Genomic DNA, 57,671 nt, shown 5'->3' on the forward strand with positions numbered 1-57,671 from the left:
CCGGGGCCAACGGTCCCGCGGGCGCCCCGGGGCCGGCCCCCGGTGGGGCGGGACGGTGGGAGGAACTGGCCGCCGCCGCGCCCGTGCGGCGCGGACCGGCGACGGCGCTGGCCGCCGAGCGCGCGCGGCAGGCGCGGATGGCCGTGGTCGGCCCCGTCACCGAGCGGTGGGCGCCCGAGCAGGCCGGCCCCGTGCACGAGAACTGGCAGCTGGCGGCGCCGATCGGCCCCGCGACCGATCTGTGGGCGCTCGGCGCGCTGCTGTTCCGGGCCGTGCAGGGGCACGCGCCGTACCCGGAGGAGTCCACCGCCGAGCTGGTGCAGCTGGTGTGCGCCGAACCGCCGGCCTTCGCCGAGGAGTGCGGGCCGCTGCGGCCGGTCGTGGAGTCGCTGCTGCGCCAGGACCCCACCGAGCGCCTGGACTTCGAGGAACTGCGCGGCTGGCTGCGGTCGCTGGTCCGCTCCGCGCCCGAACCGGACGCCGGGGCGCACGTCGTCGCCGCGCCGCCCGCCGACACCAGCCGCCTGCCGGTGGTCCGCCGCCGCGGCGAGCTGGTGCGCAGGCGGCGCGCCCAACTGCCCGCGCACCACGGGCGGCACAAGCGGGCCCGGGAGGAGGCGGCGTCGCCACGCCGCCTCGGCCGCAGCCTGCTTCTGCTGGTCCTGCTCCTGATGGCCGGTGCCATCGCCTACGCCGTGCTGTTCATGCCCAAGGCCGACACCGGCGGTGCCGACGACACCGACCGCACCGGCGCCACGGGTGAGGTCACCGGCGCCCCCGAGGCGAGCAGCGAGCCCCGCCCCGACCAGACCACACCGGGCGCGACCGCCACCCCCTCCGAGTCGGAGGGGGCCAACGAGTCGCAGACCACCGGACCCGAGGTCGCCGACGGCTTCGCCCTGCGCGCCGACGACGAGGGCTTCCGGGTCGCCGTCGCCAACGGCTGGGACCGGACCCCGAAGAACGGACGCGGTCAGGTCGTCTACACGCACGGCGACTTCGAGCTCATCGTGGTGCCCGGCCGGGACGGCACCGCGCAGTTCGGCGCCGACCCGATGGCGTACCAGCGCGAGGACGAGCCCGAACTCCAGCCGTACCGGGACTCCAGCTGGGCCACCTCCACCGGTCTGAAGACCATCGAGGTGGGCGGACGGAGCATGGCCGAGGGACAGTTCACCTGGACCGACGACACCGGTCGGGAGCGGTTCGTACGCAATCTCGCGATCGTCATCGACGACCGGTTCCACGTCGTGCAGGTGCGCGGTCCCGAGGCGGAACGGGACGAGGTGACACGGCTGTTCGAGCAGGCGTCGGCCACCTACCAGGTCACCGGGTGAACGGTCGTCCCGACTGTCGGTGACGGCGTGCGGACGGTTCCCTTCCGGTGCCGGAAGCGACAACAGTCACAGTGGTGTCTCTGTGCCGCGCCGCCAGTTCCCTGTGCGAGGGCCGGTCCCTAATGTGACTCTGTCAAGAGCATTGCGGGGCAACGTGAATCAGATGCAGGGCCGGCTCCTCGCGGGGCGCTACCGGCTGGCCGACGCGATCGGGACCGGCGGCATGGGCCGGGTGTGGCGGGCGCACGACGAGGTGCTGCACCGGGCGGTCGCGATCAAGGAGTTGACCGCCGGTCACTTCGTCTCGGAGAGCGACCACGAGCGGCTCCTCGCCCGTACCCGGGCCGAGGCCCGCGCGGCGGCCCGGATCAACCACTCCGCGGTGGTCACCGTGCACGACGTGCTCGATCACGACTCCCGGCCGTGGATCGTGATGGAGCTGGTCGAGGGCAGGTCGCTGGCCGACGCGGTCAAGGAGCGCGGCCGCGTCGAGCCGCGCGAGGCCGCCCGGATCGGACTGTGGGTGCTGCGGGCGCTGCGCGCCGCGCACACCGCCGGTGTCCTGCACCGTGACGTCAAGCCCGGCAACGTGCTGCTCGGCGACGACGGCCGGGTCCTGCTCACCGACTTCGGCATCGCGCAGATCGAGGGCGACACCACCATCACCCGCACCGGAGAGGTCGTCGGTTCCGTCGACTACCTCGCCCCGGAGCGGATCCGCGGCCACGACCCGGGCCCGGCGTCCGACCTGTGGGCGCTCGGCGCGACCCTGTACACGGCGGTGGAGGGCAGGTCGCCGTTCCGCCGCACCTCACCGCTGACCACCATGCAGGCCGTGGTGGAGGAGGAGGCCGCCGACCCGGGGAACGCCGGTCCGCTCGGCCCGGTCATCGCCGCGCTGCTGCACAAGGACCCCGCGACCCGCCCCGACGCCGCCGCCGCCGAATCGATGCTCGCCGAGGCAGCGGAGGGGCGGCGCCCACCCGCGGCGCAGATGTACGTGCCGACGCGGGCCGCGCACGCGACGGCCGTACCCGAGGCCCGTACGGCCCCGGACGCGGCCCCGGCGACCCCGTACCCGTCGGCCACCCCGTACCCACCCGCGACTCCCTACCCACCGGCCGCGTCGTACGCGCCGCCCGCCGCCGGCCCGTCCCGCGGGCGCCGGCTGCGCGGACTCGCGCTCGTCGTCGTGGTCGCCGCGCTGGTCGGCGGGGGCACGGTCGCCGCGCTCCAGAAGTGGGACGAGGGGCAGCGCACGAACGGGACGTCCACGTCGCCGAGTCCGACGCCCACCGGCTCCAACACGCCCACGGATCCGGGGACGCCGAGCGGGACCCCGCGGGGCAACGTCCCCGACGGCTGGGTCGCCGTCGAGGATCCGCTGGGCTTCGGACTCTCCCTGCCCGAGGGGTGGGAGCGGAGCAACCAGACCGAGTCGGGGGAGATCCGGTCGGTCGACTACTCGCCCGACGGCGGCAGGCACCTGCTGCGGATCTCCGTGGACGGCGCGCCGGACTTCGACGACCCCTACGTCCACCAGGTCTCCCTGGACAAGGGGTTGGGCAAACGGCTGGTCGACTACAGCACGCTCTCCCTGGAACGCGTCGTCTACCGGGACCAGCAGGCGTCCCGGCTGGAGTGGACCTGGACCGCGCTGGCCAAGGACACGGAGTTCCCCGGCCCGTACCGGGCCGTGGACCAGATGTACATCGCGGACGGCGGTGTCGAGTACGCCCTCTACATGGCGGCCCCGGCCGATGAGTGGCCCGCCGCGCAGGAGCGGTTCGAGTCCGTGCTGCGGAGCTGGCGCGAGGGCTGAGGCGACGGCCAGGGGGGCTTGAGCCGGGGGGCCTGGGCCGGCGGCCGGGGGCCTGAGTCGGCGGCCGTGGGGCCTGAGCTGGCGGCCCGGGGGCCTGGGGCAACGGTTGCCAGGCCCGCGCCGACCGCTCTGAACTGGCCATGTATACAGTGCAGTTGGCCGGTCGGCACCGCGGAGGAGGGGCGTCCGGCGGGGCATGATGAGGCGTATGGCGACCCATGGGGATCAGGGGGACGGCAGCAACGTCCGGATCATCGGGGGGCGTTACCGGCTGGAGGACCGGATCGGGCGCGGCGGGATGGGCGTGGTCTGGCGGGCCACCGACCAACTGCTCGGGCGGCGGGTGGCGGTCAAGGAGCTGCCCTTCGACGAGTCCGACTCCGGCTCGCTCTCCCCGGCGGACCTCCGGCTCCGCCGTGAGCGCACCCTGCGTGAGGCACGTGCGGTCGCCCTGTTGCGGCATCCGCACGTCATCGTCGTGCACGACGTGGTGGAGCACGCCGAACGGCCGTACATCGTCATGGAGTTGATCGACGGGGGTTCGCTCGCCGACCTGATCCACGCGCAGGGGCCCGTCGATCCGGCCGAGGCCGCCCGGATCGGCGCCGACCTGCTGAGCGCGCTGCGCACCGCGCACGCCGCCGGGGTCCTGCACCGGGACATCAAACCCGCGAACGTCCTCGTCGACGCCGGGACCGGCCGGGTCGTGCTCACCGACTTCGGCATCGCCCAGGTGGCGGGCGCCAGCACGCTCACCGAGGCCGGCACCTTCGTGGGCTCGCCCGAGTACACCGCGCCCGAGCGGATGTCGGGCGCCGGCGCCGGTCCCGCCGCCGACCTGTGGTCGGTGGGCGCGCTGCTGTGCACGGCGGTCAGCGGTGAGTCCCCGTTCCGGCGGGACACGCTGGGCGGGATCCTGTACGCGGTCGTCTCCGACGAGATCCGGCCGCCGCCGCAGGCCGCGCCCCTGCTGCCGGTCGTACGGGGCCTGTTGGAGCGTGATCCGCTGCGGCGGCTGGAGGCGGGGCGGGCCGAGTGGATGCTGCGGGACTTCCTGGCCACCGGGCACACCCCGGTTCCGCCGGTTCCGCCGGTTCCGTCGGTTCCGTCGGTCTGGCGGTCGCCGCGGGGTGTGCTGGTGAGCGTCCTGCTGGTCGTGGCGGTGGCCGTGGCGGGGGTGTCGGCGGTGGCGATGCTGATGAACGGGAAGGGCGAAGGAAACGTTCCCTCGCCGTCAGGCCCCGGCTCACCCACGACCGGTCCCGGCTCATCCGGGTCCGGCCCCGGCTCACCCACGACCGGTCCCAGCTCATCCGGGTCCGGCCCTGGCTCATCCGGGTCCGGCCCCGGTTCGCCCGGGTCCAGTCCTGCGCCGGAGGCGTCCGCCTCGCCCACGCAGCCGCCGTCCTCTCCCGCCGCCGTTCCCACCACCCCGATGCCCCGCACGTACATAAATGGGAGATAAGCCGCGCCTCCGGTCACGGGTCTGTGACCGGACACCGCTTGCTGTGGATGGCCGGGGCCTTGGCGCGATATGGATGGATGCATGAGCAGCAACGGGGGAGGCCCTTACGGGTCCGACGAACCGACCAGTTTCGGCCTGCAACCGCCGAGACCGCCCGCGGGTGTTCCGCCGCAGGGCAACGTGCCCCATCCGGGCAACCCGTACGCGGCGCCCACCCAGGTCGCGCCGCCGCCGCAGCCCCAGCCGGCCGCTCCGGATCCCGGTGCCGGCCGTCTGATCGCCGGCCGCTACCGGCTGTTGAGCAAGCTCGGCCACGGCGGCATGGGCACGGTGTGGCGGGCCAAGGACGAGACCGTGGACCGCGAGGTGGCCGTGAAGGAGCCCCGCATCCCGGACCATCTTCCCGAGCGCGAACGCGCCAACGCCTTCGAGCGGATGCGCCGCGAGGCCCGCGCCGCGGCCCGGCTCGACCACCCGTCCGTCGTCAACGTGCACGACGTCGCGGTCGTCGACGGCCAGCCGTGGATCGTGATGGAGCTGGTCCAGGGCCGCTCCCTGGGCGACGCCCTCCAGGAGGGCACCCTCGGCGCCCGGGACGCGGCCCGGATCGGTCTGGAGGTGCTCGGCGCGTTGGAGGCCGCCCACGCGGCCGGCATCCTGCACCGGGACGTGAAGCCGGACAACGTGCTGCTCGGACGGCACGACCGGGTGGTGCTCACCGACTTCGGCATCGCCCAGATCGAGGGCGAGACCAACCTGACGGACACCGGCGGCTTCGTCGGCTCGCCGGAGTACATCGCCCCCGAGCGGGTGCTGGGCCAGCGTCCGGGCCCCGCGAGTGACCTGTGGTCCCTAGGCGTGGTGCTGTACGCGGCGACCGAGGGCGTCTCCCCGTTCCGCCGCAGCAACACCCCGGCCACCCTCCAGTCCGTCCTCAACGCCACCCCGGCCGCGCCCGCCTCCGCGCAGGGCCCGCTCGCCGAGGTCATCACCGGACTGCTCCAGAAGGACCCGGCCCGCCGCCCGAACGCCGCGCAGACCCGCGCGCTCCTGGACAGCGCGGCCAACCCGCCTGCGCCCGCGCCCGTGCCCACCCAGGTGATGCCGTTCGCGTCGTCCGGGAGTGGCGGGGTGCGCGTGGGCCGCGGGACGCTGATCGGTATCGGCGCGGCGTTCGTCGCCGTGGTGGTCGCCGCGGCCGGCCTGGTGGTCGCCGACCCGTTCGGGGACGAGGAAGCGGCGGATCCCTGGGTCGAGCGCGCCCACCCGGACCTGGGCGTCACGCTGAGCGTGCCCAAGGAATACAAGGTCGGCAAGCCCGACGCGGACAACACCGACCAGAACTGGGTCACTTACACGGACCCGAGCGGCGCCGTCTGGGTCGGCGCGCGGGTGGCCCGCAAGAAGGACGACACCTCGGGCACCATCAAGAACTCCGCGGCGGCCGAGATGTACGCCGACAACGAGGAGTTCAAGTCCACCGGCAGCTACGACCTCGCCATGCCCGAGGGACCCCGCACGGAGACCGAGGAGACGCAGTACCAGGGCAAGAAGTCGGCCCTGAACACGGTCCGGTACGACACCAACGACCTCCAGAACCCGCGTCCGCGCGAGCTGAAGCTCTTCTACTACAAGACGTCCAAGGGCGACATGTACCGGGTGACGATCAGCTACCCGGGCGTTGGCGACTTCACCGAGCGGGGACGCGAGGTGGCCGAGACCGTGCTCCGGGACCTGGAGATCAAGCCCCTCTGAACTGGCGTCGCCCCGGCCGCGCGCGGTAGGCATGGTGCATGAGTGAGCAGGGAGCCGGCCGGGGCTCCAAGGAGCTGGTGGTCGGCGGCCGTTACCGGCTGCTCGAACGCGTCGGCTCGGGCGGCATGGGAACGGTGTGGCGCGCGCACGACGAACTGGTCGAGCGGGAAGTGGCCGTCAAACAGCCGCGGTTGCCCGGTGAGCCCGAGGACGAGGCGTTCCGGCGGGCGGCGCACCGGCTCCACCGCGAGGCGCGGGCCGCCGCCCGGGTCGACCACCCGTCGGCGGTCTCCATCCACGACGTCGTCGTGGAGGAGGACGGCCTGCCGTGGATCGTGATGGAGCTGGTGCGGGGCGAGTCCCTGCACGAGAGGCTCCGGCGCGGCCCCGTGGAGCCCGCGGAGACCGCCCGGATCGGCCTCGCCGTCCTCGGCGCGCTGCGCGCCGCGCACTCCGTCGGCATCGTGCACCGGGACGTGAAACCCGCCAACGTGCTGCTCGGCGCGCACGGGCGGGTCGTCCTCACCGACTTCGGCATCGCCCATGTCCAGGGCGAGGAATCACTCACCGCCACCGGGGAGTTCGTCGGCTCCCTGGAGTTCGTCGCACCGGAGCGGATGTCGGGCCGCACCGCGGGCCCCGCCTCCGACCTGTGGTCCCTGGGCGTCCTGCTCTACGCCGCGGTGGAGGGCTGGTCGCCGTTCCGCCGTACGACGGTGGAGTCCACGCTCGCCGCGATCCTCTCCGCCGACCCGCCCGAGCCCGAACGCGCCGGCCCCCTCGCCCCGCTGCTGTCCGGCCTGCTGGCGAAGGACCCCGGACAGCGCCCGGACGCGGAGGAGACCGAGGCGGCCCTGGCAGCGGCGGTGACCGGCGAGCATGAGAAGCCGGACGAGCCGACGGCACCGGGTTCGAAGCCGCCGGGAGCGCCGGGCGACTCGGGTAGCTCGGGCAGGTCGGTGGCGCCGGGAGCCCCGGAGGCGCCCCGGCGCCCGGACGGGCCCGCCACCGGGGACGCGCCCCAGGACGTTTCGGGACTGTTGGAGTTCGGGGACGACATCCGCACGACGCGCCTCGCGCCGGACCCTGACACCACGGCCGCGCCGACACCCTCCGCGCCGACGGCCGGGCGGACACCCACACCGCCCACGGCCGGGCCGACACCTGCCGCGCCGACGGCCGGGCGGACACCCACGCCGCCCACGGACGCGCCGACACCTCCCGCGCCCACACCCCCCGAGTCCATACCCGCCGTACGACCCCCCGCCGCGACAGCGGCACCCACCCCACCCCGCCGCCCCCTCCACCGCCGCCCCCTCCCGCTGGCCTTCCTGGGCGCACTTCTGGTCGCCGCGGCCTGGACGGGCATCGCCCTGCTCGCCGACCCCGACAGCGGCGCGGTCACCGGGACCACCGCGAGCCACAGCTCAGCGGAACCGGCCCCGGCACCGACATCCCGGCCGAGCGCCACCCCCGGCTGGTCGGCCCACCCGGAGCGGGCCATGGGCGCCACGCTCGCCCTCCCGGACACGTACGAGGAGTTCGCCCGGCAGGGCAGCGACTCCTACCAGCCCCGCGCGGTCGAGTACGCGGCCGGTTCCGTCCAGGTCCGCCTCACCCAGTGGGACGAGGCGCCCGGAACCCCGATGAGCCAGGCGAAGCAGCACGCGGCGACCTGGGAGTTCTTCGAGGAGCCGCGGACGCAGTACACCCGGACCACCTTCCGGGGCTGGGAGGCCGTGCAGTCCGACACCACCTACGGCGAGCCGGAGCTGCGCCGCCGGGTGATGGAACTCTTCGTCCGCACCGACGACGGCCGGCTCTACGAACTGCGCGTCGAGATGCCCAAGGGCACGGCGGAGGAGAAACGCGGCACCGCGGTTTTCAAGAGCGCCCGCGACCGGCTCACGATTGCCACAACGCCCTGATCAGCGCATTCGTTGCCAGCGCTCACTGGCGGTATGTGAGCGGACCGTGAATCCCCGTTACCGACGGGTACACAAAGCCCTCGTCGCGGCATACCCTGCGGCTCATGACGGACTCGCAGGCCCCGGCACAGACCGGCACGAATCCCCTCGCCCCCGCCCCGGAGGGCGTCCGTACGGCCGCCGACGTGGTCACCCCGGAGCTGGTCGCCCAGCTGACCCGGGGCGTGACCGGTTCCGGCCGTACCGCCAACCACACGCCGTTCACCGGCGAGAAGCTGGCCGACCTGCCCGAGTCCACGCCCGAGGACGTGGAGAAGGCGTACGCAGCGGCCCGCACCGCCCAGGCGCTCTGGGCGCAGATCCCGGTACGGCAGCGCGCCGCCGTCCTGCTGCGCTTCCACGACCTGGTGCTGGCCCGCCAGGCCGAGGTGCTGGACCTCATCCAGCTGGAGACCGGCAAAGCCCGGCTGCACGCCCACGAGGAGGTGCAGGCCGTCGCCGTCGCCGCCCGGCACTACGGCCGACGGGCCGCCGCCTACCTGCGCCCGAAGCGGCACACCGGAGCCATCCCGACCCTCACCAAGGTGACCGAGCTGCGTCACCCGCGCGGAGTGGTCGGCCAGATCGCACCCTGGAACTACCCGCTGGAGCTGTCCGTCGGCGACGCCCTGCCCGCGTTCGTCGCCGGCAACGCCGTCGTCATGAAGCCGGACACGGAGACCTGCCTGACCGCCCTGTGGGCCCGTGACCTGCTCATCGAGGCCGGACTGCCCGCCGACGTCTTCCAGGTCGTGCTCGGCGACGGCCCCGTCGTCGGACCCGAGGTCGTCCGCCACGCCGACTACGTCTCCTTCACCGGCTCCACCCGCACCGGCCGCGAGGTCGCGCAGGGCGCCGCCGCCCGGCTGGTCGGGGTCTCCCTCGAACTCGGCGGCAAGAACGCCATGCTGGTACTGGAGGACGCCGACCTGGAGAAGGCCGCGGCGGGCGCCGTCCGCGCCTGCTTCTCCTCCGCGGGCCAGCTCTGCATCTCCATCGAGCGGCTGTACGTCCACGAGTCGGTCGCCGACGCCTTCCTGGAGCGCTTCGCCGCCCGCACCCGGGCCATGCGGCTCGGCCGCTCCCTCGCCTACGGCGCCGACATGGGCTCCCTGGTCGGCGAGCGGCAGCTGGAGACCGTCAAGCGGCATGTGGAGGAGGCCGTCGCCAAGGGCGCCAGGCTCGTCGCGGGCGGTGTCGCCCGCCCGGACATCGGCCCCTACTTCTTCGAGCCGACCATCCTCGACGGCGTCGAGGCGCCGATGGCCGTCTGCACCGAGGAGACCTTCGGCCCGGTCGTCTCCATCTACCGTTTCAAGACCGAGGACGAGGCCGTCGAGCACGCCAACTCCACGCCGTACGGGCTGAATTCCTCGGTCTGGACGAAGGACGGCAGCCGCGGCCGCGCGGTCGCCGCCCGGCTGCGCGCCGGCACCGTCAACGTCAACGAGGGCTATGCCGCCGCCTACGGCAGCGTCCAGTCGCCGATGGGCGGCATGAAGGACTCGGGCCTCGGCCGCCGGCACGGCTCCGAGGGCATCCTCAAGTACACCGAGGCCCAGACGGTCGCCCACCAGCGCCTGCTGCCGATCGCGCCCACGCTCGGCATGGACGACGAGAAGTACGCGGCGTTCATGAGCCGCAGTCTGCGACTGATGAAGGCATTCCGCTTCCGCTGAAGCCCCCGTACCCGGGCCCTCCGCACCCAGACCCCCGCACTGCTGGCTCAAAGGAGAGAACGCACGTGCCTCAGGACGCGTACGACTACGACGTCATCGTCGTCGGATCGGGCTTCGGCGGTTCGGTGACCGCCCTGCGCCTGACCGAGAAGGGCTACACCGTCGGCGTCCTGGAGGCAGGGCGCCGCTTCACCCGGGAGACCCTTCCGAGGAACTCCTGGGACCTGAAGAACTACCTCTGGGCGCCGAAGCTCAAGCTCTTCGGCATCCAGCGCATCCACCTGCTCGGCAACGTCATGGTGCTGGCCGGAGCGGGCGTCGGCGGCGGTTCGCTGAACTACGCCAACACCCTCTACGTACCGCCGACGCCGTTCTTCGAGGACCCGCAGTGGCGGGACATCACCGACTGGCAGGAGGAGTTGAGGCCGTACTACGACCAGGCCAAGCGGATGCTCGGCGTGCGGCTCAACCCGACGATGACCCCCTCGGACGTCCACCTCAAGGACGCCGCGCAGCGGATGGGCGCCGGGGACACCTTCCACATGGCGCCGGTCGGGGTGTTCTTCGGCGACGGCGAGGACGCGGAGGGCACCCGGGCCGAGCCCGGCGAGCAGGTCGCCGACCCCTACTTCGGCGGCGCGGGACCGGACCGCAAGGCCTGCACCGAGTGCGGCGAGTGCATGACGGGCTGCCGCCACGGCGCCAAGAACACCCTGAACGAGAACTACCTGTACCTCGCCGAGAAGGCCGGCGCCGTGGTGCACCCGATGACCACGGTCGTCTCGGTGACCGGCGACTCCCAGGACGGCTACGCCGTCACCACCGTCCCCACCGACCGGCGTCGCAAGGGCGAGAGCCGCACCTTCAAGGCCCGCCGGGTCGTCCTGGCCGCCGGCACCTACGGCACCCAGACCCTGCTGCACCGGATGAAGGCGAGCGGGCGCCTGCCGTACCTCTCGCCGCGGCTCGGCGAGCTGACCCGGACCAACTCCGAGGCCCTGGTGGGCGCGCAGACCGACAACCGGCGCTACCGCAAGGTCAGCGGCGAGAAGAAGGTCGACTTCACCCGGGGCGTCGCCATCACCTCCTCCGTCCACCCGGACGGCAACACGCACATCGAGCCGGTGCGCTACGGCAAGGGCTCCAACTCCATGGGCAGCCTGACGATCCTCCAAGTGCCCTACACCGAGGGGTCGTCGAGGCTCGCGGCCTGGCTGGGCAACGCCGTCCGGCACCCGATGCTGGTGCTCCGCTCGCTGTCCAACCGGCGCTGGTCGGAGCGGTCCATCATCGGCCTGGTGATGCAGTCGCTCGACAACTCCCTGACGACGTACCTGAAACCGGACGGCGTCGGAAAGGGCATGCTGACCGCCCGGCAGGGCCATGGCGCACCCAACCCCATGCAGATCAAGGCCGCCACGGACGGCGCCACCGCCCTCGCGCAGTCGATCAACGGCTTCGCCGGTTCCAACATCGGCGAACTGATGGGCACCCCGCTCACCGCGCACTTCCTCGGCGGCTGCCCCATCGGCTCCTCGCCCGAGACCGGCGTCATCGACCCGTACCACCGTCTCTACGGGCACCCCGGGATCTCGGTGGTCGACGGCGCCGCGGTCTCCGCGAACCTGGGCGTGAACCCCTCGCTCACCATCACCGCGCAGGCCGAGCGGGCGATGTCGTACTGGCCCAACAAGGGCGAGGAGGACATCCGCCCCGACCAGCACCTGCCCTACGAGCGGCTCCAGCCGGTCGAGCCCAAGGCGCCCGCGGTGCCGGCGGAGGCGTTCGGCGCGCTGCGGCTGCCCTTCCTCGGGATGCCGGCGGTCCCGCCGAAGAAGTGACGGCGGTGCCGTAGAAGAAGCGACGGCGGTGCCGTGGAAGAAGTGACGGCAAGGGAAAGGACCTGCGCCCCCCTCCGAGCGCAGGTCCTTTCCCTTGCTTGTGCCGAACGGCTCTACCGAGCGGCTGAGGCTCAGGCCTCGGCGCCCACCTTGCGGCGCTTCATCGCGAAGACCACGCCGGTGCCCGCGAGCACCGCGATGCCGCCGATGGTGGCGAGGACCGGCAGGTTCGAGTCCGAACCGGTCTCGGCCAGCTCACCGTCGACGTCGACCTCGCTGACGTCGGTGATCTCGTCCTTGCCACCGGTCTGCGGCTTGGAGTCGTCCGGCTCGCCCGCGTCGGAACCGGCCGGCAGCACCTCGAAGAAGTAGATGCCGTAGTTCTCGTCCTCGGAGGTCCAGCAGGCGTCCTCGGTGGAGTACTCGGCCAGGCCGATGGCGATGCCGATCGCGCTCGGGACGTCACGGCTGATGTTCAGCCGCAGGTCGTAGCTGATCGACTGGCCGCCTTCGAGGGTGAAGGTGTTGAGCGCGCCGCCCTCGCCGAACTGGGTGGCCAGGTCGACCCAGCTGCCGCCGCTCTTGACCTGCACGGTGATCAGGTCGGTGTAGTCGTTCTCCAGCTCCCAGTCCAGCGCGGCGACGCCGACGACGGGCAGGATGTCCTCGATCGTCTCGTCGCCGGAGTTGCTGACGTTGAACTTGAAGTTCGTCCAGCCGCTGCCGGCCACCACCGTCTCGGGCAGACCGCTCAGCGAGCTGTGCAGCACCTCGCTGATGTCGAAGACGGGGTCGCCGTACTCGTCGAGCGGGCACTCCTCGACGATCTCGTCGTCGCCCTCCTCGTCCTCGGACTCCTCGTCGGACGGGGTGCTCTCGGTCGCCGCCGGGGAGCTCTCGCCGGCGGCGGGGCTGCTCTCGCCCGGGGCCGGGGTCGACTCCCCGGCGGCCGGGGAGGACTCGGCGGGCGCGGGCGTGGTCTCCTCGGCGGCCGGGCTCGACGTCTCCTCGGACGGCGTGGTCTCGGGGGTGCTCTCCGGCGTGCTCTCGGTCGCCGACGGCGAGGGCGAGACCTCGTCCGTGGCGAAGGCGGCGGGAGCGGACAGCAGCGCGAGCGGGGCTATGGCGGCCGTCGCGGCCGCGGCGGCCAGGGCGCGGCGAAGCTTCATGAAGACCTCGGGAAGTACGGCGCGGCCGAAACGTTTCGGCGCGCGATGCGGTGAGGCCTCCGCGATGGGGGCGCGGGTGTGGCCCTTGGTACGCCTGGTTTGATCCACCACCCCGGCCGATGGTTGCGGTCTCACTGACAACTTTCTTATGTGGCACGTGTCACACAGGCCCGGACTCTTGTGGATCTTGCGGCGTCGCGATTGGTTGCCTTAGAACAGCATCTTCCCTGCACCCCCACCGAAGCCCCAGAGAAGGTGCGCCGTTCCGTGGCCGACAGACCGTCCGAAGAGTCCAGTGCCGTCCCCGACGACGTGTGGGAGAAGTTCGCCCGGGACAGCGAGCGCGACATCAGCGCGTCGGCTCCGAAGGAGCCGTCCGCGCGGGCCCGCACGGTGACCCGGCGGCTGCGTGAGCAGGACGCGCGCGGACAACTGCCCGAGGGGTGGCGCACCGGGCCGGCCTGGCGCGAGATGGACGGACGGGCCACGCGGCGCGGACGCTGGTGGTCGGCTCTCGGCGTGCTGGCCGCCCTGGCGGTCGTGGTCGTGGCCCTGCGGCCCTCCCTGCTGCCCGGCGACCCCTTCGGCACGGGCGACGCGTCGGACGACGTCGCCACGACCCGGCTGCCGGACGAGACCGCGGCCCCCACCGCCCCGCCGGAGGCCGTCGACCCCGACATCCCCACCCGGGACCGGCCCTTCGCCGGGTCCCCGGCCCTGCGCTGGGCCGACGGCGCGGACGGCATCGTCGTACCCGAGGCGAAGGCCGTGGGCGTCCTGACCGAGGCCCAGGTGGCGAAGGCGCTGAAGCAGACCAAGGTGCTCCTGACCGACGCCAACCTCGCACCCGCCACCCTCCGCGGCGAACGCCCCGAGGCGGCCCTCGATGTGATCGAACCCACCCAGACCGAGCTGCTCGACCTGCTGGACACCGCGCTGCGCGAGCCGGACGAGAAGCACGACCCGCTGGGGATGTTCACCCGCTTCGACCCCGGGGAAGTGCGGCTCGCCGGCGACGTCGTCAAGACCCGCGGCCGCATGACCTTCGAGAAGGGCAAGGACGCGGAACTGGTCGTGCACGCGGACTACACCTTCGTCTACCCGCTCGTGCGGACCGGTGAGGACAGCACCGAGGTGGCCCGGACGATCATCCGCCGCGTCCTCGACGTCGAGGTGTACGACCCGGCGCGGTACCGGACGAAGGAGGGCGGGCTGGTCGTCGAGCGCTACGACCTGGAGATCGGCAACTCGGCGTGCGACGTCCACGACGGCTATCTGCACCCGCAGTTCGCGACGGGCGACCCCGTCGGCTCGGCCCCGACGGGCCCGACGACGGACCCGTACGACCGCAGCAGGGAGCTCGCCGAGGACCGGGCGGAGGAGTGCGGGACCGTCTCCCGCACCTGAACGGGGCTTGTTCCGCGGGGGAGTTGGTGAAGGGCCCCGCCGGGAGTTGGTGAAGGGCCCCGCGGGACGGATCCGCGGGGCCCTTCTTCCGTCAGCACCGACGTCAGGGCAGCGTCGGTGCCGGGGAGCGGCGCCGGGGGGTTGCGCCGCTGGCCTGTGCCGTGGTCGGCATCGGGTGCGATGGGGTTGCCTGGGGCGGGACTTGGGGGACGGGTACGGTTCCCGCCGGTCGGCCCCGGGCGTCCCCGGAGCCGACCGTCTCTTGGGTGACCGGGCTGCTGTCCCCTGCCGTCCGGTCACTTGACTGGAGCGAGGTCCCACGACGCACGGCACGATCCGTGCGTCTCATCGCTCCAGCGAAGCCACGCGTGGTTCTTTCGGGCCCGCCTCTGGATGACACGGACATCAGCACCAACGAAGCGCCGCGCGTCCCGGTCACGCGCCGTACGGGTGAGGGTGCGCCCGAACTCAGATGCGACCGCGGCACAGTTCGAGCAGCGTCATCGCCAGCGCCGTACCCGGCTTGCCGAGCGCCTCGCGGTAGTGGTCGAGGATCTCCATCTCGCGGGAGAGGTTCACCCGGCGTCCGCCGGAGGTGATCCGGGCCTCCTGGATGACGGCCGAGACGGCCACCCGTTCCTGGATGAGGCCGATGATCCGGTCGTCGAGCGCGTCGATGCGCTCACGGGCGCCGGTGATCACGGAGGCGGCCTCGTCGGTGCGGGCGCCGGTCTTGTCCGTGGCGGTGGTGGTCATGGAAGGGGCTCCTGTACGGGGTGGGGTGCCCCGGATCGACAAGGCCCGGACACGACAGACGCCCCGGGCCTTGTCGGCCCGGGGCGCCTGGGAAGTCGCTTGTCAGTTGCTCAAGCGCTACGACCATGGCAGCCGGCGGGCCGGATGCCATAGGTAAAGAGGAAGGTCGTCTGCGTGAGCATGCGGTCAGTATGCCGTCCCGTTCGGTGACCGCCCAGACCGGTTCGCATCCTGAGACGTCCCGAGACGCCCCGAGGCGCCGTCCGCCCTTGGGCGCCCCGTTAGAATCGGTGGCACAGCCCTTGTCAAGCCGCCGGAAGGCAACCCGTGTCACCAGCGACCCCCGCCGCCCCCGACACCGTCCTGGTCGTCGACTTCGGCGCGCAGTACGCCCAGCTCATCGCCCGCCGCGTCCGCGAGGCCCGGGTCTACAGCGAGATCGTGCCGAGCACCATGCCGGTGGCGGAGATGCTCGCCAGGAACCCGGCGGCGATCATCCTCTCCGGCGGCCCCTCCTCGGTCTACGCGGAGGGCGCCCCCCGCCTCGACCGCGCGCTCTTCGAGGCCGGCGTCCCCGTCTTCGGCATGTGCTACGGCTTCCAGCTGATGGCCCAGAGCCTCGGCGGCACCGTCGACAACACCGGCGCCCGCGAGTACGGCCGCACCGACCTGCACGTCTCCCGCTCCGCCTCCACCCTCTTCGAGGGCACCCCGGACGAGCAGCACGTGTGGATGTCGCACGGCGACGCCTGCTCCGCCGCCCCCGAGGGCTTCACCGTCACCGCGTCCACGGACGTCGTCCCGGTCGCCGCCTTCGAGAACGACGAGAAGAAGCTCTACGGCGTCCAGTACCACCCCGAGGTCATGCACTCCACGCACGGTCAGCAGGTGCTGGAGCACTTCCTGTACCGCGGCGCCGGCCTCACGCCGTCGTGGACCACGGGCAACGTCATCGAGGAGCAGGTCGCCTCGATCCGCGCGCAGGTCGGCGACAAGCGCGCCATCTGCGGCCTGTCCGGCGGCGTCGACTCCGCGGTGGCCGCCGCCCTGGTCCAGAAGGCCATCGGCTCCCAGCTGACCTGCGTCTACGTGGACCACGGCCTGATGCGCAAGGGCGAGACCGAGCAGGTCGAGAAGGACTTCGTGGCGGCGACCGGCGCCAAGCTGGTCGTGGTGGACGCCGAGGAGCGCTTCCTGACCGCGCTGAAGGGCGTCTCGGACCCCGAGGAGAAGCGCAAGATCATCGGCCGCGAGTTCATCCGCGTGTTCGAGCAGGCGCAGCTGGAGATCCTCCAGGAGGAGGGCCCCGAGGTCGCCTTCCTCGTGCAGGGCACCCTCTACCCGGACATCGTCGAGTCCGGCGGCGGCACCGGCACCGCCAACATCAAGTCCCACCACAACGTCGGCGGTCTCCCCGACGACATCGAGTTCCAGCTCGTCGAACCGCTGCGCCAGCTGTTCAAGGACGAGGTCCGGATGGTCGGCCAGGAACTGGGCCTGCCGGAGGAGATCGTCCAGCGCCAGCCGTTCCCCGGCCCCGGCCTCGGCATCCGCATCGTCGGCGAGGTCACCAAGGAGCGCCTGGACCTGCTGCGCGAGGCCGACGCCATCGCCCGCGAGGAGCTGACCGCGGCCGGCCTCGACCGCGACATCTGGCAGTGCCCGGTGGTCCTGCTCGCCGACGTCCGCTCGGTCGGCGTCCAGGGTGACGGCCGCACCTACGGCCACCCGATCGTGCTGCGCCCGGTCTCCTCCGAGGACGCCATGACGGCCGACTGGTCGCGCCTGCCGTACGAGGTGCTGGCGAAGATCTCCACCCGGATCACCAACGAGGTACGGGACGTCAACCGGGTCGTCCTCGACGTGACGTCGAAGCCGCCGGGCACGATCGAGTGGGAGTAGAGACTCCCCGGGCCGTGTCCCGCACGGCCCAGTCCTAGGTGCGCTTGATCACGCGCACCGGCTCACCGGGCTTCCAGACCTGGAGGACGAGGTACTTCTCGTCCTCCACCGAGGTCCTCACGACCTCCGTCAGCTCGGTACGGAAGAGGTGGAACGGCTCCGGCGGTTCCACCTCTTCCGCGTACGCGGCCTTCTCCGCCGGGTCCTCGACCTCGAACGCCCGGCCGCTGATCCGGACATCGCCGCCGCCCATGGACTGCCCCTCCCCGGGGTTCGCCTGGAGCGCGAAACGCGGGTCGCGCCGCAGGTCGAGCGCCTTCAGCGAGTCCGGCATCATGCCGAGCCACAGCTCGCCGCCGCGGAAGGCCACCTCCAGACCGGTGGTGCGCGGGGAACCGTCCTTGCGGAGGGTGGCGAGGACATGGTGCGTGAAAGCGCCGAAGCGCTCCTCGACGGTCCTGGCGAGTTCGGGTTCGGCGGTGGCGAAGTCGGCCCAGCTGTTGGTCATACGCCGAGTCTCGCGCCGAATCCGGACATCTGCTGTCCGGTATCCCGGACGACTGCCGAGCGCGGCCGGGGCGGGCCGCATCAGCGATGCTGCGACGTCCTCCCTTCCCCGCCGGGGCGGGCCGCATCAAGGGCGGACGTACCACTCCTCGCCCCGCTCGTCCCGTACCGGCGTGCAGCCCGCCGCCGCCAGTCGCGCGGCCAGCTTGGCCCGGCGGGCCGCGTTCAGCCGCAGGGAGAGCAGCAGGAGCGCCGGGGTCAGCGCGGCCAGCGTGAGCAGCACCGCGAACTTCCCGGTCACCGCGGCCAGCAGCACGAACAGCAGCGGGAACGCCCAGGCCATGGTGATCAGCTGCTTGCGGTTGGCGGCGGCGCCGAGGGCGTCGTACCGGATGAGCGTCGCGATCAGGTCGACCTCCGGCCGCGCCTCCGGCACCGGCTTCAGGGAGTCCTGGTACATGCCGGGCACCGGGCCGCCCGCGCCGGCCTGCGGGAACGCGGCCGCGTTCGCCGCCGCGCGCTGCTGGGCCCGCGGGCCGGCGTCGCGGACCATACGGACGCAGAGCATCTTCTGCTTGCCGATGTGCCGGACGTCCGCGTACCGGAAGCCGTAGCACTCGGCGATGTAGGCGAGCGCGCCGATGGTCTCCCACTCGGCGAAGGGGTGGATGAGCTCGACCACGTCCTGGGAGGCGAGCTGCCGCATCAGGGTGGAGACGTGACGGTCGGCGACGCTCACATGGGCTCCTGGCTCTGCTGGGTGGTTCTGGCTGAAAAGTGCCATTGAATTACTGATTCCGGATACCGGACCCGTGAGTCCCTGAAAAGGTTGTGCGTCAGTTGTGCGTCATCTTCACAACCCGGCCCTGCCCTTTTGCCCTGACCGACGGTAACTTCCGGGCCGTAAAGGACCAGCGCAGGAGGCTGTCACATGCCCGGGCCCACGCCACCGCTTCCGCTCCCCACCGACCGGCTGCGCTTCGCCATGCCGCCGATGCACGAGTCGGTCGAGGACGAACGCCGGCACCGCAAGGAACGGCTCGCGGGCGCGCTGCGGATCTTCGGGCGCCTCGGCTTCGAGGACGGCGTCTCGGGGCACATCACCGCACGCGACCCGGAGTTCTCCGACTGCTTCTGGGTGAACCCCTTCGGGATGCCCTTCCGGCACGTCACCGTCAGCGACCTCGTGCTGGCCAACTCCGACGGGCAGGTCGTCGAGGGCCGCTACCACGTCAACCAGGCCGCCTTCACCGTCCACGCCCAGGTGCACGCCGCCCGCCCCGACGTCGTCGCCGTCGCCCACTGCCACTCCGTGCACGGCCGCGCCCTCTCCGCCCTCGGCGAGCTGCTCGACCCGATCACCCAGGAGAGCTGCGCCTTCTACGAGGACCTCGCCCTCTACGACGCCTACAGCGGCGTCGCCGTCGACGCCGTGGAGGGCCGCCGCATCGCCGGCGCCCTCGGCTCCCGCAAGGCCCTGGTCCTGCGCAACCACGGGCTGCTCACGGTGGGGGACTCGGTGGACGCGGCGGCCTGGTGGTTCCTGTCACTGGAGCGCTCCTGCCAGGTCCAGCTGACGGCGAAGGCGGCGGGCCGCCCGATCCTGATCGACCACAAGGCGGCGGTGGCCACGCGGGAGCAACTGGGCGGGGACCTGGTCGCGTGGATCAACTACCAGCCGATGTGGCAGGACATCAGCCGCAGCGAACCGGACCTGCTGAGCTAGGTCGCGCTTCGAACGTCCCGCCTGCTCCGCGGCGTCCGGCTCGCCCCGGGCCCGGTGACCGGACTCAGAAGCCCCGCAGCACCGCGGCCTTCGTCAGCGCGAACTCGTCGTCCGTGAGCACCCCGTCCCGGTACAGCTCGCCCAACTCCCGCAGTCTGCGCAGCAGCACGTCGTGATGGTCCGCGGGCGGAAGCACGGTCGCGGCGAGCGGGCGGCCCTGCTCGGCATAAGTGCCGCCGGTCCTCGTGGAGGGGTGCGGGAGCCGGGCGGTCACCGCGGTGGCGACGAGCGCGGTGAGCAGGTCACGACGGACACTGCCCCACAGATCCAGGGCGTACGGGTCCTTCTCCGGCGGGAGCTTGGCGAACGCCGTCTCCCGGGTCACGAACCGCAGAAGGCCGTCCTCGTGCCCCGTGTTGGGCAGCCACTCCACCGCCGCCACCTCGGCGATACCGAGGATCCGCGGCCCGGTGGCCCGCTTGACCCGGTCGGAGGTGTCGGCCCAGTCGACCCGGATCCGGCCGCCGTCGAAGGACACCGTCCCGTCGGAGGAACGCACCGAGACCGGAACCGGCGGGCCCGGCAGCAGATACGCCCCGGTCGGCTCGCTCGGAATCCCTTCCAGCAGCAGCGAGTTGCGGATCTCCTCGGCCACGTACTCCGCGACCCCCGCCCGGTCGACGTCCACCGCCAGCCGGTAGGGATCCGCCGGGTCCGGCAGCCGCCCGCCGGTCGCCTGGAGCAGCGGGTCCGCCCCCTCGCGCAGCCGCATCCGCAGCCTGCCGCGCCTGCGCTCCGGCTCGAACACGACACCGGCCACGGCCTCCAGCGGTACGGCGATCTCCCCGTACGTCTGCCGGAACAAGGACACCGAACGGTGCAGCCCCGGGGTGATCCGCACGGTGCTTCCGTCGAAGGCCCAGGACCCGTCGCGCTGGATGATCTCGGCCATGGGGCGATTCTCCCAGCCGGGTCAACAAGGCGGCCCCGCCCTCACTCCGCGCCTCACCCGCGCCGACCTTCCACGGACCGGACCTGCCCGCCGGGGCCCGCGTGGCGTAGGGCACAATTCGCTGTCATTGCACTGGAGTTGTGGCGGTACGGAGCACGGGGAAGGCAGGCGTCGGACGTGGCGGTGCAGGAGGCGAGACAGGGCTCGGACGCGGGCGCGGGCACACACGCGGGTGGCTGTACCTGCGGGGACTGCCCGCACGGGGCGCGGGCCGGGCACCGCCGCGCGGTGGCCGAGTTCCTGCTCAAGCGGGACGAGTTCGCGGCCGGACAGGGGCTGCCCGCGGCGGTGGCACACTCGGCGTCGGCGTCCCGGCAGTGGGTCTCGGAGGAACTCACCCAGTCCGCCGAAGTGGTCGCCGAGCGCGGCCGGGCCGAGGGCGACGCCTGGCTGGCCCGCCTGTGGCACCGCACCGCGTCCACCGTGTGGGGCCTGGTGGTCCTGCTCCTCCTCGTACAGGCCCTCACCGCGGTCGGTACGGGCTGGACCAGCGCCCGCACGGCCGGGCTGCTCGCTGCGGTGCTGACGGCGGGCGCGCTGACCGCCGCGTCCCGCTTCCACCGCGCCCGCGGCGGCGCGCTGGCCCCTGTCATCGGCGAGGACAACCGCCTGTCCACCTCCCGCGCCGTCGCCGCCGTGTGGGTGCTGTTCGTGGCCTACGCCGTGCTCGTCCTGGCCGGCCGGCTCGCCGTCGCCTCCGACCCCGCGGAACGCGACGCCCTGATCTCCGGCCTCGAACTCGCCCGGGGCGCCGGGGTGGTGACGGTCCTCGCGGTCGTCTGCGCCATCGCCGTGCTGGTCCGCCGCGTGGTCGGCCTGCGGGTCCTCGGACAGCGGCTGCAGAAGGTGCGCGCCGACCGGCCGCGCGCCGCCGACCTGCTCACCGATGACGCCGGACGCGGCACCTTCGCCGACATCCAGTACGTCGTGATCAGCGCGGTGGCCCTGCTCTTCGCGGCCGTCCGCCTGGCCCGCCGCCCCGACCAACTCCCCGACCTGCCCTGGGGCCTGGCGGTGCTGGTCCTGATCTCCGCGGCGACCTACGTGGCCGGGAAGTACGCCGAGGGCGGCCGCCCCGTCATCCTCTCCGTCGTCCGCTCCCGCGAGGCGGGCGACCTCGACGCCCCCATCCGGACCGGCGACGACATCGAGATCCGCGGCGCGGGCTTCGTACCCCCCGGCGCGCAGGGCGCGGAACGGCTCTCCCGGATGACCGTCCGCGTCGGCACGGTCCACGTCCACGTACCGCTCGTCCCGGTGACCGGCGGTTTCAGCAACCCCACGGACGCGGTACTGACCGTGCCCGTCCCCGCGGACGTCGAACCCGGCCGGGTCGAGGTGCAGGTGATCACCGCGGCGGGCGTGGAGACCAACCGGTACGCCATCGACGTCACGGACTGAGCGAGCCCCCGCCCGGACCCAAGCCCCGGACACAAGCCCTGGACACAAGCCCTGGGCGTGAGCCCAGGCAGGCGCCCAGGCACGAGACCGGGTCCGGTGGCGCAGGCAGGGGCGAAAACCCGTCAAGCCGGTGAAAATGGTCGGGTCAGGATTGAGCGGGCTCCGGTCGGTGTACGTATCGTCCTTTGAGGGGCACGTCCCGACGGGCGAGAGGCGGCACCGATGACTCACGGCTTCCGTACCGACACGAACGACCCCTATCTGGACGGCGGCCACGACTGGCGTGAACTCGCCACCCGCTACGCCCTCCTCCCGCTCCGCATCTTCCTCGGCGTCACCTTCGTCTACGCCGCCCTCGACAAGCTCACCGACAGCGCCTTCCTGAAGGACTCCGGATCGGGCTCGATCGGCGACATGATGCGCGCCGTCCGGGACTCCTCCGCCATCCCCTCCATGGTCGACACAGCCCTCGACAACCCCGTCGCCTTCGGTTACGCCATCGCCCTCGGCGAGCTGGCCGTCGGCATCGGCATCCTCATCGGCCTGTTCGCCCGCATCGCCGCCCTGGGCGGTGCGTTGATCTCGCTCAGCCTCTGGCTGACGGTGAGCTGGGCCGCGGAGCCGTACTACTACGGCAACGATCTCGTCTACCTGATGGCCTGGCTGCCCCTGGTCCTCGCCGGCGCTCCCTATCTGTCGCTGGACGCCATGATCCGCAACCGGCGCCGGCAGCGCGCCGGATACCAGTAGCGGGCGGCGCCGCCGATTACCAGGAGAGAGGGTGGCGCTGCCGGTAACCAGGAGAAGGCGGGGCTATCCGGAGGCTCCCTGCCCGGGGCGCGTCGCCGCGGAGCCGTCCCCAGAGGTACGGCCCTCCCGGCGACGCCTGCGTATGTCCCGCGAGAACACGGCCGTCGCGCCCGCCAGACCGAGGCCCCCCGACACCACCGCGATCATCACGAACCAGGGCGTCTCCCAGGCCCCGCCCGCGTCACCGGCGTAGAGCACTCCGCCGAGCGTCAGGAACGCTCCCGCGACCAGCCGTCCGGGCTGGAACTCATGACGCAGCACGGCTCACCTCCGCCTGACCCACACCGACGTTGAGGTCGATCTCGATGGTGCCCGCGGCCTCGGAGCCCTTGGCCGGCCGCAACGTCACCTCCTTGTGCTTGCCCGGCTCCACGTCCACGTCCTTCTTGTCGTCGCCCGGCAGCTGGATGTCTCCCACGCCGACGTCGATGGTCGCCCTCACCGTGACGCCCGGCGGCACGATCACCTTCACCCGGCCCACGCCCACCTCGGCGCTCGTGCTCACCGTCTTCCCCTTGGACACGTCCAGCCCGCTCAAGTCCAGCGTGCCGACGCCGGTGCCGAGGTCGTACCGCTCCTGGACGGCCGCCACGGTGGACGGCTGCCAGGTCGTGCGTATCCACTCGGTGCCGATGTCCTTGGGCAGGGCGGCCGAGGCGGCCAGCAGACCGGCCGTGACGACCGCGAGGAACACCGACCCGGCGCCGGTGCGCCCCAGGAAGGAGCTGACCGCGATGCCCACGCCGAACACCAGCAGCGCACAGGCCAGGCCCGTCTGGAGGCTGGTGCCGAGCGGGTGATCGTCCCAGGTCAGACGCGTGCCGAGACCGCCCGCTACCAGGGCCAGCAGCAGGATCCAGCCGCCGATCCAGCGAGGGCCGCGCGGCTTGGCCGGCTCCGGGCGGCGGGCGCGCGGGTTCTCCCAGCCGCTGCCTCTGCCGCTCAGACCGATGTTGACGGCCGCCGCGATGTCCCGGTCGCGCGAGTCACGAGGACCCCACAGATATCCGGTGCCACCGTCATGGGTGCCGTCCTTGACGATGGGGTCGCGCCACCAGGATGGGTAGGCGGCGGGCACCGGGGGTGCCTGGGCCTCCGGCGGGGCGTCCGCGACGGCCTGCGCGGCGAGCGGGTCGGGGTCGGCGCCGCCCCGCTGCCGGGACCAGTACCCCGCGCCCGCGAGGAGCAGGGAGAGTATGACGGCGAAGCTCAGCACCCCGCCGTTGTTCAGCATGGTCAGGAACACCCCGCACCCGACCAGCGCGAACAGCACCGCTGTCAGGGCCTGCCCGTCGACGCGGCCGGTCAGGAGCTTGCGGACCTCGTTCTCCTCGTCGTCCTCGTAGGGCACGAGGAGCCAGGCGAAGCCGTAGAAGATCAGGCCGAGACCGCCGGTCGCGGAGAGCACCGCCAGGGTGATCCGGAAGATCACCGGGTCCATGTCGCACTGCCGGCCGAGCCCGGCGCACACCCCCGCGAGCATCTTGTGCCGCCGGTCCCGCCGGAACCGGCCGGGCGGCTCCGTGCCTCCTTCTTCCCGCGGGTGCGCACGCCCCCCGCCCGCGCCGGGCGCGGCGTCCCCCGGCCCGGCGCCCGCGGCCGGGCGAGGGCCGGAACCGGGCCCGGGACCCGTCGCGGCGTGCTCGTGATCAGTCATGTGTCCATGGTGACCGCCGCGACGGCCCGACGGCAGTGGGAACGACCCTGGCCGGACCCTGATATCGCCCCTGAGCCGAGACCGGGGGCGGCCGGGGAAGGGTGGGCGGCCGGGGAGCGGGTCGGCCCGGGTTCCGGGCCGTCGGCTCGGCCCTCGGCCTCGTCCGCAGTCGAGGACACGTCCGCCGATCCGCTCGCGGACCTGGTGGCGGCCGAAGATCGGGGGAGTCTCGGGGGTCAACCCTGATGCTCCGCTCGGCCGCTCGTGTGACCATCGATGCCATGTCGGATGCCGCAGCAGCCCCCCTCGTCGAACCGCGGCCGCCGCGCAAGCTCTACCGCAGCAGTGACGGTCGCTGGCTCGGAGGCGTGGCGCGGGGGCTCGCCGGGCACCTAGGGCTGCCCGTCATCTGGGTGCGGCTCGTCTTCGTCGGCCTGTTCATGGCGGACGGCCTCGGCGCCCTGCTGTACGCCGCGTTCTGGTTCTTCGTCCCCCTCGGCGTCGGCGGCGTCGCCGGACAGCGACCGCCCTCCCTGGTCACCACCGAGACCTCCGCGGACGGGCGGCGCAGACTGATCGCCCGCCGGCCGGACAAGGGCCAGATCGTCGCGCTGCTGCTCATGGTCGTGGTCGCCCTGGTCTTCGTGAGCAGCGTCGACCTGGGCAGCGGCGCCCAGGCGTATCTCTGGCCCGCCGTGCTGGTCTCCGCCGGTGTCGCCCTGGTCTGGCGGCAGGCGGACAACGCCCGCCGGGCCCGCTGGATGGCGGTCGGCCGCCGTCGCCGCACCCTGACCCTGCTGCGCGCGGCCGGCGGCGTCCTGCTGGTCACCGCGGGCGTCTCCGGGATCTTCGTGCTCCAGGGCTCCGCCGCCCACCTCGGCTCCGTCCTCCAGGCGGCCCTCGCGGTCCTGGTCGGGATATCGCTCCTCGCGGGCCCCTATCTCGTCCGCATGACCCAGGACCTCTCCGAGGAGCGCCTGATGCGCATCCGCGCCCAGGAGCGCGCCGAGGTCGCCGCCCATGTCCACGACTCGGTGCTGCACACCCTCACGCTGATCCAGCGCAACGCGGAGAACGCGGGCGAGGTCCGCCGGCTGGCCCGCGCCCAGGAACGCGACCTGCGCACCTGGCTCTACAAACCGGAGGGCACCGGCAAGGACGAGGAGGACGAGCCGGCCACGCTCGCCGACGCGGTCCGGCGCAACGCCGCGGAGGTGGAGGACAAGCACGGTGTGCCCATCGAGGTCGTCGTGGTCGGCGACTGCCCGCTCGACGAGAGGATCGGCGCACAGATGCAGGCCGCGCGCGAGGCGATGGTGAACGCCGCCAAGTACGGTGGCGAGGGCGGCGCGGTGCAGGTATACGCCGAGGTCGAGGGAAGACGGGTCTTCGTGTCCGTGCGGGACCGCGGTCCCGGCTTCGACCTCGACTCGATACCCGCCGACCGGATGGGCGTCAGAGAATCGATCATCGGCCGGATGGAGCGCAACGGCGGGACGGCGCGGCTGCGCCCGGTGCCCGACGGCGGCACGGAGGTCGAACTGGAGATGGAGAGGGCGGAGAAGACGTCATGAGCGACCCGACCGAGGCGAACGCGGAGCCGACCGGGACAGCGGGCGGGCGGCATGTGCGGGTGGTCCTCGTCGACGACCACCGTATGTTCCGTACGGGAGTTCAGGCCGAGATCGGCCGGACCGAGCAGACCGGGGTGGAGGTCGTCGGCGAGGCCGCGGACGTCGACCAGGCGGTCACGGTCATCACCGCGACCCGCCCGGAGGTCGTCCTCCTCGACGTGCACCTGCCGGGCGGCGGCGGAGTCGAAGTGCTGCGCCGCTGCGCTCCGTTGATGGCCGACGCCGAACAGCCGGTCCGTTTCCTCGCGCTGTCCGTGTCGGACGCGGCGGAGGACGTGATCGGAGTGATCCGGGGCGGCGCGCGGGGGTACGTCACCAAGACGATCACCGGTACGGACCTGGTCGACTCCGTCTTCCGGGTCCAGGAGGGCGACGCGGTGTTCTCGCCCCGGCTGGCCGGGTTCGTGCTGGACGCCTTCGCCTCCACCGACGCCCCGCCGGTCGACGAGGACCTGGACCGCCTCACCCAGCGCGAGCGGGAGGTGCTGCGGCTCATCGCCCGCGGGTACGCCTACAAGGAGATCGCCAAGCAGTTGTTCATCTCGGTGAAGACGGTCGAGTCCCATGTCTCGGCGGTGCTGCGCAAGCTCCAGCTCTCCAACCGGCACGAGCTGACCCGGTGGGCGACGGCCCGGCGGCTGGTCTGAGGGTCCGGCCGCCGCGCCGGCGCCTCACACCACCCGGGTGGCCCCCGCGAACGGCATCTCGCTGATCGGCGCCAGCCGTACCGGTGCGGACGGGTTCGGGGCGTGGATCATCTGGCCGTTGCCGACGTAGAGGCCGACGTGGGTGATCCCGGAGTAGAAGAACACCAGGTCGCCCGGGAGGAGTTCGGAGCGGGAGACCCGCCTGCCCGCGTCGATCTGGGTGTAGGTGGTGCGCGGCAGGGAGACGCCCGCCGCGCGGTAGGCGGCCTGGGTGAGCCCCGAGCAGTCGAAGGCGTCGGGGCCGGTCGCGCCCCACACATAGGGGCTGCCGAGCTTCGAGTAGGCGTAGGCGACCGCGTCCGCGGCGCGGGCGTTGGGTGCCTGCGCGGCGGTGGAGCCGGGCGCCGCGAGTCCGTCCCGGGTCCCGGAGGCGGAGCGGGTGGCGCGGTCGGCCGTACCGCCGGTGAGCGCCTCGCCGCCGCCGAGCCGCGCGCGCTCCTCGGCCGACAGCCGGGCCAGCAGCCGGTTGGCCGCGTCGAGCTTCCCGGTGATGGTCTTCTTGTGCCGCTTCAGCTCCGCCTGGCGCGACTTGAGCGAGGCGAGCTCGATGTGCGCGGCCCCGCGCAGCCGCCCGATCTCGCGCAACTGCTTGCGGACGTCCGCGACGGAGGCCGCCTGCCGGGTGCCGACCCGCTCGACGAACTCGGCGCCGTGCAGATACCGCTCGGGGTCGTCGGAGAGCGCGAGCTGTACGGAGGGGTCGAGTCCGCCCGCGCGGTACTGGGCGGCGGCCATCGAACCGAGCGAGTCCCGGGCCGAGTTGAGCTTCTCGGTCTTGCGGGCCGCCTCGTCGCGGAGCTTCGCGAGCCGTTCCTCCGCGGCCTGCGCCTTCTCCTTCGTGCCGTTGTACTTCTCGGTGGCGGCCTCCGCCTCCTGGTACAGCCGGTCGACCTTCGCCTTGACCTGCGACGGCGTGAGTTCCGGCTCGGCGTGTCCGGTGCCGTCGAACCCCGTCGCGGTCGCCGCGCCCGCGAGGGCGACGGTGGCGGCCGTACGGACGGTGTTCGCACCGCCCGAGCGGGGGCGGGGCCTGCGGTGTGCTGCCACGTGGACTGCACGTCCTTTCGCACTGCCTCTGCTGCGACCGCCTCTTCCGTGTGCCCGTCCGGGGGAGCGGGGCACGGCCGCCCGGGGGCGGTTGCGCGTCCGGCGGCGGCCCGCACAGGGGGAGCAGGCCGCCGCCGGACCTTCTCGGCGGTGGTGTCCGACTGCCGCCCCTGGCCCGGGCGGCGGTGGGGAGCCGGTCACCTGGGGGAGGACGCTAGGCCCGTGTGTGTCGGGTTGGTAACGCGTTGTCCGGAACTGTCATCAGGGGATCGCGAGGCGACCGCATATGACCGGCGGGCGCGAGTGGAGCGGGCGCCTTGACGCTGCGCGATGACCGAAGTGAGGGTTTCGGGGCGGGTGGGAGTGGCGGGGTGCTATGGACCGCATATATGCAAGATCGAGAAGGCGGGAGGGGCGGCCCGGTGTCGGGGCGGCCAGGAGCCCCTGATTAGGCTCCGGCCTCATGGACGTACTCATCCATCTCTTCGTCGGCCTGCACATCATCGGCATCGCCTCGCTCCTGGGCGGTTTCCTCACCCAGATGAAGGCCATGGGGCAGGGCGCCGCCCGGTTCACGCCGGCGATGCTGCACGGCGCGGTGACGATGCTGGTCACCGGTGTGATCCTGGTCGGTCTCAACCAGGCGGACGACCAGACCGTCAACAACATCAAGATCGGCGTCAAGCTCGCCCTGCTGATCGTGATCCTCGGCCTGGTCTACGTGAAGCGGGACGACGAGAAGGTGGACAAGGGCCTGTTCGGGCTGGTGGGCCTGCTCACCACGGCGAACGTCTTCATCGCCGTGCTGTGGACGTGAGCCCGCCGTCCGGGCTGCCGTCGGCGGCCGCGTAGTCCCGCGCCTCCCGGACCGCGCCCGCGGCGACGGCCAGCCAGACCGCGACCGCGATCCACAACAGGACCTCGCCGGGGACCTCCAGCCAGGACGCGTCGAGAGCGGCGGCGACCGACAGGGTCGCCGCCGCCGTCATGCCCAGCGGGAACACGGTCGCCCAGCGGCGGACGTCGTAGCGAAGCCGCGGCCGGACGAACTCGGCGGCCATCAGGACGGCGTACCAGGCCAGATCCAGTACCAGCAGGCCCCCGGTGACCGTGTGCAGTACGTCGTCGGCGTCGTTGTTCCACAGATACAGTGCCGCGCTGTCGGCGGAGATCAGCTCGGACCCGGCGAGCGCGGAGATGGACAGCGCGCCACCGGCGACCCAGTGGTCACCGGCCCCCTCGGTCACCTGACGCGGATCGAAGCGGACGAGCGCGGCGGCGTAGACGACCAGGCCGAGCCAGAACAGTACGAGCGCGGCATGGGCCAGCCACGCCGACGCCTCCGCGGCGGCGAGCGTCGCACCCAGCACGGCGAGCCCTTGGGTGGCCACGCAGCTCAGGAACACCGCGCCGGACATACCGCGGTGCCAGTGGCGCACGACGGCGTAGAGCAGATACGGCCACAGCAGCGCCGACAGGGCCAGCAGGGCCGCGGCGAGGGTCTGCCAGCCGAGGGCGGAGAAGCGGGTGCCGAGTACCGTCGTCGCCGCGACGGCCGTGAGCCCGGCGGGCGTGGCGGCCTCCCGCAGCCACCGCCGCGGCTCCCGTGCCAGCCGCAGGGCGAAGTCCGCGGCCAGCCCGAGCCAGGCGGCACACGCCACCACCAGGGTGAGCCGGGAGAGGACCTCGTAGCCGGCGAGGTGGAGCCCGACGGACACGATGCCGGTCGCCATCACCGCCGCCCCGGCCGCCGGAGGACGCTGCGCCCACCAGGCGCGCAAGGAGTGAGGGGCAGAGGTGCCGGGCATGCGCCGATGCTAAGGAGCCGGGCGCGCGTTCCCGGCGGGCCACGCGCGCGGGAGCCCCGAAATACGCGCGGGCGCAGGCAGCCGGGCGGCGGCCCCGGCTCCGGAACGGGGAGGGCAGCCACAGCCGTGCGCCCGCCACCGGACGCAGGCCCACGCGGGCGCCGCTCCTGCGGGAGACCTCCCGCGCGCGCCGCTCACGGAGACACGCGCGCGCCGCTCACAGGGACACGCGAGCGCCGCTCACAGGGACACGCGCGCGTGCCCCGCGCTCAGGCGGGCCGTACGACGCTGTGGATCGAGCCCTCGCCGTCGTAGTAGATCGACTCCTCGCGGACGTACGCGCCCGGCTTGGGGGCGTGGATCATCATGCCGTTGCCGATGTAGATGCCGACGTGGGTGACGTCGTCGTAGAAGAAGACGAGGTCGCCGGGCTGCGCGCTGGCGAGGGAGACCGTGGTGCCCGCGTTGACCTGGTCGTAGGTGGTGCGCGGCAGGGAGATCCCCGCGGCGTTCCAGGCGCCCTGGGTCAGGCCCGAGCAGTCGTAGGAGTCGGGGCCGGTGGCGCCCCACACGTACGGCTTGCCGATCTGCGCGCGGGCGAAGGCGAGCGCCTTCTCGGCCTTGGCGGCGTAGGAGGAGTCCGACGCGGACGCGGACTCGCCGGCGCTCGTCCCGGTCGAGCCGGAGGAACCGCTCTCCTGCTGAGCGGCCTCCGCGGCCTCCTTCTGACGCTGCTCCTCTGCGGCCTGCTGCTCGGCCAGCTCGGCCGCCTTGGCCGCGGCCTCCTCCTGCCGCTTGCGCTCGATCGCGGCGAGCCGCGCCTTCTCCTCCGCCGTCAGCTCCGAGAGCAGCTCGCGCGCGTCGGCGAGCTTCTTCTGCACCGTCGACTTGGCGGTCTTCAGGTCGTTCTGCGACTCGCTGAGCGTCTGGAGGCTCTCGGTGGCCTCCTGGCGCTTCTTCATCGTCGACGACTGCTGCGTGATGTAGTCGTCGACCGCCTCCTTCTGACGGCCGGTCATCCGGTCCATCAGCTGGGTCTGGTCGAAGTAGTCCTGCGGCGAGTCCGCCAGCAGCAGCGTCGCGGTGTCGGGGGCCGCCGCGCCCGTGCGGTACTGGGCGGCCGCGAAGGAACCCAGCTCCTCCCGCGCGTCGTTGAGCTTCTGGGTGCGCTTGGCGACGTCGTCCAGGAGCGTGTCGACCTGCTTGCGCTGCTTGGTCGTCTTCTCCTTGGCCGCGTTGTACTTCTCGGTCGCCGACTCCGCCTGGCGGTAGAGGCTGTCGACCTTCTTCTCGACCTCTTCGAGGCTGGGCTTGTCGTCCGTGGACGGGCTGGCATTGGCCGTCTGGGACAGGAGGGCCACCGAGGTGAGGGCGGCCGTGGCGAGGGCAGGGGTGCGTATGCCTGCTACGCGCGTACCGGCGGGACGCGACTTGCGGTGCGACGCCAAGGGAGGCGACTCCTTCCATGCTCCGCCTACCGAGTTAGCTGTCGGGTTCGGGCGGGTGGTTCGGAAGGGTTGCCCTACAGCCCTGTCCCGGTGCGGGAGTTGGGCCGATTCACCCCAGGATCGGTTTGGGTCCCCGGCTCCGGCTGCCGTGGAAGGGCAGCGGACTCGGCGGAGGCCGCGCGGCCCGGCGACGTTCGCCGGAGGGGGTCGTACGGCCTGACCGGCACGGTAGCCAACTCGTGTGGCCCCTGTGAAGGTTGATGGGTGATATGCCCGATACATTTTCGTGACCTTTGGTCAGAGCGGCCTTGAACGCGTTCGATCCAGGTCGGTGTGTGATGGTTTGAAGCCTTTGAATGCGTCGCGCCGCTTACGCGAGAATTCGGGCAATGGCCGCATCTGGTTGCGCCCGCGCGATCACGGTGAGTGAAGGTGTTGCGGGCGTGGTGACGAACGTCTCGGACGGGCGTGAGGGCGTGGCGGACCTCTCGCGCCCCGGTCGGCCCGGCCGTCGCGGGTGAGTCGGTGGGGGTGCCCGACAGGGCTGCGGCGGCCACCACTTCGCCCGTCCGATCGCGGAGGGTGACGGCTCGGTCGCGGGTGGGAGGGTCCCGCACGGCGCCCTCCCCGGAAGATCATCGGCCGCTGGATCGAGGGATGTTCGCGAGGGCGGCGGCGGGCTGTCAGTGGGGCGCCCTAAACTCGGAGAGCGATGAGCAGCCTCTTTGACGACAGCTTCCTGGCGGATCTCCAGGGCCCCCGCGCCCACCACGAGGAACCCCCGCCGCCGCCCGAGGACGATCACGCTCCGGAGCAGGTTCCGGACGATCTGTTCGGCGGGAAGTTCGACGTGCCTCCGGACCGGGACGCCTACTACCGCGACGGCGCTCCCCGCCCGGCGCTCGACGCCGCGGCGCTCATCGAGGGGCTCAACGAGAACCAGCGCGCCGCCGTCGTGCACTCCGGCACCCCCCTGCTCATCGTGGCGGGCGCCGGCTCGGGCAAGACCCGCGTCCTGACCCACCGCATCGCGCACCTGCTCGCCGCGCGCGACGTGCACCCCGGGCAGATCCTCGCGATCACCTTCACCAACAAGGCCGCCGGTGAGATGAAGGAGCGCGTCGAGCAACTCGTCGGCCCGCGCGCGAACGCGATGTGGGTGATGACCTTCCACAGCGCGTGCGTACGCATCCTGCGCCGGGAGAGCAAGAAGCTCGGGTTCACCTCGTCGTTCTCGATCTACGACGCCGCCGACTCCAAGCGGCTGATGGCGCTCGTCTGCCGGGACCTCGACCTCGACCCCAAGCGCTTCCCGCCCAAGTCCTTCAGCGCCAAGATCAGCAACCTGAAGAACGAGCTGATCGACGAGGAGGACTTCGCCGCCCAGGCGACGGACGGCTTCGAGAAGACCCTCGCGCAGGCGTACGCCATGTACCAGTCGCGGTTGCGGGAGGCCAACGCCCTCGACTTCGACGACCTGATCATGACCACGGTCAACCTGCTGCGCGCCTTCCCGGACGTCGCCGAGCACTACCGCCGCCGCTTCCGGCACGTCCTCGTCGACGAGTACCAGGACACCAACCACGCGCAGTACGCCCTGGTGCGCGAACTCGTCGGGACGAGCGAGCACCCCGTGGACGTCCCGCCCAGCGAGTACGACCTCCCGCCGGCCGAACTCTGCGTCGTGGGCGACGCCGACCAGTCGATCTACGCATTCCGCGGCGCGACCATCCGCAACATCCTCCAGTTCGAGGAGGACTACCCGGACGCGACGACGATCCTGCTGGAGCAGAACTACCGCTCCACCCAGACCATCCTCTCCGCCGCCAACGCCGTCATCGAGCGCAACGAGTCCCGCCGCCCCAAGAACCTGTGGACCAACGCGGGCTCGGGCGCGCGCATCACCGGCTACGTCGCCGACACCGAGCACGACGAGGCCCAGTTCGTCGCCGACGAGATAGACCGACTCACGGACGGCGGGGACGCCAAGGCCGGTGACGTCGCCGTCTTCTACCGCACCAACGCCCAGTCCCGCGTCTTCGAGGAAGTCTTCATCCGCGTCGGCCTGCCCTACAAGGTCGTCGGCGGGGTCCGCTTCTACGAACGCAAGGAGGTCCGGGACGTCCTGGCCTACCTGCGGGTGCTCGCCAACCCGGAGGACTCCGTCCCCCTGCGGCGCATCCTGAACGTCCCCAAGCGGGGCATCGGCGACCGTGCCGAGGCGATGATCGACGCGCTCTCCCAGCGCGAGAAGATCAGCTTCCCGCAGGCGCTGCGCCGGGTCGACGAGGCGTACGGCATGGCCGCGCGCTCCACCAACGCCGTCAAGCGGTTCAACACGCTGATGGAGGAGCTGCGTACGATCGTGGAGTCCGGCGCGGGACCGGCGACGATCCTGGAGGCGGTCCTCGAACGCACCGGATACCTGGCCGAGTTGCAGGCGTCCACGGACCCGCAGGACGAGACCCGGATCGAGAACCTCCAGGAACTCGCCGCCGTGGCACTGGAGTTCGAGCAGGAGTCGGAGGAGACGCCGGGCGGGCTCTCCGCCTTCCTGGAGCGCGTCGCACTCGTCGCCGACTCCGACCAGATCCCCGACGAGGACGAGGACGGCTCCGGAGTCATCACCCTGATGACCCTGCACACCGCCAAGGGCCTCGAATTCCCGGTCGTCTTCCTCACCGGCATGGAGGACGGCGTCTTCCCGCACATGCGGGCCCTCGGCCAGAACAAGGAGCTGGAGGAGGAGCGGCGCCTCGCCTACGTGGGCATCACCCGCGCGCGCGAACGGCTCTATCTGACGCGCTCGTCGATGCGCAGCGCCTGGGGTCAGCCGTCGTACAACCCGCCCTCCCGGTTCCTGGAGGAGATCCCGGCCCAGCATGTGGAGTGGAAGCGCACGGGTGCCACCGCGCCGGTCTCCGCCGGGCCGGTGTCGGGCGTGGCCGCCTCGCTGTCGTCGAGCCGCTCGCGTTCCGCCGCGTCCGGTGCCTCCGGCTTCGCCACCCGGCGGACCTCGGAGAAGCCGGTCGTCGCGCTGGCGGTGGGGGACCGGGTCACCCACGACCAGTTCGGGCTCGGCACGGTGATGGCGGTCAAGGGCACGGGCGCCAACGCCGAGGCGACGATCGACTTCGGCGACACCAAGCCCAAGCGGCTGCTGCTGCGGTACGCGCCGGTGGAGAAGTTGTAGCCGCCCCCGGGACGGCCGACCGGGGCCCTCGCCGAACGGCGGGGGCCCGCAGGGAAGTTGTTACGTCGGGTCGAGACCGTGGCTGCGCAGCCAGGCGAGCGGGTCGATGGCCGAACCGCCGGCCGGGCGCACCTCGAAGTGCAGGTGCGCACCGGTCGAGTTGCCCGAGTCGCCGGCGTACGCGATCTGGTCCCCTGCCTTCACCGTCGTGCCGGTGGCGACGTGGTACGTGGAGAGGTGGCAGTACCACGTCTCCGTGCCGTCCTTCGCGGTCACGATCATCATGTTGCCGTAGGCGCTGTTGAACTGGGTGCGCACGGTGCCGTCGGTGGCCGCCATGACCGGCGTGCCGTAGGCGACGGGGAAGTCGATGCCGGTGTGCGAGGACATCCAGTTGATGCCCGCCTGGCCGAAGTAGGCGCTGAGACCGTGCTGGGCGACCGGCAGCGCGAACTTGGGGCGCAGCCGCTCCTTGCGGGCGGCCTCCTCGGCGGCCTTCTTCCGCTCCGCCTCCTGCTGGGCCTTGAGGTCGATGCGCTCCTGCGTCCGGCTGGCCCGGTCGGCGAAGTCGTCGGCCCCGGCCGAGAGGGTCTCCAGCTGGGTGTCCAGCTTGTTGTTGGCCGCGGACGGTTTGACGGCCTGCGCGTCCGAGGCGGTCGTCGTCGTGGCTTCCTTGTCGTCGCCCAGCGAGCCGACCGAGGCGGCGGCGATCCCGGCCACGCCCATCACGCACGCCGACGGAACGGCGATGGTCAGCAGCGCGGAGCGCTTGGCGGGCTGACGGCGCCGGGAACGGGACGCGGAGCGGGCGGCGACCCGGGAACTCGGCGCGGGTGTCGTCTCCTCCTGATCGTCCAGGAGGGGGGCCACGGCGGGAAGCTCACCGGTGGCGCTCAACTCGCCCTCGCCGAAGACGGTTTCCTCGTACGACGGCTCCTGGTACGACGGCTCGTCCTGGGAGGGCGCGTCGTAGGGGGTCTCGTCCGCGACGGCCTGCTCGAAGGTCGCCGTCGCCTGGTGCTCGAACGATTCGCCGAGGTGCTGGGGGGCGTCGCCCCCGGCCGTCGCACCGCCGGAGTTCCACTGCGTGGCGTCGTAGGCGCCGGTGTCGAAGGTCTGCGTGCCCCAGTCCCAGTGCTGGGTCTGATCGGTCTGGGCACCCGGCTGCTGTTCGGGCTGGAGCCAGGCGTTCGCGTCCCACTGGCCGCTGGTGTCGGGCCCGTTGGACTGCGGCGGGACGGTCGACAGGTGCTGGTAGTCGGCCGACCAGGCGGCCGTCTCGTACGCACCGGTGTCGTAGGCGGCGTGGTGCTGGGCCGCGTACATGTCGTAGTTGGGGGTCTGCGCGCCCGCCGTGGACCACTGTCCCGAGTCGTACGAGCCGGTGCCGTCGCCCGGCAGACTGCCGAACAGGGGGTCTGCGTCGAAGGTGCCCTGGGCCTGCTGAAATCCGTTGGCGTCGTAGGAGGCGTACGTGGTGAAGTCGCCGTACTGGGCTTCCTGGGTGCCGTACGACGCGTAGTGCGCCGCGGCGGCCTCGGAGGCCGATGCCGGGGTGGTCATGGTCCCCGACGGGTGACGGTCGTTCACCAACTTCTCTTTCGCCTCGACAACAGGGGCTGCCAGAGCAGTGCGGCGACTGTACCCGGCGGTACGCGGGCGCGACAATCTTCGGCAGGTTTCGTGCTTCCATGAAACGGGCATTCGGCCGTGTTTCGGGGGACTGCGGGCGCGAGTTTGGCCTTGTGTTCGAAGAGTGTTCGAACTTCTGGGGCCTTCGGCCGCCCTCCAGGGGCGGCCCGGGAGGCTCGCAGGGGCGGCTCGGAAGGTCCGCAGGGGTGGCCCGGGAGGCCCGCAGGGGTCTCTCACGCCACCGTCAGGCCCCCCGCCCTGGCGGCTTCGGTCTCCGGTGTGGCCGGCTCGTCGTCGAGGGCTCGGCGCACTCCGGCCGCCACCGCCGGGTGCACGGGCAGCGCGAGATGGCCGACCCCGCTCACCCGCACGTTCTGCGCGAGCAGATCGGGGTGGTCGATACAGGCCGTCTCCAGCGGGTCCATGATGTGGTCGAGGTCGCTCCAGAAGCTCACGAAGTGCGTACGGCAACCCGGGGCGGGGCGGGCCAGCTCCTCCAGCACCGCCGAACCGGGCCGCATCTGGCGCACGATGGGGTGCGCGTTCGCCAGCGGCGCGACCCTGGTGCCCGAGTGCGGGGTGCCGAGCGTGACCAGGGTCCGTACCCGCAGGTCACCGCCGAGCCGCTGCACGTAGTAACGGGCGATGAGCCCGCCGAGGCTGTGCCCCACGACGTCCACCCGCTCGGCTCCGGTGCGCGCGCAGATCTCCTCGATGTGGCGGCCGAGCAGCTCCGCCGCGGAACGGATGTCGCAGGTCAGCGGAGAGTAGTTGAGCGACTCGATCCGGTGCCTGCCGTGCTGGGCGAGGCTGCGGCGCAGCAGCAGGAAGACCGAGCGGTTGTCGATGAAGCCGTGCAGCAGCACGACCGGGGGCCTGGCCTCCGTCGGCAGCCGGGAGGTGTCCGATGAGTCCTGCGGGGGGAGCGCGGCCCGGCGCTCCTGGGTGATTCCGGACGGATAGAGGAGGAGGTGCCCGGCGAGGATCGCGATTTCCAGGGCGGTGGCTTTCAGGAGCGCCACGGAGAGTCCGGCCAGCCGGCTCGGGAGGAGCCGCTGACAGAGCGGAAGAAAGGGCAGCACTGCCTTGGTGACCTTCATGGCCGACCTCCTGTCGGCACACCCGAGGACTCCTCTGTCCCCCGTGTGCCCTCATGGGAGGCCACGCCGAGGACGGCCGGCGTCGGGCGGGCAGGCGGGTACGGCGGGCGGCGGTCCTGACGCCGATGGCGTGACGGGGACCTCCGCCGGTGTGGCTACGAGGCTCCCCGCTGTCGTGCCTTACCTGCCCTGCGTGTTCTTCGTGCCCTTGCCGGTGCGCCCCACCACCCCGGCGCGCGGCCTGCGGCGCGGCGGTACGGCGACCTCGTTGCGGCTCCCGTTGCGCGTGGTGCGATGCGCGGTGAACGTGTCCCACCGTGTGATTTCCCCCTCGCTCTCCACCGTGAAACGGCCGGTTGCGGGATGCTGGCGATAACGTTCGTTCACTTCCCCGCGCGGTGTGGCACGGGGCGTCCGTGCCACAGCGTGTGCGGCGTGTACGGCGCGAGTGATGTGTGCGGTACTTGTCGGTACGGATGGATGTAGTCGCTTCATGGAGGCAGTGATGGGTGTGGCAGCCGGTCCGATCCGCGTGGTGGTGGCCAAGCCGGGGCTCGACGGCCACGATCGAGGGGCGAAGGTGATCGCGCGGGCGCTGCGCGACGCCGGTATGGAGGTCATCTACACCGGGCTCCACCAGACGCCCGAGCAGATCGTCGACACCGCGATCCAGGAGGACGCCGACGCGATCGGCCTGTCCATCCTGTCCGGTGCCCACAACACGCTCTTCGCCGCTGTGATCGCCCTGCTCAAGGAGCGGGACGCGGAGGACATCCTGGTCTTCGGCGGCGGCATCATCCCCGAGGCGGACATCGCTCCGCTGAAGGAGAAGGGCGTCGCGGAGATCTTCACGCCCGGCGCGACCACGCAGTCGATCGTGGACTGGGTCCGCGCGAACGTGCGTCAGCCGAGCGTCTCGGGCGGCTGAGCCCGCCCCCACGTACGGTGGCCGGGGGCCGTCGTCCTGACGGACGCGCCCCCGGACCTCGACGGGCCCCTCCGTCTCGGGTGCCGCGCCCTCGCTCCACGGGCGGGTCGTCGCCGCCTGCTGCCCCGCCCCCTGACACCGGGCACCAAGGCTCCGCGCCCACCACTGAGCGACGCGAGACGCCTGCCGCCGGGCCCCGCAGCGGCTCGCTTCGGGCCCGTAGGCACCTCGGCTGTCGCCGGGTGGCGGGTGAGGCGGCGCCGTGTGCTGGGCCGCGCGGATCCTCATCCCCGTGCCAGGTCGCGCGCGACTTCTCGCCACCCCCATGCCGGATTGCGACCCCTCATGCCTGTGCCGGCGCTCGCAGTTCCTCTGCCATTGACGCGCGCAGGCGCAGCGTGGTGACCAGGCGTTGGAAGGCCTCCGCCCAGTACCCGCCGGCGCCCGGTGACGCGTCCTCCGCCTCGTCCGGTACGGCCAGCAGGCCGTCGAGCCGGTCGGCCTCTGCCGGGTCCAGGCAGCGCTCGGCCAGCCCCATCACCCCGCTGAAACTCCACGGGTAGCTCCCCGCGTCCCGCGCGATGTTCAGCGCGTCGACGACCGCCCGCCCCAGCGGTGCCGCCCACGGCACGGCGCACACCCCCAGCAGTTGGAACGCCTCCGACAGACCGTGCCGTGCGATGAAGCCGGCCACCCACTCGGCCCGCTCCGCCGCCTCCAGTGTGCCCAGCAGCTTCGCCCGCTCGGCCAGCGAGACCGCGCCCGGCCCGCCCGCCTCCGGTGCCGCGGGTGTGCCCAGCAGCGCCCGAGCCCACTCGGCGTCCCGCTGCCGTACGGCCGCCCGGCACCATGCCGCGTGCAGCTCGGCCTGCCAGTCGTCCGCCACGGGCAGCGCCACGATCGCGGCGGGCGTACGGCCCCCGAGCCGGCCCGGCCAGGAGCCGAGCGGGGTCGACTCCACCAACTGCCCGAGCCACCAGGACCGTTCCCCTCGGCCTGCCGGAGCCTTGGGGACGACTCCGTCGCGCTCCATGCCCGCGTCGCACTCGTGCGGTGCCTCGACGGCGATCGTCGGAGTGCGTTGCGTCCGGTCGATCGCCACGCACGCCCCGGCCCGCACCGCCATCCGCCCGGCCAGCGCCGAACCGGGCAGCGCGGACAGCAACTCGGCCGCCGTCGCCCGCACATTGCGGCTGCGGTCGGCCAGTGCCCGCTCCAGGAAGGGCTCGTCCGCGGGGCCCAGCCCGCCGCGCAGCGAGTCGAGGAACATCAACCGGTCCTCGGCCCGCTCCGTCGCCCACGTCGTGGCGAGCAACTCCCGCGCCGCGACCGGATCATGCGCCCGAACCGTGGTGAGCAGCGCGACCCGCTCCGCGAACAGTCCCTCCTGCCAGAGGCGTTGAACGCCCGCGTCGTCATCGGGACTCGGCAGCGCGTTGTCCCCGCCGGGCGCCGCCCGCAGGGCGAACCGCCAGTCCGGGTTCAGCCGGGCCAGCCACACTGCGCGGGGGCCCGCGAACCGCAGTGCCGCCGGCCGCAGATCCGTCCGTCCCCGAGCCGCGTCCAGCAGCGCGGGCAGCAGGTGCGCAGGCGCCGCCCACCCCTGGGCGCCGGCCGCCGCCAGCCACTGGGGCAGCAGTTCCATGAGGTCCGGCGCCGTCCCTCTGCGACCGCCACCGGTACCCCCCGCACGGTCGGCCAGCAGCAGCGCGAGCCGCCGGGCCGCCGCCGCGGGCAACGCGGGCCTGGTGTCCTCGGGCGCCGGTTCGAGCCGGTCCGCGGCGCGCGCCGGACGCAGACCGGCCCTGCGCCGCACGGTCTCCACGGCCGCCGCGTCCAGCAGCGCCACCGGCGCCTCCCGGTCCGTACGGACACCCGGCGGGGTGCGGCGGTCGGTGCCGAGCAGGGCGGCGGTGACGAGTTCCTCCCAGACCGGCGCGGCCTCGGGAGCGGAGGCGCTGTTCATGAGGGTCGTCCCTTCCTGAGCCTGCCTGCGTACGGTCGCTGAGGGTCCGGTCGCTGAGGGGCCGGGCGTCGGAGGTGCGGGCGTCGGGGTTGCGGGCGGCGGCTCAGCACAGCCGCACCGCCTCGCCGGCGCCCTCCGGCCAGGCCACGAGCGGAGTGAAGCCCCGGTGTCCGCACTCGCCGAAGACCCGGACCGGACCGCCCCCCGAGAGAGCGACCAGCTTCCACAGCCCCGGGCGGGACCGTGCCACCGGAGTGAGCGGCAGCGCCGTGTCCCCGTCGGCGTCCGCGAGTTGCCAGGAATCGCCGTCCGGCGTCGGTATCACCCGGTCCAGCGTCACCGGGACCGAGTCCAGCCAGGGATCGTCCCGCAGCGCCTCCCCGTAGCGGGCGACGGCCTGGGCCGTCGGCACTCCCGGCGGCCGCAGCGAGGTGGCCACCGGCCCGGCGAACCGCTCGCCGAGCGCCGCGCGTGACTGCCCGCCGCCGGGATGGAAGGACAGCTCGGCCTCCAACGCCAGCCCGACCGGGAGCGCGAGCTCCGGCGCGCGGCCCGCCGCACCGTAGGACAACAGCAGCGCGGTGCGGGACGAGTCGGCGCCGTGGAGCCAGATCCGGCGGGTCGTCAGACGGGCGTCCGCCGTGTCGTACTGGGCGAGCACCAGCCAGCGGTCCCGGACCGGCGGGCCGTCCGGCGCCGTGGGCAGACCGATCCGGGACCGGACGGTGGCCGCGAGGTCCGCCGGCAGCCGCTCGCGGTTCAGCCAGCCCTGGTCGAGCAGATGGAGCAGCGCGCACTCCTCCAGCAGCCGCACCGGCCAGCCCGGACCGGACGACGGAATCGCCCCCAGCTCCCGCACCCGCGCCGCGAGCCCCCCGGCCTGCGCGTCGACCATCCGGGCCGCGGTCTCCTCCCACAGCCCGTACCCCGCCTGCTCCACGCCGGCCAGCCCGCCGCGCACCAGATCCGCCAGCCGCTGCTCCAGCTCCGCCGCCCCCGCGCCTACCTTCTCCGCCCGGCGCTCCGCCCGCCGCCGGGCCGCCTCCGGATCAGCGGAGCCCGCGCCGGAACCGCCCTCCGCCTGCTTCCGCTCCGCGCGCTTCTTCCGGCCCTCGATCCACTCCTCGGCCCAGCCCGGCGGCTTGCCCGACGGCACCGCCGAGTCCCCGCCCGACCACAGCAGCAGCAGTCCGAGCGCGTGCTTGCACGGGAACTTCCGGCTCGGACAACTGCACTTGTACGCGGGGCCGGCCACGTCCGCGACGTCGACGACCGTCTGATACGGCTTGCTGCCACTGCCCTTGCACAGGCCCCACACCGTCCCCTCGTCGGAACTCCCCGCCTCGGACCACGGCCCGGCCGCGCCGAGTTTGCCGCCCGCTTTGCGTGACGCGGCGTCAGGCGCCAGTGCCAGCACCTGTTCCGCGCTCCAGCGCACCCCCTGCTGAGTCATGTCATCGAAGGTAGATCCCCCCACTGACAATCGCCCCGGCGAACACGTTCGCGCAGGTCAGGGCCGATTGTCAGTGGCGTGGTGCACCGTTGGTGACAGATCCGAACCGGCCGAGCTGGAGGGGGACTTAGCCATGACCGTGTCCGCTGCACCGACATCCGAGAAGACCCGTGGGAACACGCCGGCCGAGGCGTTGCGACCGCACGCCGAGGACGCCTTCGCGGCCGAACTGTCCGCACTCGCGGCGCAGGACGACCGCCCGCGTCCGGTCCGCTGGAAGCTGTCGCCGTGGGCCGTGGCGACCTATCTGCTCGGGGGCACACTGCCGGACGGCACGGTGATCACCCCGAAGTACGTCGGCCCGCGCCGCATCGTCGAGGTCGCCGTCACCACCCTCGCCACCGATCGCGCCCTGCTCCTGCTCGGCGTCCCCGGCACGGCGAAGACCTGGGTGTCCGAGCATCTGGCGGCGGCGGTCAGCGGCGACTCGACCCTTCTGGTGCAGGGCACCGCCGGCACCCCGGAGGAGGCGATCCGGTACGGCTGGAACTACGCGCAACTCCTGGCGAACGGGCCCAGCCGGGACGCGCTGGTGCCGAGCCCCGTGATGCGGGCCATGGCGGAGGGCATGACGGCCCGCGTCGAGGAGCTGACCCGGATCCCGGCCGACGTCCAGGACACCCTGATCACGATCCTCTCCGAGAAGACCCTGCCCATTCCGGAGCTGGGCCAGGAGGTGCAGGCCGTCCGCGGCTTCAACCTCATCGCCACCGCCAACGACCGCGACCGCGGGGTCAACGACCTGTCCAGCGCCCTGCGCCGCCGCTTCAACACGGTCGTGCTGCCGCTTCCGGACAGCGTCGAGGCCGAGGTCGACATCGTCTCCCGGCGCGTGGACCAGCTCGGACGCTCCCTCGACCTGCCCGCCGTGCCCGACGGCGTCGACGAGATCCGCCGGGTGGTGACCGTCTTCCGCGAGCTGCGCGACGGGCTGACCTCCGACGGACGCATGAAGGTGAAGTCGCCGAGCGGCACCCTGTCCACGGCCGAGGCCATCTCCGTCGTCACGGGCGGACTCGCGCTGGCCGCCCACTTCGGGGACGGCGTGCTGCGTCCCGCCGACGTCGCCGCGGGCATCCTCGGCGCGGTGGTCCGCGATCCCGCGGCCGACCGGGTCGTCTGGCAGGAGTACCTGGAGGCGGTCGTGCGCGAGCGCGACGGCTGGACCGACTTCTACCGCGCCTGCCGCGAGGTGAGCGCATGACCGCACACCAGGGGGACCGGATGCACGACGACGACACCAGGTGGCCGGCCAGGCGAGGGGGACGGCATGGCGACACAGGCTGACCGGGCCGCGGGCGGGCCGCTGCTGCTGGGCGTGCGGCACCACGGCCCCGGATCGGCACGAGCGGTCCGGGCGGCGCTGGACGCCGCCCGGCCCCGGGTGGTGCTGATCGAGGGACCGCCCGAGGCGGACGCGCTGATCCCGCTCTGCGCGGACGAGCGGATGCGCCCGCCGGTCGCGCTGCTCGCCCACGCCGTGGACGAGCCCGGCCGCTCGGCGTTCTGGCCGCTGGCCGAGTTCTCCCCGGAATGGGTCGCGATCCGCTGGGCCCTGGACCACGGGGTGCCGGCCCGCTTCATCGACCTTCCGGCCACGCACACCCTGGCCTGGGAGAAGGAGGAGAACACGGGCCCGGGAACGGAGGAGAACACAGGACCGGGAACGGAGGAGAACACGGGTCCCGGAAAGCCCGGAAAGGAGGACGAGCCCGGCCCGGGACAGGACCCGTCCGCCGACCGCAGCCCCGACGTCCGCCTCGACCCCCTCGCCGTGCTCGCCGAGACCGCCGGACACGACGACCCCGAGCGCTGGTGGGAGGACGTCGTCGAGCACCGTGGGGCGGGCGAGGGCGACCCGCTCGCACCGTTCGCCGTGCTCGCCGAGGCCATGGGCGCGCTGCGGGAGGCGTACGGCAGCGGAGGGCACGACCGTGACCTGGTGCGCGAGGCGCACATGCGGCTCCAGCTGCGGGCGGCGCAGAAGGAGTTCGGTGGCGACATCGCCGTCGTGTGCGGGGCCTGGCACGTGCCCGCGCTGGGCGAACGGACCACCGTCGCCGCCGACCGGGCCCGGCTGAAGGGGCTCCCCAAGGTCAGGACGGACATGACCTGGGTGCCCTGGACCAACCGCAGGCTCGCGCGGGCCGGCGGCTACGGCGCGGGCATCGACTCGCCGGGCTGGTACGGGCACCTGTTCGGCGCGCCGGACCGGCCGGTCGAGCGGTGGCTGACCAAGGTGGCCGGCCTCCTGCGGGACGAGGACCGTGTGGTGTCCTCCGCCCATGTCATCGAGGCGGTACGGCTCGCCGAGACGCTCGCGGCGATGCGCGGCCGCCCGCTGCCCGGCCTGAGCGAGACCGGCGACGCCGTGCGGGCGGTGATGTGCGACGGCTCGGACGTGCCGATGGCGCTGATCCACGACCGGCTGGTGGTCGGGGACGTGCTCGGCGAGGTGCCGCCGGACGCACCCGCCGTGCCCCTGCAACGGGACCTCGACCGCGTCCAGCGCAGGCTGCGGCTCCGACCGGAGGCGCTGGAACGGGAGCTGGAGCTGGACCTGCGCAAGGAGACCGACGCCGCGCGCAGCCGCCTGCTGCACCGGCTGCGGCTGCTGGACGTGCCCTGGGGCGAGCCGACCGCCTCGCGCGGCAGCACGGGTACGTTCCGGGAGACCTGGCGGCTGCGCTGGGAGCCGGAACTGTCCGTGCGGATCGCCGAGGCCGGCGTGTGGGGCACCACCGTGCTCTCCGCCGCGACCGGAAAGGCCGAGGCGGAGGCGGTCTCCGCGCAGGGCCTCGCCGACGTCACCGCCCTCGCCGAGCGGTGTCTGCTGGCCGAACTGCCGGACGCGCTGCCCACGGTCATGCGGGTGCTCGCCGACCGGGCCGCGCTCGACGCGGACGTCGGCCACCTCGCCCAGGCCCTCCCGGCGCTGGTCCGTTCCCTGCGGTACGGCGACGTGCGCGGCACGGACACCGCGGCGCTGGCGGAGGTCGCCGCGGGCCTCGCCGAGCGGATCTTCGTCGGACTGCCCCCGGCCTGCGCCCAGCTCGACGCGGAGGCGGCCGACGAGACCCGGCGTCAGGTGGACGCGGTGCACGGGGCGGTGGGCCTGCTCGCCGACTCCCCGGCGGTCGGCGGCGGCGCACTGCGCGCCCGCTGGCAGGCGGTGCTCGGTGTGCTGTCGGTGCGGGACACGGTGCCGGGCGTGATCCGCGGCCGGGCCGTCCGGCTCCTGCTGGACGAGGGGGAGCTGGCGCAGGACGAGGCGGCGCGGCTGATGGGGCTCGTGCTGTCGCCGGGCACTCCGCCGGGCGACGCGGCAGCCTGGATCGAGGGATTCGTCGGCGGCGGCTCGGGCGGCGGAATGCTCCTCGTGCACGACGAGCGGCTGCTCGGCCTGGTCGACTCCTGGCTGACCGGGGTGCCCGCCGAGGCGTTCACCGACGTGCTGCCGCTGCTGCGGCGCACCTTCTCCGCCTACGAGCCGGGAGTGCGCAGAACCCTCGGCGAGCTGGTGCGGCGCGGCCCGGGGCAGCGGGCCGGTACGGCGGCGGCCACGGGCTCCGCGCCGCCCGGCTTCGCGGCCGAGCCCGACCTGGCACGGGCGGACGCGGTACTGCCGGTGGTCCGGCTGCTGCTGGGGCTGGATGTGCAGACGGACGACAACGACCTGGTGGGGGTGGCGGGATGACGACCGACCGGCTCAGGCGGCCCGGTGAGCGGGCGCGCACCGCGGACGGCGCGGGACGCGGGCAGAGCGCGGCACCCCGGGCCGAACGCCGGCCCGCGACGGCCGTGCGCGTCGTCCCGCTCTGGGAACGGCTCGGGGGAGGGACCCACGGATGACGACCGGGACGAACACCGAGGCGCACGACGCGACCGGCACCGGGACGGACACCAGGGTGAACGCGGCCACAGCGGCCACAGCGGCCACAGCGGCCACAGCGGACACGGCGGCCGGGGTGTCCGACCCGGCGCGGGAGCGGCTGCGCCGGTGGCGGCTCGTGCTCGGCGGGGACACCGCCGACGGCACCGGATGCACGCTCTCCGGGCAGGACGCCGCGATGGACGGGGCGCTCACCGCGCTCTACGGCAAGGGCGACCGACCGCAGACGGGCAAGGACCGCTCGGCGGGGCTGGGGGCGTCCGCGCCGGCCGTCGCACGCTGGCTCGGCGACATTCGCACCTACTTCCCCTCCTCCGTCGTCCAGGTCATGCAGCGCGACGCCATCGACCGGCTCGGGCTGTCCACGCTGCTGCTGGAACCGGAGATGCTGGAGGCGGTGGAGGCCGACGTGCACCTCGTCGGCACCCTCCTCTCCCTCAACAAGGCCATGCCGGAGACGACGAAGGAGACGGCCCGCGCCGTCGTGCGCAAGGTCGTCGAGGACCTGGAGAAGAGGCTGGCCACCCGCACCCGGGCCACCCTCACCGGCGCCCTGGACCGCAGCGCGCGGATCAACCGGCCACGCCACCAGGACATCGACTGGAACCGCACGATCGCCGCCAACCTCAAGCACTACCTGCCGGAGCACCGGACGATCGTGCCCGAGCGGCTCATCGGATACGGACGGGCCTCCCAGTCGGTGAAGAAGGAGGTCGTGCTCTGCATCGACCAGTCGGGGTCGATGGCCGCCTCGGTGGTGTACGCGTCGGTGTTCGGCGCGGTGCTGGCGTCCATGCGGTCGATCGACACCCGGCTGGTGGTCTTCGACACGGCGGTCGTCGACCTCACCGACCAGCTCGACGACCCGGTGGACGTGCTGTTCGGCACCCAGCTCGGCGGCGGTACGGACATCAACCGCGCGCTGGCGTACTGCCAGTCGCAGATCACCCGGCCCGCGGAGACGGTCGTCGTGCTGATCAGCGACCTCTACGAAGGGGGCATCCGCGACGAGATGCTGAAGCGGGTGGCGGTGATGAAGGCGTCCGGCGTCCAGTTCGTGGCGCTCCTCGCCCTCTCCGACGAGGGGGCACCGGCGTACGACAGGGAACACGCGGCCGCGCTCGCCGCGCTGGGGGCCCCGGCGTTCGCCTGTACGCCGGACCTCTTCCCGGAGGTGATGGCGGCGGCGATCGAGAAGCGGCCGATACCGGTCCCGGACCCGGTGTGAGGTGCGGACCCGGTGTCAGGTTCAGACCCGGTGTCAGGTTCGGACCAGCAAAAGGGACATGAGTAACCATCGGTAACAGGGGACTTGCGCGACCGCGGGAGTGCCGTGCGAGGATCGACGCTCGTCCGGCACCGCCCTGTGCCGACGCACGGAAGGCCCCCCACTTTGTCCCTGCCGGCAGCCCTGCCAGGTGCCGCCGCCCCGCGCGTCCCGCGTACGGCGGCGGGACGGCGTGCGCTGTATCTGGCGCTGCTGGTGGGCGGCTTGTTCGCACTCGGTCTCCTCGGCGGGCAGGAGGCCGGGGCGGCGGAGGGTGAGCCGACGGGAGCGACCGGAGTCACGGCAGTGGTGCGGGCGTCCGTGGAGGACGTCCGGAAGTCCGCGGTCCCGGACATCGCCGACCAGGCTCCGCCCGTCGACGAGTACGCCGGACAGGCGCTCGCCGACGTGGTCGGAACGGCCGCCGAGACGGCCGAGACACTGGAGCGGGCCCCCGCACCACCGCCCCTGCCGGAACTGCCTCCCCTGCCGGAACTTCCGCCCCTGCCCGAGCTGCCCGAGTCACCCACGTGGCCCGGGCAGCCCGCGCTCCCCGATCCGCCGGACCTCTCGGCGGAGGCGCCGCCCGCGCCGTCGGACACGGCACCCCGGTCGGCACCGGCACCCCGGTCGGCACGGGCACCCGCACCCCCACCCGCCTCCCCGCCCCGCGCGCACGGGAACCCGGAGCGGTCCGCCGAGCCGCCCACCGCACAGGGCCCGCGGCTCGGCGCGCCGCACGACGCGACGGCACCCCGTCCCCACGGACATGTCCAGCGCGCCGATTCCACCGGACCGGTGCCCCCGCGGCAGAAGCCGACCGGTGACGTGGGCGGCACGCCCGACCACCGCGCGGCCGTCGACAACGGCATGCCCCGGCACGCCGACCTACCGGCCGCCGCCCACGGCGACCGGGCGGTGCTGCGGCTGCTGCCCGGTGCCGCCGCCCGCGTCGCGGCGCACGAGACCCGGGACGCGTACCGGGACATCCCCGTCTCACCCGCCTAGAGCGGACACCTCCCGCGCAGTGGACCTGCCGCGTGTCGCCCCGCCGGGACAGGCGGACCGGCCGTGCGCCGCCCCGGCTCCCGGAAGGGAGCGGGCGCCGGCCCTCGCGCGCGTGCACAGCTGACCCCGGCCGGGGATGGATCCCCGGCCGGACCACGGCTCCGTGAGGTGGATGGACCCGGACGGCCGAAAGCCGTCGGACTCGTCCGGGCGAGGTCTCACGGTCGGGTCGGACGGTCCCCATTGGGGTGGGGGCCGCCCGGCCGGAGCCCGCGAGCGCGCGATGTGTGCGCCTTCGGGCTGTTCAAGGGGGCCTCACCGGGTCAACCCCACCCGGTGAGGCCCCTCACCAGGGGCACCCCGTGCCAGTGAGCGCGGCATCATGTGACAGGTATCACCGCTCAGGTGTGACCCCTGATTTAGAAGCCCTCGTCCAGCGGCGATAACCTGCGAGACGGACATGCCGCGCGCTCGGACACCGTGTGCGCCTCCCTTGTGACAGCGGACGTCACGTTGCCCTTCGCGGCACGCCCACGCATCCAACGAACCGCGAGATCACTGATAGGGACGGAAGCGCGTGGACCTGTTCGAGTACCAGGCGAGGGACCTCTTCGCCAAGCACGATGTACCGGTGCTGGCCGGTGAAGTCATCGACACGCCTGAGGCGGCCCGCGCAGCCACTGAGCGTCTCGGTGGCAAGTCCGTCGTCAAGGCCCAGGTGAAGGTCGGTGGCCGCGGCAAGGCCGGTGGCGTGAAGCTCGCCGCCACGGTCGACGAGGCCGTCGAGCACGCGACCAACATCCTCGGCATGGACATCAAGGGCCACACGGTCCACAAGGTGATGATCGCCGAGACGGCCCCGGAGATCCTGGAGGAGTACTACGTCTCCTTCCTCCTGGACCGTGCCAACCGCACCTTCCTCTCCATCGCCTCCGTCGAGGGCGGCATGGAGATCGAGGAGGTGGCGGCCACCCGTCCGGAGGCCGTCGCCAAGACGCCGATCGACGCGATCGACGGCGTGACCGAGGAGAAGGCCCGCGAGATCGTCGAGGCCGCGAAGTTCCCGGCCGAGGTCGCCGACAAGGTCGTGAACGTCCTCGTCAAGCTGTGGGACACCTTCATCAAGTCGGACGCCCTCCTGGTCGAGGTCAACCCGCTGGCGAAGGTCGCCTCCGGCGAGGTCATCGCCCTCGACGGCAAGGTGTCGCTCGACGAGAACGCCGAGTTCCGCCACCCCGAGTACGAGGAGCTCCACGACAAGGACGCGGCCAACCCGCTCGAGGCCGCGGCCAAGGAGAAGGGCCTCAACTACGTCAAGCTCGACGGCGAGGTCGGCATCATCGGCAACGGCGCGGGTCTCGTCATGAGCACCCTGGACGTCGTCGCGTACGCCGGTGAGAACCACGGCAACGTCAAGCCGGCCAACTTCCTGGACATCGGCGGTGGCGCCTCCGCCCAGGTCATGGCCAACGGTCTGGAGATCATCCTCGGCGACCCGGACGTCAAGTCCGTGTTCGTCAACGTCTTCGGCGGCATCACCGCCTGTGACGAGGTCGCCAACGGCATCGTCCAGGCGCTGAAGCTCCTGGAGGACCGCGGCGAGAACGTCTCCAAGCCGCTGGTCGTCCGCCTCGACGGCAACAACGCCGAGCTGGGCCGCCAGATCCTCACGGACGCCAACCACCCGCTGGTGCAGCGCGTCGACACGATGGACGGCGCGGCCGACAAGGCCGCCGAACTGGCTCACGCCGCCAAGTAAGCACTCAGGACGAGGACACAACACACCATGGCTATCTGGCTCAACAAGGACAGCAAGGTCATCGTCCAGGGCATGACCGGCGCCACGGGCATGAAGCACACCAAGCTCATGCTCGGTGACGGCACCGAGGTCGTGGGCGGCGTGAACCCGCGCAAGGCGGGCACCACCGTGGACTTCGACGGCACCGAGGTACCCGTCTTCGGGACGGTCGCCGAGGCCATCGAGAAGACCGGCGCCAACGTCTCCGTCATCTTCGTGCCGGAGAAGTTCACCAAGGACGCCGTCGTCGAGGCCATCGACGCCGAGATCCCCCTGGCCGTCGTGATCACCGAGGGCATCGCCGTGCACGACACGGCCGCCTTCTGGGCGTACGCCGGCAAGAAGGGCAACAAGACCCGGATCATCGGCCCGAACTGCCCCGGCATCATCACCCCGGGTCAGTCGAACGTCGGCATCATCCCGGGCGACATCACCAAGCCGGGCCGCATCGGCCTGGTCTCGAAGTCCGGCACGCTGACGTACCAGATGATGTACGAGCTGCGTGACATCGGCTTCTCGACGGCCGTCGGCATCGGTGGTGACCCGATCATCGGCACCACGCACATCGACGCCCTCGCCGCGTTCGAGGCCGACCCCGACACCGACCTGATCGTGATGATCGGCGAGATCGGCGGCGACGCCGAGGAGCGGGCCGCGGACTTCATCGCGAAGAACGTGACGAAGCCGGTCGTCGGCTACGTCGCGGGCTTCACCGCGCCCGAGGGCAAGACCATGGGCCACGCCGGCGCCATCGTCTCCGGCTCCTCCGGCACCGCCCAGGCGAAGAAGGAGGCCCTGGAGGCCGCCGGCGTCAAGGTCGGCAAGACGCCGACCGAGACGGCGAAGCTGGCCCGCGAGGTCCTCAGCGCCTGACCTTCCCGGTCGAAGCCCGATGGGCCCGTCCCCCGTGTGGGGGACGGGCCCATCGGCGTACAGCCGGCCGGGACAGAGAGGCCGGCGGTTCAGCGGTTCTGCGGGACCAGCCGCTCCGGGCCGCTCACCGTCTCCTCGCGCAGCTTCTCCCGCAGCTTTCGCTCCGTCTCCGACAGCGGGCCGGGGGCCAGCTTCGGCGGCACGCCCTGCACGGTGGAGCCCGGCGCGACCGGCGGCTCGTACCGGGTCGGGGCGGTGCGCAGGGTGAGCGCGGTGGTGCCGATCAGGGCGACGGTGAAGGCGATGGCGGCGCGGGTCCAGAAGGTGGCCCGGCGTTCGCTGCCGGTGCGGACCGTCGGCGGCTTCGCCGCGCGCAGGCGCTCCGCGGACGCCGTCTCGGCCAGGCGGCGGTGCAGCTCGGCGGGGTCGGCGAGTTCGGGGAGGCGCTCCGCCACCGCCTCGCGCGCGTGCAGCAGCCGGTTCGCCGCCGCGGGGGTGCTCGCCTCCGTCTCCGCTGCCGTGTCCGGGAGGTCGAGCCCCACCCCGTCGTACAGCACCAGGGTGCGGCGGTACGGCGGCGGCAGGGTGAGGAGCACCTCCATGAGCGCCCGGTCGGAGGCGTTGGCGGGCGGCGGTTCGGGGTGCCGGTACCGGGGACGGAAGCGGTGCCAGGGGGAGAGGGCGTACTCGTACGCCGTCGCCCGCACCCAGCTCGCCGGGTCCGGGTCGACGGCCACTTCGGGCCAGCGCTGCCAGGCGAGTTGGAAGGCCCGCTCCACCGACTCCCGGGCCAGTTCCCGCCGCCCGGTGAGCAGATAGGTCTGGCGCACCAGGGCGGGTGCGCAGAACGCGTAGAGCGCGTCGAACGCCTGAGCGGGCGTCAGTGTGGCGGTGGCGGACGCGGGCAGGGGTTTCGGGCCGAGCACCGCGGCATCCGCTCGCGAAGGGGGCGGACCGGTGCGTACGGGGACGGCGGCGGTGTCGGCGGTCCGCTGCTCCGCGCTCGCCTCGGCCGGGGGTTCCTGAGCGGCGGCCCGCTCGGTCGCCTCGCTCAGCAGTCTCACGTACGCCTCCCTCTTGCGGCCCCTCGGTGTCGTACGGCCGGACTCCCACGCGCGCACGGTCTCCCGGGTGACACCGACCCGCGCCGCGACCTGAGCCTGCGTCAACGAACGTGCCTCGCGCAGGCGTCGGCGTTCCTTCGGCGGGGGGAGCGGGGATGCGGGGCTCTGCGTCACAGGACGCCCTTTCGTACGGAAAAGAACATAAACGTATATTGAGCGACACAGCGGAAGTTCGCCTGTTACGCCCGTAAAGCGCGTGTCGTTGGGAGCATGGCGGGCGTGATCCAGATGACCGCTCGCCGATCGCCGTTGTCCTCCCTGCTCACCCGGTTGCGCGGCCGTTCGCCCGGGCTGGCCGCGGGCCTCCTCGGCGGTGCGGTGGCCGCCGGTCTGGGACTCGGTGTGTTCGCCGTCCTCGTGATGGTGCTGTGGATCAGCTCGCCCTACCCGGACAGCGGGCCGGGAGGCGCCCTGCACGTGGCGGCGGGCCTGTGGCTGCTGGCCCACGGAGCCGAACTGGTCCGCACCGACACCCTGTCCGGGGCTCCGGCGCCGGTGGGCGTCACCCCGCTGCTGCTGCTCGTGCTCCCGGCCTGGCTGGCGCACCGCGCGGCCCGGGACGCCGTCGAGGGGGAGGCGCCGGACGGGGAGAGCGACCTCGTCTCCGGGCGTGCGGCGTGGGCGGGCGTCGTGACCGGCTACCTCGCGGTCGGCGGGGCGGCGGCCTGGTACGCGGCGGGTGGCACGCTGCGGCCGGACTGGGCGTGGACGGGGGTGTGCGTGCCCCTGGTCGTCGTGGTGGCCGCCGGGGCGGGAGTCTGGACGGCCTACGGGCGGCCGCGGGACGCGGTGGACGAGGTGCTGCTGCTGATGCCGGCGGGCGTGCGGCGGCTGTTCCTCGGGCCGGTCGCCCGGGGCCGGCTCGACGCGGCGGCGCGGGCGGCGGGAGCGGGGGTGGCCGTGCTCGTCGGGGGCGGGGCGCTGCTGCTCGCGGTGGCGCTGGTGTGGCACGGGGGCGCGGCGCGCGAGTCGTTCCTCCGGCTCACGGAGGGGGTGTCCGGGCAGTTCGCCGTGCTGTTGCTGTGCCTGACCCTGATGCCGAACGCGGCGGTGTGGGCGACGGCGTACGCGCTGGGGCCGGGCTTCTCGCTGGGCGCCGGTCATGTCGTGGATCCGCTCGCCTCCTCGCCCGCCTCCCTGCTGCCGCCGTTTCCGCTGCTGGCGGCGGTGCCGGAGGCCGGGGCGGGGACCTGGGTCCACTGGGCGGCGGGGGCGGTTCCGGTCGCCGCCGGGGTGACGGTGGGGTGGTTCGTGGGGCACGCGGGCGGTGACGGCGACTTCGAGGCGTGGTCGTGGAGGTGTACCGCCGGGGTGGCCCTGGGGGCGGTGGTGCCGGCCGCGGCGGGGATGGCGCTGCTGGCCGGGATGGCGGGTGGGCCGCTCGGGGTGGCGGGGCTGGCGAGCTTCGGGCCGGTGTGGTGGCAGGTGGGGGTGGCGGTGCTGGTGTGGGGGGTGGTGGTCGCGGTGCCTGTGGCTGTGGGGGTGCGGGCTTGGGGGTGCCGGGGGGCGGCGGGGCTATCGCGGGGGCCGCGGGTCGGGTCGCCGCGGGTGGCGGAGGAGGGTGGGTCTGCGGGGGAGCGCGGGGCGCGGGTGCGGGTCTTGTGGTGGCGGGGGCGGCGTGCGGGTGGGGTGGCTGGGGCCGCGGATGCCGTCGGTGATGACGAGGCGTACGAATTGCTTCCCGCTGAGCCGGATGCGGCGGTGGGCGGCGGCGGTGGTCCGGAGGCCGGGGTGCCGTCCTGGGGCGTGGGTGACGCGGACCGGGAGGCTCGGTGGGCCGCGCTGCGGGAGGTGTCCGGGAGGGACGTCTCGGACGGTGACTGAGCTTGGTCTCGCCCCCGCCGCCCCTTCCCGTCCCTCCCCCAGAGGGGGACCCCCACCGGGGGCTGCCGCCCCCGGACCCCCGCTTCGGCCCCGAAAGGGCCTCGTCCTCAAACGCCGGACGGGCTGGTGGGGGCGGGCCTTGTCCTCAAGCGCAGGGCGGGCTGGTGGCGTCAGCTGTTGGTTCCCAGTACTCCGCGGAGTTCCTCCGGGAGGAGTTGGTCGCAGGACTGCTTCGCCTCGTTCGTGAGGGCGTCCGTCGTGCACGTGTAGTAGTCGCTGTAGACCAGCTTCGCCGTGAAGCCCGCCGCCACCAGGGCGAGGGCCAGGGAGGCGGTGACCAGGCCGCTCACCGCCGCGGTGGTCTGCGGGCGGCCCGACTGCGCGGGGGCCGGGTGGTCGGGGTCGGCCGTGCGGGGCTTGGCGCGCAGGGAGCCGATGCCCCAGTACAGGGCCAGCGCGCCCAGCAGCAGGGCGACGGACGGCCAGCTGAACAGGGCGAAGAAGAAGGCCCACATACCGCACAGCAGGGCGTACCGTCCGTGGCGCTGGGCCGGGTCCGTGGGGTCCCAGCGCATGCCGCCGCCGGGGCCGTTGGTGTTGTTCGAGCCCTCGGGACCCGAACCGGGGCGGTCGCCGAAGTTGCCGGAGGAACGGCCGGGCTGGCGGTCGCTCCACTGCCCGCCCCAGGGTGAGTTCCGGCGGCCGGAGTCGCCGCCGTCGCCCGAGGCAGGTCGGCGCGGCTGCCAGGGCCGGTCCGGACTGCCCTCCGGGGGTGGGGCGAAGGGGTTGTCGTCCTTGGGCTCGGAGGCGCCGGCGCCGTCCCGCTCGCCGCCGTTGTCGCCGCCCGACGGCGCGTCCGGCGGCGAGGCGGGCCGCTCGCGCAGCAGCACGCCGTGACGATCCCCTCCCTGCACCGACTGCGGGGGGAGCGTGAGCAGTCGCAGGCTGCGGTCCGGCATCAAAGTGGGCGTCTTCCCCTAGGTGATTTACGGCTGACATGTACGGGAACTGCCGAGCGGAACCAGGTCCGTCACCCTGTGAACGCACCGCTCACGAACGGCGTTCCCGACCGGGCCCCTCCCAGACGCTACCTTCCGGCCACGCCCCCGTCCCGTGGGGGCTGCCCGGTGTGCCGGTATCGTTGCTGACGGTCGGCCGCTTCGTAGGCTTCCCCGTATCCGGGAGCCCGAAGCATTCGTGCGAACGCACAAGCGGCGTCGGAAGCCGGCCACCGTACGACGTACCCCCGAGAAAGGCCCCCGCTGTGGCTGCCAAGCGCCTTGTCGTGCTGGTCTCCGGATCCGGCACCAACCTCCAGGCGCTGCTCGACGCCATCGCCGACACCGGCGTCGGGGCCTACGGCGCCGAGATCGTGGCCGTGGGCGCCGACCGCGAGGGGATCGAGGGGCTGGCCCGCGCCGAGCGCGCCGGGATCCCGACCTTCGTGTGCAGGGTCAAGGACTTCGACGGCCGGGAGGCGTGGGACGCGGCGCTCGCCGAGGCCGTCGCCGCCCACGAGCCCGACCTGGTCGTCTCCGCCGGGTTCATGAAGATCGTCGGCAAGGAGTTCCTCGCACGCTTCGGCGGCCGGTGCGTCAACACGCACCCCGCCCTGCTGCCCAGTTTTCCCGGGGCCCACGGCGTCCGTGACGCGCTCGCGTACGGCGCCAAGGTCACCGGCTGCACCGTCCACTTCGTCGACGACGGCGTCGACACCGGTCCGATCATCGCTCAGGGCGTGGTCGAGGTCCGGGACGAGGACGACGAGAGCGCTCTGCACGAGCGCATCAAGGAAGTCGAGCGCAGGCTGCTCGTCGAGGTCGTGGGGCGGCTCGCCCGCAACGGCTATCGCATTGAGGGACGAAAGGTAGTTATCCAGTGACCGCCGAGAGCAACAAGCGGCCGATTCGCCGGGCGCTCGTCAGCGTCTACGACAAGACCGGGCTGGAGGAGCTCGCGCGCGGCCTGCACGAGGCGGGCGTGGCCCTCGTCTCCACCGGCTCCACCGCCTCCCGCATCGCCGCCGCCGGCGTCCCCGTCACCAAGGTCGAGGAGCTCACCGGCTTCCCCGAGTGCCTGGACGGCCGCGTCAAGACGCTGCACCCGAGGGTCCACGCGGGCATCCTCGCGGACCTGCGCCTGGAGGACCACCAGCGGCAGCTGGCCGAGCTGGGCGTCGAGCCGTTCGACCTGGTCGTGGTCAACCTCTACCCGTTCCGCGAGACCGTCGCCTCCGGCGCCACCCCCGACGAGTGCGTGGAGCAGATCGACATCGGCGGCCCCTCGATGGTCCGCGCCGCCGCCAAGAACCACCCGTCCGTGGCGGTCGTCACCAGCCCCGAGCGGTACGCCGACGTGCTCGGCGCCGTCCAGGACGGCGGGTTCGACCTGGTCACCCGCAAGCGGCTCGCGGCGGAGGCGTTCCAGCACACGGCCGCCTACGACGTGGCCGTGGCGAGCTGGTTCGCCTCGGAGTACGCGCCCGTCGACGAGTCCCGGTTCCCCGACTTCCTCGGCGCGACCTGGGAGCGCAAGAACACCCTGCGCTACGGCGAGAACCCGCACCAGCCGGCCGCGCTGTACACCTCCGAGTCCGGCGGTCTGGCCGAGGCCGAGCAGCTGCACGGCAAGGAGATGTCGTACAACAACTACACGGACACGGACGCCGCCCGCCGTGCCGCGTACGACCACGACGAGCCGGCCGTCGCGATCATCAAGCACGCCAACCCGTGCGGTATCGCGGTGGGCGCGGACGTCGCCGAGGCGCACCGCAAGGCGCACGCCTGTGACCCGCTGTCGGCCTTCGGCGGCGTGATCGCCGTCAACCGTCCGGTGTCGAAGGAGATGGCCGAGCAGGTCGCGGAGATCTTCACCGAGGTCATCGTGGCGCCGGACTACGAGGAGGGGGCCCTGGAGGCCCTCACCAAGAAGAAGAACATCCGCGTCCTGCGCTGTCCCGACGCCCCGGCCGACCCGGTCGAGGTCAAGGCCATCGACGGCGGCGCGCTGCTCCAGGTGACCGACCGCCTCCAGGCCGACGGCGACGACCCGGCGAACTGGACCCTCGCGACCGGCGAGGCGCTGTCCGCCGCCGAACTCGCCGAGCTGGCCTTCGCCTGGCGGGCCTGCCGCGCGGTGAAGTCCAACGCCATCCTGCTCGCCAAGGACGGCGCCTCGGTGGGCGTCGGCATGGGCCAGGTCAACCGCGTCGACTCCGCGAAGCTCGCGGTCGAGCGCGCGGGCACCGAGCGCGCCCAGGGCTCCTACGCCGCCTCCGACGCGTTCTTCCCCTTCCCCGACGGCCTGGAGATCCTCACCGCGGCCGGCGTGAAGGCCGTGGTCCAGCCGGGCGGCTCGGTCCGCGACGAGCAGGTCGTGGAGGCCGCCGAGAAGGCGGGCGTGACGATGTACTTCACCGGTACGCGCCACTTCTTCCACTGATCGAACTGACCGAACAGCGCGACGACCGTCGGGGCGGCCTTCCGGGGCCGCCCCGACGGCTTCGCCGCGCCTACGCAAGGCTCACCGCCCCTCGGACCGCCGGCCTCCGGTTCAGGAGGGGGGCGACAGAGCGGACGGCCCCCGTCCCCTCCCGGAGGAGGCGCGGGGGCCGTGTTCCCGGGCGCGGATCAATGCGGCCGCACCGGCGCGGGGTTCAGAAGCGCGGGCGGTTGAACCACTCCGCGGTGGTCCGCTTCGCAGCGAAGACGATCAGCAGGATCGCCACGGCGATGATCAGCAGACCGATGCCCCACGCGGCGATCATGAAGATGCCGGTGATGATCGCGAAGGAGCCGTAGACGATCGAGCAGACCCGGACGCCGTTGCCGCCCTTCGCGTACTGGAACACCAGCGCCAGACCGAGCAGCGCGAAGACCGCGGCGAGGCCGAGCAGGAAGACGATGATGCCCTTGCCGAGGTCGGCGAGTTCCTGGGCCTGGGAGTCGCTGCTGAGGCCGGCCTCGGCGATCGTCTCGTCCCACACCGACAGCGTGTAGACGTACAGACCCGCGATGACCGCGTGGGCCAGCACGATGATGCCGAGCATGATCTGGGCGGCACGCGTGATGCCGGGCATCTGGGCGGGACCGGCCGGCGGATAGCCGTAGCCCTGCTGCATCGGAGGGGCCGACGGGTAGGCGCCGTACCCCTGCGGCGGCATTCCGGGCGGGGCCTGGTTCGGGTAGCCGTAGCCGGGGGCCTGGGGCTGCTGGTGGGGCGGGGGGCCGTAGGGGCTGTTCGGTTCGCCGAAACTCATGGCGATCTTCCTCCGTGGGACCAAGGGTGCAGGGGACGACGAGCGGCACGGTGTCGGAGGAAGGTTCAACAGATGCGGTTCGTCCCCCCGGTACTGTCCGCGGCACTGTGTCGACAATCGTTCTTCAGTGGCTGGTTCGTTGTCCAGCCGCAATCCCTATGTGTTGTGCAAGTGCAACATCGCTGATCATGTGCGGACAGGGTGGGACAGCCCGCCGGGGACCCGGATTGGAACCAGGACCCCGTCATCCGCGAGGATGGGGTCATGACCGCCCAGATTCTCGATGGCAAGGCCACCGCAGCCGCGATCAAGTCCGATCTGACCGCCCGCGTGGCGGCGCTGAAGGAGAAGGGCGTCACGCCCGGCCTCGGCACCATCCTGGTCGGGGAGGACCCCGGCAGCCAGAAGTACGTCGCGGGCAAGCACCGCGACTGCGCG

General features: G+C 72.8%; 44 protein-coding genes, 1 pseudogene and 1 riboswitch (1 of these 46 running past the window's edge). Of the genes and pseudogenes, 28 read left to right on the top strand and 17 right to left on the bottom strand.

Features of this window, described 5'->3' with window-relative positions:
- The 7 genes and pseudogenes from AB0E07_RS30390 to AB0E07_RS30420 form a co-directional block, all read left to right on the top strand.
- Positions 1–1,337, top strand: a pseudogene (locus AB0E07_RS30390) (serine/threonine protein kinase); the annotation flags it as partial.
- A gap of 163 nt (positions 1,338–1,500) precedes the next feature.
- Positions 1,501–3,159, top strand: a complete 1,659-nt coding sequence (locus AB0E07_RS30395; RefSeq protein WP_362259287.1) for a protein kinase — start codon at positions 1,501–1,503, stop codon at positions 3,157–3,159.
- A 208-nt stretch (positions 3,160–3,367) separates the two neighbouring features.
- Entirely contained in the window at positions 3,368–4,624 is a 1,257-nt protein-coding gene (locus AB0E07_RS30400; RefSeq protein ID WP_362259290.1) for a serine/threonine-protein kinase, read from the top strand.
- 81 nt (positions 4,625–4,705) lie between these two features.
- Positions 4,706–6,379, top strand: a complete 1,674-nt coding sequence (locus tag AB0E07_RS30405) for a serine/threonine-protein kinase (RefSeq protein ID WP_362259293.1) — start codon at positions 4,706–4,708, stop codon at positions 6,377–6,379.
- 38 nt (positions 6,380–6,417) lie between these two features.
- Positions 6,418–8,307, top strand: coding sequence for a serine/threonine-protein kinase (locus AB0E07_RS30410; RefSeq protein ID WP_362259296.1), 1,890 nt, complete (start codon positions 6,418–6,420; stop codon positions 8,305–8,307).
- 104 nt (positions 8,308–8,411) lie between these two features.
- On the top strand, positions 8,412–10,025 hold the full coding sequence (locus AB0E07_RS30415; RefSeq protein ID WP_362259299.1) for a succinic semialdehyde dehydrogenase: 1,614 nt from the start codon (positions 8,412–8,414) through the stop codon (positions 10,023–10,025).
- 65 nt (positions 10,026–10,090) lie between these two features.
- On the top strand, positions 10,091–11,866 hold the full coding sequence (locus AB0E07_RS30420; RefSeq protein ID WP_362259301.1) for a GMC family oxidoreductase: 1,776 nt from the start codon (positions 10,091–10,093) through the stop codon (positions 11,864–11,866).
- Positions 11,867–11,997: 131 nt separating this feature from the next.
- Here AB0E07_RS30420 and AB0E07_RS30425 read toward each other — a convergent pair whose 3' ends face one another.
- The gene (locus AB0E07_RS30425) at positions 11,998–13,035 is read right to left on the bottom strand and encodes an LAETG motif-containing sortase-dependent surface protein (RefSeq protein ID WP_362259304.1); all 1,038 of its coding nucleotides are present in this window, start codon (positions 13,033–13,035) and stop codon (positions 11,998–12,000) included.
- A 267-nt stretch (positions 13,036–13,302) separates the two neighbouring features.
- On the opposite strand from AB0E07_RS30425, the gene AB0E07_RS30430 reads away from it, so the two are divergent.
- On the top strand, positions 13,303–14,442 hold the full coding sequence (locus tag AB0E07_RS30430; protein ID WP_362259307.1) for a hypothetical protein: 1,140 nt from the start codon (positions 13,303–13,305) through the stop codon (positions 14,440–14,442).
- 468 nt (positions 14,443–14,910) lie between these two features.
- Here the strand turns inward: AB0E07_RS30430 and AB0E07_RS30435 are convergent, their stop codons facing one another.
- Entirely contained in the window at positions 14,911–15,198 is a 288-nt protein-coding gene (locus tag AB0E07_RS30435) for a chorismate mutase (protein ID WP_362259309.1), read from the bottom strand.
- 327 nt (positions 15,199–15,525) lie between these two features.
- On the opposite strand from AB0E07_RS30435, the gene guaA reads away from it, so the two are divergent.
- Complete coding sequence (gene guaA, locus AB0E07_RS30440) at positions 15,526–17,100, top strand: glutamine-hydrolyzing GMP synthase (protein ID WP_362259312.1); 1,575 nt, start codon at positions 15,526–15,528, stop codon at positions 17,098–17,100.
- Between the two features lie 34 nt (positions 17,101–17,134).
- Here the strand turns inward: guaA and AB0E07_RS30445 are convergent, their stop codons facing one another.
- Positions 17,135–17,608 carry a pyridoxamine 5'-phosphate oxidase family protein gene (locus AB0E07_RS30445; protein WP_362259315.1) on the bottom strand — a complete coding sequence of 158 codons (474 nt, stop codon included), beginning with the start codon at positions 17,606–17,608 and terminating at the stop codon, positions 17,135–17,137.
- Positions 17,609–17,734: 126 nt separating this feature from the next.
- Positions 17,735–18,346 (bottom strand): hypothetical protein, encoded by a 612-nt coding sequence (locus AB0E07_RS30450; protein WP_362259318.1) that lies wholly within the window; start codon positions 18,344–18,346, stop codon positions 17,735–17,737.
- Between the two features lie 192 nt (positions 18,347–18,538).
- Here AB0E07_RS30450 and AB0E07_RS30455 point away from each other — a divergent pair, with 192 nt between their 5' ends.
- Complete coding sequence (locus tag AB0E07_RS30455; protein WP_362259321.1) at positions 18,539–19,333, top strand: class II aldolase/adducin family protein; 795 nt, start codon at positions 18,539–18,541, stop codon at positions 19,331–19,333.
- 64 nt (positions 19,334–19,397) lie between these two features.
- Here the strand turns inward: AB0E07_RS30455 and AB0E07_RS30460 are convergent, their stop codons facing one another.
- Positions 19,398–20,285, bottom strand: coding sequence for a DUF4429 domain-containing protein (locus AB0E07_RS30460; RefSeq protein WP_362259324.1), 888 nt, complete (start codon positions 20,283–20,285; stop codon positions 19,398–19,400).
- A gap of 177 nt (positions 20,286–20,462) precedes the next feature.
- On the opposite strand from AB0E07_RS30460, the gene AB0E07_RS30465 reads away from it, so the two are divergent.
- A complete protein-coding gene (locus tag AB0E07_RS30465; RefSeq protein WP_362259327.1) occupies positions 20,463–21,746 on the top strand; it encodes a hypothetical protein in 1,284 nt (427 codons plus the stop codon).
- 222 nt (positions 21,747–21,968) lie between these two features.
- Positions 21,969–22,496: a DoxX family protein gene (locus tag AB0E07_RS30470; RefSeq protein ID WP_362259329.1), complete on the top strand. Its 528-nt coding sequence runs from the start codon at positions 21,969–21,971 to the stop codon at positions 22,494–22,496.
- Positions 22,497–22,559: 63 nt separating this feature from the next.
- Here AB0E07_RS30470 and AB0E07_RS30475 read toward each other — a convergent pair whose 3' ends face one another.
- On the bottom strand, positions 22,560–22,817 hold the full coding sequence (locus AB0E07_RS30475; RefSeq protein WP_362259332.1) for a hypothetical protein: 258 nt from the start codon (positions 22,815–22,817) through the stop codon (positions 22,560–22,562).
- The gene (locus AB0E07_RS30480) at positions 22,804–24,213 is read right to left on the bottom strand and encodes a PspC domain-containing protein (RefSeq protein WP_362259335.1); all 1,410 of its coding nucleotides are present in this window, start codon (positions 24,211–24,213) and stop codon (positions 22,804–22,806) included. Before AB0E07_RS30480 ends, AB0E07_RS30475 begins: the two co-directional genes overlap by 14 nt.
- A gap of 281 nt (positions 24,214–24,494) precedes the next feature.
- Between AB0E07_RS30480 and AB0E07_RS30485 the strand changes: the two genes are divergently transcribed.
- Positions 24,495–25,787, top strand: a complete 1,293-nt coding sequence (locus AB0E07_RS30485) for a PspC domain-containing protein (RefSeq protein WP_362259338.1) — start codon at positions 24,495–24,497, stop codon at positions 25,785–25,787.
- The gene (locus tag AB0E07_RS30490) at positions 25,784–26,494 is read left to right on the top strand and encodes a response regulator transcription factor (protein WP_362259341.1); all 711 of its coding nucleotides are present in this window, start codon (positions 25,784–25,786) and stop codon (positions 26,492–26,494) included. Before AB0E07_RS30485 ends, AB0E07_RS30490 begins: the two co-directional genes overlap by 4 nt.
- A 24-nt stretch (positions 26,495–26,518) precedes the next feature.
- Here the strand turns inward: AB0E07_RS30490 and AB0E07_RS30495 are convergent, their stop codons facing one another.
- Entirely contained in the window at positions 26,519–27,601 is a 1,083-nt protein-coding gene (locus AB0E07_RS30495; RefSeq protein WP_362259344.1) for an NlpC/P60 family protein, read from the bottom strand.
- A 463-nt stretch (positions 27,602–28,064) separates the two neighbouring features.
- Between AB0E07_RS30495 and AB0E07_RS30500 the strand changes: the two genes are divergently transcribed.
- Entirely contained in the window at positions 28,065–28,418 is a 354-nt protein-coding gene (locus AB0E07_RS30500) for a hypothetical protein (protein WP_362259346.1), read from the top strand.
- Here the strand turns inward: AB0E07_RS30500 and AB0E07_RS30505 are convergent.
- Both AB0E07_RS30505 and AB0E07_RS30510 read right to left on the bottom strand, forming a co-directional pair.
- The gene (locus AB0E07_RS30505; RefSeq protein ID WP_362259349.1) at positions 28,396–29,409 is read right to left on the bottom strand and encodes a tellurite resistance/C4-dicarboxylate transporter family protein; all 1,014 of its coding nucleotides are present in this window, start codon (positions 29,407–29,409) and stop codon (positions 28,396–28,398) included. The two genes, AB0E07_RS30500 and AB0E07_RS30505, sit on opposite strands and share 23 nt — an antisense overlap.
- A gap of 269 nt (positions 29,410–29,678) precedes the next feature.
- Positions 29,679–30,857: an NlpC/P60 family protein gene (locus AB0E07_RS30510; protein ID WP_362259352.1), complete on the bottom strand. Its 1,179-nt coding sequence runs from the start codon at positions 30,855–30,857 to the stop codon at positions 29,679–29,681.
- Between the two features lie 8 nt (positions 30,858–30,865).
- Positions 30,866–31,038: riboswitch (cyclic di-AMP (ydaO/yuaA leader) on the bottom strand.
- Positions 31,039–31,569: 531 nt separating this feature from the next.
- Here AB0E07_RS30510 and pcrA point away from each other — a divergent pair.
- Positions 31,570–34,050, top strand: coding sequence for a DNA helicase PcrA (gene pcrA / locus AB0E07_RS30515; RefSeq protein ID WP_362259355.1), 2,481 nt, complete (start codon positions 31,570–31,572; stop codon positions 34,048–34,050).
- A gap of 60 nt (positions 34,051–34,110) precedes the next feature.
- Here the strand turns inward: pcrA and AB0E07_RS30520 are convergent, their stop codons facing one another.
- Positions 34,111–35,613 (bottom strand): peptidoglycan DD-metalloendopeptidase family protein, encoded by a 1,503-nt coding sequence (locus AB0E07_RS30520; protein WP_362259483.1) that lies wholly within the window; start codon positions 35,611–35,613, stop codon positions 34,111–34,113.
- 302 nt (positions 35,614–35,915) lie between these two features.
- Positions 35,916–36,782: an alpha/beta fold hydrolase gene (locus AB0E07_RS30525; RefSeq protein WP_362259358.1), complete on the bottom strand. Its 867-nt coding sequence runs from the start codon at positions 36,780–36,782 to the stop codon at positions 35,916–35,918.
- Between the two features lie 505 nt (positions 36,783–37,287).
- Between AB0E07_RS30525 and AB0E07_RS30530 the strand changes: the two genes are divergently transcribed.
- Positions 37,288–37,710, top strand: a complete 423-nt coding sequence (locus tag AB0E07_RS30530) for a cobalamin B12-binding domain-containing protein (RefSeq protein WP_186281212.1) — start codon at positions 37,288–37,290, stop codon at positions 37,708–37,710.
- A gap of 343 nt (positions 37,711–38,053) precedes the next feature.
- Here AB0E07_RS30530 and AB0E07_RS30535 read toward each other — a convergent pair whose 3' ends face one another.
- Entirely contained in the window at positions 38,054–39,676 is a 1,623-nt protein-coding gene (locus tag AB0E07_RS30535; RefSeq protein WP_362259362.1) for a DUF5691 domain-containing protein, read from the bottom strand.
- Between the two features lie 103 nt (positions 39,677–39,779).
- Positions 39,780–41,129, bottom strand: a complete 1,350-nt coding sequence (locus tag AB0E07_RS30540; protein WP_362259365.1) for an SWIM zinc finger family protein — start codon at positions 41,127–41,129, stop codon at positions 39,780–39,782.
- Positions 41,130–41,262: 133 nt separating this feature from the next.
- Between AB0E07_RS30540 and AB0E07_RS30545 the strand changes: the two genes are divergently transcribed.
- The 7 genes from AB0E07_RS30545 (at position 41,263) to sucD (ending at position 50,027) form a co-directional block, all read left to right on the top strand.
- The gene (locus AB0E07_RS30545; protein ID WP_362259368.1) at positions 41,263–42,393 is read left to right on the top strand and encodes an AAA family ATPase; all 1,131 of its coding nucleotides are present in this window, start codon (positions 41,263–41,265) and stop codon (positions 42,391–42,393) included.
- 66 nt (positions 42,394–42,459) lie between these two features.
- Positions 42,460–44,886, top strand: a complete 2,427-nt coding sequence (locus AB0E07_RS30550; RefSeq protein WP_362259371.1) for a DUF5682 family protein — start codon at positions 42,460–42,462, stop codon at positions 44,884–44,886.
- Entirely contained in the window at positions 44,883–45,041 is a 159-nt protein-coding gene (locus AB0E07_RS30555) for a hypothetical protein (protein WP_362259374.1), read from the top strand. The genes AB0E07_RS30550 and AB0E07_RS30555 overlap by 4 nt, the downstream gene beginning before the upstream one ends.
- Positions 45,038–46,309 (top strand): VWA domain-containing protein, encoded by a 1,272-nt coding sequence (locus AB0E07_RS30560; RefSeq protein WP_362259376.1) that lies wholly within the window; start codon positions 45,038–45,040, stop codon positions 46,307–46,309. The genes AB0E07_RS30555 and AB0E07_RS30560 overlap by 4 nt, the downstream gene beginning before the upstream one ends.
- Positions 46,310–46,474: 165 nt before the next feature.
- On the top strand, positions 46,475–47,356 hold the full coding sequence (locus tag AB0E07_RS30565; RefSeq protein ID WP_362259379.1) for a hypothetical protein: 882 nt from the start codon (positions 46,475–46,477) through the stop codon (positions 47,354–47,356).
- 577 nt (positions 47,357–47,933) lie between these two features.
- Complete coding sequence (gene sucC / locus AB0E07_RS30570) at positions 47,934–49,115, top strand: ADP-forming succinate--CoA ligase subunit beta (protein ID WP_362259381.1); 1,182 nt, start codon at positions 47,934–47,936, stop codon at positions 49,113–49,115.
- Positions 49,116–49,142: 27 nt separating this feature from the next.
- A complete protein-coding gene (gene sucD / locus AB0E07_RS30575; protein WP_362259384.1) occupies positions 49,143–50,027 on the top strand; it encodes a succinate--CoA ligase subunit alpha in 885 nt (294 codons plus the stop codon).
- 89 nt (positions 50,028–50,116) lie between these two features.
- Here sucD and AB0E07_RS30580 read toward each other — a convergent pair whose 3' ends face one another.
- On the bottom strand, positions 50,117–51,265 hold the full coding sequence (locus tag AB0E07_RS30580; RefSeq protein WP_362259387.1) for a helix-turn-helix domain-containing protein: 1,149 nt from the start codon (positions 51,263–51,265) through the stop codon (positions 50,117–50,119).
- A 96-nt stretch (positions 51,266–51,361) separates the two neighbouring features.
- Here AB0E07_RS30580 and AB0E07_RS30585 point away from each other — a divergent pair, with 96 nt between their 5' ends.
- Positions 51,362–52,975 carry a DUF6350 family protein gene (locus tag AB0E07_RS30585; protein ID WP_362259390.1) on the top strand — a complete coding sequence of 538 codons (1,614 nt, stop codon included), beginning with the start codon at positions 51,362–51,364 and terminating at the stop codon, positions 52,973–52,975.
- A 170-nt stretch (positions 52,976–53,145) separates the two neighbouring features.
- On the opposite strand, the gene AB0E07_RS30590 is transcribed toward AB0E07_RS30585, so the two are convergent.
- On the bottom strand, positions 53,146–53,934 hold the full coding sequence (locus AB0E07_RS30590) for a hypothetical protein (RefSeq protein ID WP_362259393.1): 789 nt from the start codon (positions 53,932–53,934) through the stop codon (positions 53,146–53,148).
- 305 nt (positions 53,935–54,239) lie between these two features.
- Here AB0E07_RS30590 and purN point away from each other — a divergent pair, with 305 nt between their 5' ends.
- Together purN and purH are read left to right on the top strand one after the other, a co-directional pair.
- Complete coding sequence (purN, locus tag AB0E07_RS30595) at positions 54,240–54,857, top strand: phosphoribosylglycinamide formyltransferase (RefSeq protein ID WP_362259396.1); 618 nt, start codon at positions 54,240–54,242, stop codon at positions 54,855–54,857.
- Positions 54,854–56,416, top strand: a complete 1,563-nt coding sequence (gene purH / locus AB0E07_RS30600) for a bifunctional phosphoribosylaminoimidazolecarboxamide formyltransferase/IMP cyclohydrolase (RefSeq protein WP_362259399.1) — start codon at positions 54,854–54,856, stop codon at positions 56,414–56,416. The genes purN and purH overlap by 4 nt, the downstream gene beginning before the upstream one ends.
- 214 nt (positions 56,417–56,630) lie before the next feature.
- Here purH and AB0E07_RS30605 read toward each other — a convergent pair whose 3' ends face one another.
- Positions 56,631–57,233, bottom strand: coding sequence for a hypothetical protein (locus AB0E07_RS30605; protein ID WP_362259402.1), 603 nt, complete (start codon positions 57,231–57,233; stop codon positions 56,631–56,633).
- A gap of 264 nt (positions 57,234–57,497) precedes the next feature.
- Between AB0E07_RS30605 and AB0E07_RS30610 the strand changes: the two genes are divergently transcribed.
- Positions 57,498–57,671, top strand: the 5' end (the start) of a protein-coding gene (locus tag AB0E07_RS30610) for a bifunctional methylenetetrahydrofolate dehydrogenase/methenyltetrahydrofolate cyclohydrolase (protein ID WP_362259405.1). 681 nt of this gene lie beyond the right edge of the window; 174 of the gene's 855 nt are visible here — the first part of the coding sequence; it begins with the start codon at positions 57,498–57,500; its stop codon lies beyond the right edge, outside the window.

It is taken from the genome of Streptomyces sp. NPDC048002, assembly GCF_040653275.1.
Classification (GTDB): domain Bacteria; phylum Actinomycetota; class Actinomycetes; order Streptomycetales; family Streptomycetaceae; genus Streptomyces.

What these genes read in the sequence shown, in the direction of transcription:
- AB0E07_RS30395 (WP_362259287.1), top strand. Translation starts at nt 1,501, where the DNA reads ATGCAGGGCCGGCTCCTCGCGGGGCGCTACCGGCTGGCCGACGCGATC.
- AB0E07_RS30400 (WP_362259290.1), top strand. Translation starts at nt 3,368, where the DNA reads ATGGCGACCCATGGGGATCAGGGGGACGGCAGCAACGTCCGGATCATC.
- AB0E07_RS30405 (WP_362259293.1), top strand. Translation starts at nt 4,706, where the DNA reads ATGAGCAGCAACGGGGGAGGCCCTTACGGGTCCGACGAACCGACCAGT.
- AB0E07_RS30410 (WP_362259296.1), top strand. Translation starts at nt 6,418, where the DNA reads ATGAGTGAGCAGGGAGCCGGCCGGGGCTCCAAGGAGCTGGTGGTCGGC.
- AB0E07_RS30415 (WP_362259299.1), top strand. Translation starts at nt 8,412, where the DNA reads ATGACGGACTCGCAGGCCCCGGCACAGACCGGCACGAATCCCCTCGCC.
- AB0E07_RS30425 (WP_362259304.1), bottom strand. Translation starts at nt 13,035, where the DNA reads ATGAAGCTTCGCCGCGCCCTGGCCGCCGCGGCCGCGACGGCCGCCATA.
- AB0E07_RS30435 (WP_362259309.1), bottom strand. Translation starts at nt 15,198, where the DNA reads ATGACCACCACCGCCACGGACAAGACCGGCGCCCGCACCGACGAGGCC.
- AB0E07_RS30445 (WP_362259315.1), bottom strand. Translation starts at nt 17,608, where the DNA reads ATGACCAACAGCTGGGCCGACTTCGCCACCGCCGAACCCGAACTCGCC.
- AB0E07_RS30455 (WP_362259321.1), top strand. Translation starts at nt 18,539, where the DNA reads ATGCCCGGGCCCACGCCACCGCTTCCGCTCCCCACCGACCGGCTGCGC.
- AB0E07_RS30460 (WP_362259324.1), bottom strand. Translation starts at nt 20,285, where the DNA reads ATGGCCGAGATCATCCAGCGCGACGGGTCCTGGGCCTTCGACGGAAGC.
- AB0E07_RS30470 (WP_362259329.1), top strand. Translation starts at nt 21,969, where the DNA reads ATGACTCACGGCTTCCGTACCGACACGAACGACCCCTATCTGGACGGC.
- AB0E07_RS30480 (WP_362259335.1), bottom strand. Translation starts at nt 24,213, where the DNA reads ATGACTGATCACGAGCACGCCGCGACGGGTCCCGGGCCCGGTTCCGGC.
- AB0E07_RS30485 (WP_362259338.1), top strand. Translation starts at nt 24,495, where the DNA reads ATGTCGGATGCCGCAGCAGCCCCCCTCGTCGAACCGCGGCCGCCGCGC.
- AB0E07_RS30490 (WP_362259341.1), top strand. Translation starts at nt 25,784, where the DNA reads ATGAGCGACCCGACCGAGGCGAACGCGGAGCCGACCGGGACAGCGGGC.
- AB0E07_RS30500 (WP_362259346.1), top strand. Translation starts at nt 28,065, where the DNA reads ATGGACGTACTCATCCATCTCTTCGTCGGCCTGCACATCATCGGCATC.
- AB0E07_RS30505 (WP_362259349.1), bottom strand. Translation starts at nt 29,409, where the DNA reads ATGCCCGGCACCTCTGCCCCTCACTCCTTGCGCGCCTGGTGGGCGCAG.
- pcrA (WP_362259355.1), top strand. Translation starts at nt 31,570, where the DNA reads ATGAGCAGCCTCTTTGACGACAGCTTCCTGGCGGATCTCCAGGGCCCC.
- AB0E07_RS30520 (WP_362259483.1), bottom strand. Translation starts at nt 35,613, where the DNA reads ATGACCACCCCGGCATCGGCCTCCGAGGCCGCCGCGGCGCACTACGCG.
- AB0E07_RS30525 (WP_362259358.1), bottom strand. Translation starts at nt 36,782, where the DNA reads ATGAAGGTCACCAAGGCAGTGCTGCCCTTTCTTCCGCTCTGTCAGCGG.
- AB0E07_RS30530 (WP_186281212.1), top strand. Translation starts at nt 37,288, where the DNA reads ATGGGTGTGGCAGCCGGTCCGATCCGCGTGGTGGTGGCCAAGCCGGGG.
- AB0E07_RS30535 (WP_362259362.1), bottom strand. Translation starts at nt 39,676, where the DNA reads ATGAACAGCGCCTCCGCTCCCGAGGCCGCGCCGGTCTGGGAGGAACTC.
- AB0E07_RS30540 (WP_362259365.1), bottom strand. Translation starts at nt 41,129, where the DNA reads ATGACTCAGCAGGGGGTGCGCTGGAGCGCGGAACAGGTGCTGGCACTG.
- AB0E07_RS30545 (WP_362259368.1), top strand. Translation starts at nt 41,263, where the DNA reads ATGACCGTGTCCGCTGCACCGACATCCGAGAAGACCCGTGGGAACACG.
- AB0E07_RS30550 (WP_362259371.1), top strand. Translation starts at nt 42,460, where the DNA reads ATGGCGACACAGGCTGACCGGGCCGCGGGCGGGCCGCTGCTGCTGGGC.
- AB0E07_RS30555 (WP_362259374.1), top strand. Translation starts at nt 44,883, where the DNA reads ATGACGACCGACCGGCTCAGGCGGCCCGGTGAGCGGGCGCGCACCGCG.
- AB0E07_RS30560 (WP_362259376.1), top strand. Translation starts at nt 45,038, where the DNA reads ATGACGACCGGGACGAACACCGAGGCGCACGACGCGACCGGCACCGGG.
- sucD (WP_362259384.1), top strand. Translation starts at nt 49,143, where the DNA reads ATGGCTATCTGGCTCAACAAGGACAGCAAGGTCATCGTCCAGGGCATG.
- AB0E07_RS30585 (WP_362259390.1), top strand. Translation starts at nt 51,362, where the DNA reads ATGGCGGGCGTGATCCAGATGACCGCTCGCCGATCGCCGTTGTCCTCC.
- AB0E07_RS30590 (WP_362259393.1), bottom strand. Translation starts at nt 53,934, where the DNA reads ATGCCGGACCGCAGCCTGCGACTGCTCACGCTCCCCCCGCAGTCGGTG.
- AB0E07_RS30605 (WP_362259402.1), bottom strand. Translation starts at nt 57,233, where the DNA reads ATGAGTTTCGGCGAACCGAACAGCCCCTACGGCCCCCCGCCCCACCAG.